A 57,671-nucleotide genomic window follows, 5' to 3' on the forward strand; every position below is an offset into this window, starting at 1 on the left:
CTCGCGGTTACGAAAACCCAGTTCGTCGGCTAGGGTTCGAGAATTATTAGTTATCCACCTCCTTTCATGCGGGCGGCGGCCCGGCCGATCGCCGCCTTCAGGCTCGTATCAGTGACCGCAGTATAGATCTCTGTGGTTGATATACTCTGGTGGCCGAGCAGCCTCTGGACGAGACGGATGTCCAGGCCGTTTTCCAGCAGGCGCGTCGCCGCCGTATGGCGCAGCATGTGCGGGGTGATCCGGCGGACGATCCCCGCGTCCACCGCCGTTTCGCGCAGGAGGGACCGGACGAACTGCGTCGTACCGGGGGCGCCGGAGGCCGTTATCACGAACCCGTCATGCGCGCCGCGCCGTGCCGCGGTGGCCGTGCGGTAGGCTGACACCAGGGCCGCCGTTTCGTCATCGGGCAGGAAGACGCGACGCTGCCGGCTGCCCTTGCCCATGATGGTGATGACGCGCTCGATCAGGTCGATGTCTGGCACGCGGATGCTCACCAGTTCACCGACGCGCAGACCCGTGCACAGCAGCACCTCCAGCACGACCAGCGCGGTGAAGGCATTGGGGTCGGCGCGCTTGGCAATCCGCAGCGCCTTGGCCTCGGTAATGCGGCCCGACAGGCCGACGCGGTCCAGGGCGGTGCGGCACAGCCGGCGCACCTCGTCGTCGGTCAGGTTGCGCGGTAGGCGCTTGGGCAAACGGATGCGCGCGTCCAAGCGGTGAAAGGGACTGATCGGAATGACCTCGTCCAACTCCAGCCAGCGGAACATCACCTTCAGGCAGGCGATGCGACGCTTCACGCTGGTCTCCTTCAGGCCGCGGGTCTCGAACAAGTGGCTGAGGTAGCGGCGCAGCAGCTGACGATCGATGGCAGCGACGGAGATGCCGGGAGCGGCAAAGCGCTCGAACTCCTTCAGGTCGATGGCGTAGGCGCGCAGGCTGTGCGCCGACAGGTTCTTAGCGACCCGGCAATAGGCGAGGAAATCGGCGCAGGCAGAGGCGACATTCATGGATGACCATCCGGGAGCACGAGCTCAGGGCGTGGCGCCACGCCATGGCCGGGCAAGGACGTGTTTCCTCGCAAGACATGCATTCGTGTGCCAATGATGACGACGGATGATTAGAGCACCAACGAATCGCGCGCAAGGCCAAGCCTCCGCTTCACCAGCCCCGTTGGGCTGTGGCGTACCGACGGACACCGGCAGAACTTCGGGTTTCCATGTGGTAAGCTGATTGCCCGCCACCCTGGCTCGGTCGTCAAAGGGCTCCCGTCGCGAGCATGAGCACCGGTTGCTCCTGCCTGTTTATCAGCATGTCGATCCAGACGGTTTCCGCCCCGCCGGCCTTTCTGGGGCAGGCGACCAGGATCACCCGGACGGGGGTCAGCGAATCGAACGCCGTTTCGATGCTGCGGTCGTTGCGCGGCTCCGTAGCGACGCCCTCCTCATCGAGGAGGCGAACAGTGCAACAACCCGACGCGACCGTCACATCCAATTGATCGCTGCGACGAGTCGGATGGCGTGACAACGGGCCGACGGCTCCAACAAGAGAGCCCGCGCGGCGAGCCGAAGAGAACGCTGGAAGGGCGTCCTCGGCGCCGGCCTGCACCTCCACTCCGACGCGGCGTAAGCCACCGAAGTCGCGCCTTCGAGCTCCATGCTCGATCTCGGATACCCGAACTCCATCCGCATCACTTGATCACCGGAGGGGTTGAAGCGGGCTATTGCCTCTTTTGACACGCTGCAATACGCGGAACCTGGGGCTTTCTGTGCATCAGTTTCGTTTGTGTAACAATGCCAGCGAACCCATTCAACCCCTTACAGCTCAACATACCGCGGTATTCATTTATTCAAAAGATATCAGCTGGTAGCGTATAGCGTTGCCTATTCCTTGTTTTCTCTCTTAATCTCCTCTCGAATTAAGAGAATACCAATGGAAGACCAAAAGGCTGGCTGTTCGTAGGCTGAACTGTGCAACACGTGAACCGAATTCTTATTTTCCATTTGTATGCTATGAATCAGCCACGCCTTATGAGGCTGCTCCGGCACAGTGTCCATTTCACCGGCTGGTTCGGGCAAGCGCGTTTTGTTGGAGCCGTAGCTGCCGGCATCTCTGCTGCCTACTTGGCAGCTGTTTTCCCGGCCGCCGTTGGGAGTTGGGGCCGGATGGTTTTGGTTGTCGGCTGGGCTTCGGCAACCCTGGCGGGGCTGACCGCCGCGCTGTCCTTTTGGCAGGCTCGCCGCCTCTGGCACCGTCGCGCCGGGAGTCCCGCCCGGGGCCTGCTCCGGTTCGGCCACGCTCAAAAAATCGGCTTTGCCGCCGCGGGCGCGACCTGGGCGCTGATGCCACTGACGTTGGCGCTGACGCTTCTGCGCTTTGCCGGCCCCCTCGAACCGGTGCTGGCCTTCGTCGCCCTCGCGTCGGGAGTGGGCGCCTATGCCCTGTCCGGTATCGTCGGGGGACCACCGGCCTGCGTTGCGCTTCTCGACTGGGTGGCGAAGCCGCGCTGGCCAACCGGACCGTGGGCTGATCAGGCGGCGCAGGGCCTTGTGGCGGCACACCGCCATACGGCGGCCATGGAATGGGACATGGGCAAGGTCGACCGTGGCCCGACACGCCTCGGCCGGCTGGTCGGCGCCGCGAGCCGCGGCTTCCAAGATGGGCCAGGAGCATGGCCTGCGGATCTGTCCGTCGGAGCGGAATGGGTGTTCGGCGACATACGCTGGCGTGCCGCAGGAACGCTGAAACTCTTGGCCGGAATGCTGCCGATCGTGGGACTGCTGCTGCTCGTCGGCTTTCCGGGCACGGGCTGGCTGATCCGCTTAGCGCCATTGCCGGATGCGGGAACACCCGCAATGGAGGACGCCAAGTCGCCGACCGCCTCGGAGCACGACCAGCCGCCCTCCCCTTCTTCCGGACAGGACGCGGCGAGCGGTTCAAGCGTCCAAGGCGAATCGAACCGCGGCGATGGAGCAGGGCAGTCCGGGACCGAGCCCGACGGCGCAGCGAATGGCGGGAACGCCGCTCCCCAAAGCCGGGGGAGCGGCGGTCAGGCTAAGGAAGCGCAATCTCAGAACGGTAATGGGACTGAGAACGGCCAAGGAACAGGCGGAAGCGGGCGCGCCGGTGGCGGCAACGCGGCCAACGGCAACGGTTCCCAGGGAGGAGGCGGCCAAGCGCAGGGCCACGGCGCTGGAGGCGGCGGTCAGTCCGACCAGAGCGGCGCCACTGGGGCGCAAAGCCGGACCGGCGACCAAGGTGGCGGTGGCAATCCCCCTGGCAACCCCACCGGACAGGGAATCGGCGCCACGCCGCAGGGCCAGACTGGAAACGCGAACGCCGGGGGAGCCGGAACGGCAGCGCAAGGAAGCACCCAGGGAAGCAGCGGCCAAGGAGCGGCGGGCTCTCCGAACACCGGCGCACCGACGCCACAGGGTGGCGGCTCGTCCTCACAAAGCGGTTCCGGACAGAATGCCGGCACCCAGAGTGGCGGAGGGCAAGGAAACGGGCTACCGGCCAATGGTGCCGCACAGCCCCAGGCCGGAGTCCAGGGCGCAGGCGGGACCGGACGCTCCGGAGAGGGTTCAAAAGCAGACGACGGCGCCCAGAAAGGCCAGCCCGGAAACAGCGCATCGAACGGCGGCGCTCCTGAACGAGGCGCGTCCGGCAACGCCCGGCAAACCGCATCCCCGCCGGATAGGGGCAAGTCCGATGACCGATCCTCCGGCAATCAAAGCGCCACTTCCCTGAACACGGGTGGGCAGACACCGGGCGGGCAAGGCTCGGGTGTCCGGAACCCAGGCGCCCAGGCGACGCCCGGCCGTGCCGGAAACGCCGGCTCCGGTGCGAAGGATGCCAACCCGACCGGAACCGGATCCGGCGCCCAGAACGGCGGTGCCGGAAGTGGAAAAGCCTCGGACGGTCATGTGCAGAGCAGCGCTTCATCAAAGCCGGGGATCGCTCCCGCCGAAGGGCATGTCGCACAGGGGGGCTCCAGCACGGGCGACATGACGGTCCGGCTCCCGGGATTCGGGCAAGAGCGTGTGACCGACGCGGAACCCATGCCGCCACTCCAGCGCTTCGACCCGTTGGCCGTTCCGCCGCCCGGCGCGGCGGCCACGCCAACCGTCACGATCGACCTGCCGGCGCTGCGGGGCGGCGCTTCCGCATCGGCGCGTGCGGACGGGCCGGCGCCCGCGGCCGGTGCGTTGCCGCGAAACAACGGTCCATCCCGGCTGCGAACGGAGCAGCCCTTGCCGGCGTGGGTCGGCCACATCATGGAAGGAGCACGGTAAATCCATGGACGGCCAGGGCAGTCCGGCGCTGCACCGGAACGATCTCGACTATGTCAAGGCGGTGCTCGACGGCGTCGGGCGCAGCATGTACGGGCTGGACGATGTGGTCCGCCTGCTGATCGTCGCGCTGTACGGGGGCGGACATGTGCTCCTGGAAGGAAACCCCGGTCTGGGCAAGACGCAGCTCGTCAAGACGCTGTGCGCCAGCCTGGGCTTCGGCGACGAGCGCTGGGGCCGAATTCAGTTCACCCCCGATCTGATGCCGGCAGATATCACCGGCACCAAGATGCCGGTGAACGGCGACATGGCGCATTTCGCCTTCCAGCCCGGGCCGGTGTTCCGCTGGCTGCTGCTCGCCGACGAGATCAACCGCGCAACGCCGAAGACCCAATCGGCGATGCTGGAGGCCATGGCCGAGCGCCAAGTCACCGTGCTCGGCGAAACCCACAGCCTGACGCCCGAAACATCGGTGAGCTACGGCGGCCGGTCGGGGATGTTGCGCCCGCCCTTCATGGTGCTGGCAACGCAGAACCCGATCGACCAGGAAGGCGTGTTCGATCTGCCGGAAGCACAGGCGGACCGCTTCATGTTCAAGATCCGCATGCCGTTCCCTTCGGCGGCGGTGCTGTCGCAGATCGTCCGCAAGGATGCCGGCCTGCCCGCGGCGAAGGCTGGCGGCGAATCCGCCAAGACCACCGGGAACGAGGACGAAGCCCTGACCCGCTTCGACCGCATCAGGCGCGCGATCCGGGCGCTGGACCCGCCTCCGGTGGTCTGCGACCACATCGTCAACATCGTGTTGGCGACCAACCGTGGGGCAGCCGCCGGAGCCGCCGGACTGGAACGCCGTGCCGCGGAGGAGTTGGACGAGTGGAGCCGCCGGTACATCGAATACGGCGCCGGCCCCCGCGCCGCGACGGCGCTCATGCTGGGCGCGAAGGGCTGGGCCGGGTTGTTCCTGGGCGGTGCCGACCAGGCGGGCGCCGCCCTGGCACACATCGCCCTGCCGGTGCTGCGCCACCGTCTGAAGCTGGTGTTCGACTGGGAACGCCGTTTCGAGGAGGACGCAAAGAAGCGCTACCGCGAAGCGCCGCTCGGGCGGGACAACCGCCACGACGCCCTCCTCGCGGATCTGGTGCTGCGCACCGCGCCGGCCGAGGCCGGATACCGCGATCTCGTCCGCCAGTCCCTGCGCGCCCACGGCGCCGTCCTGCCCGACCGCTGACGCCATGGCCGCCCCTCCGCCCTTCCCTCTCGACCCGGCACAGCTCGACGCCTACCGGCTGGCGACCAAACGCCGCCTGCCGGCCGGTCAGGTTGGGGGGCATCTGCGGCGCAAGCAGGGGCAGAGCCTGGAGTTTCGGGAACACCGTCGCTACCTGCCCGGCGACGATTTCCGCCACATCGACTGGCGCGCCACGGCGCGGTTGGGGCCGCAGGCCGATCCGCTGGTGCGCACCTACGCGGCCGAGCAGCGCCTGACCATCGCGGTGTCGGTGGACACGCGGGACACCATGTGGCTGCCAGCACAGGGCCGCAAGCTGGACATGGCGCTGTGGCTCGCCCACGCCATCGCTTCCGTGGCCCTGGCCTCGGGCGACCGGGTCCTGCTGCATCGGCTGTTCGGGAATGGCCAGAGCCTGGAAGAGTTCGTCGGACGGCACCTTCCGCCCCGCGCCGTCGACTTTCTGGCCTGCTCCGCCGTCACGGCGGGGGACGCCTTCGACGGCGAAGCCCTGCACCGCCGCCTGCCGCCGACGTCGGTGTGGATCGTCGTGTCGGATTTCTATTTCGAGGACGCCGAGGGGCGCTGGCGGGACCTGCTGGCACGAGCGCAGGAGGGATCACGCTGGGTCATCCTGGTCGAGCTGGACAGTTGGCCGGCGGAGCGCGCTCTTCTCCAAGGCCCGACGCTGGTTGACGGGCCGGGGCTGGCTGCCAGCCCCCTGCGCCGCGACATCGACGACGCCCAGGCCGATGCCGTGGAACGCCGGTTGGCCGCCCACACCAAAAGCCTTTGGGAGCCGGTACGGCTTGGCGGGCTCGACCATGTCCTGTGGCGCTGGCCGGCCGAACCAATGGCCGACCGCGGAGCCTCCTTCTTCGCGGAGCGGTTCTTTGCTGAACCGGTGCTGGCCCGTCTGTTCGCGAGGCGCGCATGATCACGGCCATCGCCGGCATCGCCGCGGCACTCGCGGCACTCGTCGCCGTCTACATGAGCCGGCCGCTGTTCCGAAAGGTCGAGGTCTCCTCCGCCCGCTTTCTAATGGACTTGCCGGAGCCGACCGCCGCCAGGCGGCGCTGGTCGCCCGCCCTGCCGCTGCGCTCGCTGTCGTTCTGGCTTCAGGTGGCCGTGGTGGGCCTGCTTCTGGCCGCCGCGTTGCTGGAGGCGTGGCGGGTGGCCGGCGTGGGGGGCGCGCGGCTGGGCGTCTGGCTGCTGATCGACACATCCCACAGCATGACGACGCGTCAGGGAGGCGGGATGCGCTTCGATCTGGCGCGCGCCGCGGTGGAGCGGGCGATCGACCGAGTGTCCGTCCAGGCGGCCGGGGAGGCGCCGTGCTTCCGCCTGTCCTCCTTCGACCTGCGGCGGGTCGAGTGGCTGGGCAGCGGCACCGCGGACGCGGCGCGCGCGGCGATGGCCGGGCTGCGCCCCCGGGCGGCGGGCACCGATCTGTCCGCCGCAATGGGCGCCCTGTCGGCACCGCCACCGGAAGGCTGTCCGATCACCCATGTGGTGGTGGTGACGGACCGTCCCGTACCGGCGGTGCCAGCGGACACCGACCGGTCCCTGGTCTGGATCGACGTGGGCCAACCGGTCGACAACATCGGGATCGATGGGCTTGAGGTGCAGCGCGACCCCTTCACCGGCGCCGTGCGGGAGGTGGTGGCGGCCATCACCGCCTGGGGCGCCCGCCCCGGAGACGCCCGTGCGGTGGTGTACGGCCCGGATGGACGGCCCGTTGCGGAACGCCGCGCCGCCTGGTCGCCTTACGGCCCCTGGCGGGTCGCTTTCGAACCGGATCGCCCGGGAACCTACCGTATCGCATTATCTCCCTCCGGGGCCTACGATGGAGACGACGCTGTCGAGCTGGAGGTCGGTACCGGCAACACCCTGAGCGTGGACTGGCGGCTCCCGGACCGGCGCCTGCCGGACCGGCTGGGCTGGCCGTCCAACACCGGACGGCCCATGCTCCGGGTGGTGGGCGACCCTGGGCAAGCCGGACCCGAGCCGACCCTCGTCGTCGGGCCAGGCTACCGGAGCGGCGCCTCGCGGGTGGATCTCTTCGCCGACCGTCACCCGATGCTGGCGGGGCTGAATTTCGACGTGCTCGACGACGCCGGCATGTCGGCGGCACGACTCCCCGATGGATTCCGCATGGTCGCCGCCGACGCGGCGCGGCGGGTCTGGATCGCCGCACGGGAAGCACCACGGACCGCCTACATCCCCGGGCTTCCGTCGGCGGGACGCGGCCCGCTTGACGACGCGTCCACCCTGCTGTTCTTCAACGCGGTGCGCTGGCTTCTGGCGGACCAGCCGGTGGCGGTTCCGGGGCGGTGGCTGTCGCCGGACGGAACGGCGATCGACGCCCCATCCGGCGAAGGCTATACGGGCGGCGAGCCGCGATCCCACGGCACCCTGGACGACCTCGCACCGCGGCCCGCCGGCACGGCGCCGGAGCCGGTGTGGCCATGGCTGGTTCTGACCGCCGCCTTGCTGTTCGCGGTGGAGCGGGTTCACGCCGCCGTTCGCTGGAGGACGGCATGAACTGCTTTGTCCCCGACCTCGTCCTGGTACCCGGATTCGGCTGCGACGGCGGCGGCTGGGGCGGCGTGCTGGCGCTGTGGTGCGCCGGAATCGCGCTTGTCGGCTCCACTTTCCAGTCCTGGCGAGCCCGACGCAGCCTGCGGATCTGGCGGGCGGTGGCCATTCCCCTTCTGACCGCGCTGGCGGGATGGTTCCTCGCCGTCGCCTCGACCGGCCCTTGGCTGAGCCAGGGCACGGAGCAGGAGGGCCGACACATTGCCGTCGTGGTGGATGCATCGGCCAGCGCGCGGCGCACGCCCGACCAGCTCTCCAACACCTTGCACCGGACGGCGGAGCGGCTGGGCGAAGCGTCGCGCAACAGCCAGACCCTGGACACCGCCAGTGTTCTGATGGTGGCGGACGGAGCCACGGAAGTCCGCCACCGGCTGCCACTGGCCGGTCTGGCCGGCGCCCTTCCCGGTCTCGCCGGAGCGGCGGGACCGGCGGATGGGCAAAGCGATTTGGCGGCGGGGATCAGGGCGGCGGTGCGGCAGGTCCAGGCGGCCGGCGGTGGCGGGGCCGTGCTGCTGGTGTCCGACGGGCTGGAAACGCGCGGGGACGCCGTCGGCGCGGCGCTCGACGCCGGCCGCCTGGGCATTCCGGTGCATACGATCCCGGCAGCGAGCCCCGCGCCGGGCATCGGGCTGGTGGCGAGCCATCTGCCCCCACGCGTTGCCGCCGGGTCGCCCACACGGCTGCGGCTGGTCATCGCCAACCCGCCCGGCCGGCCGGCGACCTTCCGCCTGCGCTCCTGGCTCAACGGCGAAGGGCGCAGCGGCGAGAGCGGCGGCCGGGCTGCCCCCGCCGAGACGCTCGCCAGCGTTCCGCCTGGCGCCACCGGAACCGCCACCCTGCCTCTCGAATTCGCGGGCCGTGGCCTGCAGTTCGTCGATGTGGAGCTGGCGCCCGCCGACGGTGGCCCGGCGCAACGCCGGCGCCTGTACACGCAGGTCGACGCGCCGGTCCGCATCGCGGCGATCGGGCCGGCGCGCTGGCTTGACGGTCTGCCGACGGAAACCTACCGCGTCGAGCGTCTGGCTGATGGCGCGGCCTTCGATCCCGGCGACCTGGACGCGGTGGTGATCGATGGCGTCCCGGCGGAACGGCTGTCCGCCGGACAGGCGGAACGCATTGCCGCGGCGGTCCGGGACAAGGGGGTCGGCTTTCTTCTGGTGAACGGCCCGCAGCGCGGCCGCGGCGAGGACCCGACGGTCGTCATGGGCTACGAGGCGACCGCACTCGATCCGCTGCTGCCGGTGACCAGCAAGCCGCGCGAGGAGATGATCGAGCCGCCCGGACGGCAGGTCGTCATCATGATCGACACGTCGGGCTCCATGTGCGGCACGCGCCTGCAACTCGCCCAGGAACTTGCGGCGCGCATCGTGGACCAGTTGCGCGCCCGCGACAGCCTGACCATCACCGCCTTCGCCAGCGGTTTCCAGGACATCCTGCCCGGCGCCGTCATGGGGGTGGATGGAAAGAGCCGCGCCCATGCCGCCATCGGTTCGCTGGCCTGCGGCGGCGGGACGGATCCGAACGGCGCGCTGCAACGCCTCGCCTCCAAAGACGGGCGGCAATGCGGCCTGTTCTTCATCAGCGACGGCGAATTCAACCTGAGCGCCCGGCAACCCGGATGCATGACCACCGTCTTCGCCATCGACCAGACGGTCAGCACGGTCAACCGCGGCATCTTCCAGCTGGGCGAGGTCCATTTCCTGAATCGGAAGGGTGAAGCCTCCGGCTTGCGCCTCGGCTTCTTCAACCCGGAGAAGCGGAACAAGACCTTCGAGCCCGGACGTTACCGGCCCGACCTGCTGATGCCACAGTCCGGCCTGCTGCCCAACCCGCCGGACGAGCTCGACGGCAACGCGGTGTCCTTCCCGCGGGAGCGGGTGGAACTTGCCGCCACGCGGCCCTACCCCGTCGATCCGGTGCTGGCCTTCCTGGACAGCGGGGCGGGGACGGCGGGGGCCTTCACCACCGACGTGCCGGGACACTGGGCACGCGGCCCGGGCGCGGGCGCGGTGGAGGCGTGGATGGAGCGGCTGGTCGCGTGGCCGCAGCGCGACCGCTACGTTTTCGATCTGGTCGAGGACGAGGGGCTCCCGACACTGCTGGTTTCGCTGACCGTTCATGACGGCCGGGTCCCGCTGGTCGAGCACCTGTCCGCGAGCCTGCGTGGGTCCGCGACCGGCGATATGCCGTTGCGCAGCGAAAAGGACCCCGCGGCCTGGGGCCAGTTCCGCATCCGCCTGCCCGAGACGGCGCAAGCCGCCTCCGGAATCCTGGTGCTGCGCGAAATCGGCCCCGGCGCGCTGGATCGGGAGCAGCGCATTCCCATCCGCCTCGGCACCCGCGATCCGAGCGGACCGGCGGCGGGTTCCGAGCACTGGAGCTTCGGTCTCAACGCCACCCTGTTGCGAGCGGTTTCCTCGGCCAGCGGGGGAACCTTCGATCCGCCGCCGTCCGTGCTTGGCGGGGCGCCGCCGCAGCCTCCGCTGGCCGTTCCGCTGTGGCCATGGCTGCTCGCGCTCGCGGCCCTCCTCTATGTGTCCATGATCGCCCTGTGGAGGATCGGCCGGTGACGGACGAAGCCCTGCTCATGAGAAAGCGGCTTGCTCCCTCGGGCACGCCGCAGGGTCCCGATGCCGGCCCCCTCCCCTTCGTCCACGGATTGCCGGGACCGGGAACGCCGCTTCTGCCGTTGGCAGCCGATCTGCGCGCGAGGGTGCTGGCCGCGCTGGACGTGGCGCTCGGCCTGCCCGCGGCACCGTCGGCGCCCCTGCCCGCTGCGCTCGACCAGCTGATGAAGCCGCCCGGCGTCAAGGCAAAACATCTCCAAGCCATTTGGGCACGCCTGATGGGACGGCTTCGCTTCGTGAAAAAGCCGCCGGGTGCGCCGATGCAACTCCTCGCCGTGCATGCGGCCTTCCGCCAGCGTCCCGCGCAGGCGGCGGGTAAGGGCGTCTACATGCCCGTCGAGAACTGGGCGCTGCTCGCGAGCCTCGCGTGGGACGACCTTGCGTTCCGCCACGCCGTCGCCAAGCGGGTGCTGGCGTTCCTGAGGGAACGACATCTCATGCATCACGGACCGGGGCCCGCACCGCGGCTCTCTCCGGAAACCTGCTGGCTTCTCCTTGCCGCCGAGACCGGCCCGGCGCGAAGGCGCTGGTGGATGCTGGGCCCGGCGCGGACGCGGGCGCGCCGTGCGGAGGTGGTCCACCGTCTGGCGTCCCTTATGGCGCTCAGCGCCAGCGGGTGGGCGGGATTCTGGGATCAATGGGTGCTCCTGCATCTGCTCGGCAACGTCCCGGACCTGCCCGGCCGGCTAAAGCCGGAGCTATCCCAAGCCCTCGCCTCACTGCCGCTGGCCGTGGGCGGCCAGGGCGCCAACCCGCTGGCGCATCCCGATTGGACACAGCAGTGTCCGGATTGGCTGCCCCTCGCTTCTTCCCCACCCACTTGACCCATCGGCGGCCGACATGCTCGAACCCAACGCGATCAGCGCCATCATCAAGGCCCATGAAGGCACGTTGAAAAGCCTCCTGCATGTTGAGGCGATGCTCAATGCGCGCTTCATCGGGATGGACACCCACATCCGCGCGCTCATCCTGGCGGTCGCCTGCGGGGAGCCCCTGCTGTTGGTCGGGCCGCCCGGAACGGCCAAATCGCGCCTCATCCGCGCCTTTTGCGGCACCATCGGCATCTTCGACGAAGACGACCCGGCAAAGCGCAGCGACGGCTATTTCGAATATCTGCTGACCCCCTTCACGGAACCGGGCGAGCTGTTCGGGCACTACGATATCGCGGCGCTGCACGACGGGAAGGGCATGATCCGCTTGGAGCAGGGGATGATGCAGAACGCCAAGGTCGTCTTCCTGGACGAGGTGTTCAACGCGTCGAGCGCGATCCTCAACTCCATCCTTTCGTTCATGAACGAACGGTTGTTCCACGATCGGGGCGAAATCCGCCGGGCGCGGATGCGCTGCATGTTCGCGGCGACCAACGATGTGCCGCGCGGCGGCGAGCTGCGGGCGGTGTACGACCGCTTCGTGCTTCGGAGTTGGGTGGAGAACGTCAAGGATACGCCGGACGACATCGGCGGCCTGATCCAGCGTGGCTGGCAGGAAACCTACGGCACGCACCGGCACGAAAACCTTGTCCAGCTGCTCGACAACGTCGAGAAGCTCCGCGCCGACATCAGCCGCGCCACCAAACCAGGAGATGGGAAGCCCCCCGCGAACAAGGCGCTGTTCGGAAACCTCGCCCATCTCGTGCGGACGGCGCGGCAGTACAACGCCAGCGCCGTCTCGAACCGGCGTCTGGTCAAGCTCAGCTACATCATGACGGTCCACCGCATGCTCCGCGCCGTCCAGGAAGGCCAGACCGCGGGCAAGGCCCCGTCCATCGGCCGTCCGGAGCTGGCGCTGTTCTGGACGTATTTCCTGGACGGCATCGATCCCATGGTGGTGCAGAAGCTCGAAAAACTGCCGTTTCCGATGGAGTGACAGCGGTGCAGGTGACCGTCTTCGCCCCCCGGATCTGGCAGCCGGCCCTGAACGCCGCATCGGCGGATCTGCCACCCCAGGCGGCAGCCCTCATGCGCGCCGTGGTCCGCCACCTCCATGACCGTCATGTGGGAATTGCGCCGCGCCCGGCCGCCCGGCTGGCGCAGACCTTGTTGCGCGACGGGCGCCCTGCCTCTCGGCCGCTCAGCGCGCACCGGAACGGCCTTGCCGATTGGACCGCGGCCGTGGAGCGGCTCATCGGCGGGCTCCTTCCCGACACGGAGCGCGACGGCGCCTGGACATCATCGGCGCCGGGGGTGATCCTTCCGGCGTCCGTCCCCTTCGCGCTGCTCGACCGTGTCGCCCTGCCGCTGGTGGCGGCGGCACAGGACCGGATGGGGCGATGCTGCCTGTTCGGCGGCGACGGGCACGAGTCCCCGCGGAACGGCGCGCAGCTTCTCACCGAATACGAAACCGAACAGGAAGGCACGCTCGCCGACCTGTGCACCGGCCTCGGGTCCAATCCGCCGCCCCTGTTCTGGAATCATCGCGGCACCGATCTGGCGGCGCTGTCGCGCCGGCTGGGAACGGGGGCCACTGCCGAGCCCCTGCCCGACGCGGACGCGGAAACCGTGGCGCTGCTGCTGCGGCTCGATCCGGCGCTCGGCCCAATGGTCCGTCCACCAGCGCACAGCCGGCGCCCGCAGCGCGCCGCTCTGCAAACCAGCGGCGTGCGCCCGCGCGAAGGTGGCGTGGCCGGCATCCGCACGACGCGGACCATGGACGACATCAATGACATGGTGACCAGCGAATTCACCAACCATCCACTGATCCTGCTCGACCGTCTGGTGAACAGCGGATTCATGGTGCGGCATCGCCCGCCGCGACGGCAGAACCGCCGCGACGTCCTGCTGGTCGGGGCGATGCCGTCGGGCAGCCGCGACAGCGCGGGGCGGTTGGCGAAGGTGAGCTGGATCGACACCATGGCCCGCATCGCCCCGCTGTTGCAGGACGCTGGATTGCCGCGCAGCGATTTCGCCTGGCTGGATGGGGACCGGCTGGGCGGTCTGGCCTGCGGGTTCGCCGGGCTGCCGCCGGGGCTGCCGCTTCCCGGTGGCGGGGTGAGCCTGACACCCGCGGAGCGTGTTCGGTTCACGTGGGCGCTCGACTGGCTTCCGGGGTTGCTGGACCGGCGCCGCGGCTATCCGCCCGGCCTGGAGCCGCCCGGCACCAGCCACGCGTCCGACGGCGTGACGGCGGGCAGCCGCTGGGCGGCGGGCGCGCTGGCGCACGCGCTGAACCGGAACGCGCCGGGTCCGGACGGCAACGGGCGCCCGCTGACACCCAGCGACTACGGTTTCGTCCACGTGATCGTCATGCTGCGGCGCCCGGCTTCGGGACTGGATGATGGCGAAGCCCGGTCCGCCGTTTTTGCCGCCACTCAGGCGTTGCGGCTGGAGAGCGGCAGGCGGCAGGCGGCAAGCGTCCTGTGGGTTCCCGAACGGATCGGCGACCGCGATAGCTGGATGATGTCCTTTGCGGAAGGGCCGCTCCGGCGCGTGGCGGAGATCCTTGTTTCCCCATCCGATGCCGCGCGGGGCGAACAGGCGCCGTCCGATCAATTGGACGCCGCCGACCCGAACCAAATCGCCGGCGGTCTGGTCGGCCTGTGGCTCACTCATCTTCAGGAGGCCATCCTTGGTGGCTGAACGCTGTTTCCTCATGCCCTCGCTGACCGCTACGGAGGCGTTGCAGGTTCTGGGGCCTCTCGCCCTACGGGCGGAAGCGGCGCGCACCGCCCGCCTGCGCATCCGCTTCGACGGGGACGGCTACGCCCGCATCGTGATCCCCGATCCTTTCGTGCAGACCGGCACACCGGCACGGCGAAAGCAGCGCGAGGAACTGTTCGAGGCACTGCGCGGCGCGGTCGCGGCTGTCCTGGCCGGCCAGGCCGACGATGAGGAGGCGCACCTCGATCCCGACGGAGATGGGCTCGTGGACGCCTTCGAAGCGGCCCCCCGGCTGCTCTTGGAGAGCGGCTGGCGCCGTGGCGGCGATCCTGCGGAGGTGATACCGGGCGAGGCTCTCATCCTCGTGCCGGCCACGGACGAGGAAACCGCCTGGGGCGTGTTCGACCGGTTGAATGCCCATGCCACCGCCGTGCGCATCACCGCGGCCCAGCCGGCGGATGGCCGGGAAGGCGGGCTTTTTCTGTTTCATGTGCGCGACGATGAGGCGCGCGTCTCCTCCTTCCAGGGACTGCGGGCCAGCGGCTATCTGGCCGCCACGCCGGTGCTGGAGGGGTTTTCCACCGACGGGCGCGTCGTCTTCCTGCCTCCGGACAACCCGCCGGACGCCAAGGCTCTCAAACCTTTCCTGCAGGTGTGCACAGCCCTTGCCGACCTAGGCGCGGGTGGCGAACGCGGCCCGGTCTTGGCGCTGACCGTCACCGAGGACGGTGACGGGCGCCGTTTCGATCTCTATCCGCTCAACCGCTTGCGCTACCGGGACAAGACCGCGCTGTGGCCGGGGGCCGGAACCGCGGACGGCAAGCGCGACATCGTGCGTGTGCACGACCTCGCGGCGTCCGAAGGAATGGTCGACGCCCTCGCCGAACGAATTCGGAATGCCGAGCCGTTAGTCGGTTATGAACTGGAACTGCGCGACGATTATCCGGGTCCGGGGGCGGAAACCGACCTGCTGCGGGTTCAAGAGAAGATCGCCTATTTCACGGAACTGGCCGCCTACCTGTCGGGGCTGGCCCGCCCGCAGCCCGTGCTGATGCGCTTCGCCGACCGTGATCTGCCGGCCTTGGCGGACGCCCTGCGCCGCTTTCCCCTGAAGGACCTCGACGACGGGCGCATCCGCTACGCGTTTCAGGCGACGGGTGCGGACGACGGGGTCCATTACCTGCTCGCCGCGCCGGACGAGACGGCGCCCACGTCCCCCTTGCCCGAACCCTTCTGGCGCGACCGGTTGGAAGCCGGGCCGATGCTGTTCCGCGTCGATCCGTTTTTCGCCCGCTTCTACGACAGCGCCCGTCCCCGCAGCCTCGTCTTCGTGCCGGAACGGGCCGCGCTGTTCCCCCCGTTGCACAGTTGGGATCAGGCGGACATTGATTCCTATTTGCGAAACACCCTATCCGGCTGGTTCCACGGCGAGCGCGGCGCCCAGGCCATTCCCGCCGATCCCATCTACCTCTTTCGTCACGACTCCCAAGGAGCGGTGGTGGTCGAGGTTCTCGACATCGCCGCCTTCGTGCCGGTCCGCCAGCGCATCGGCTGGCTGAACCGCAACCTGGAACTCCGCCACCGACTGGACGTCGAGAGCTTCATCACGGACCTCGCCGACCGGGCCGGACGGGCCGCCCTCGCCGACCGGGTCACCGCGGACGAGGAGCACGCTCTCGGCGCGTTCGAAGCCGCGGCCCGGCGCGCCGAACGCCACATCGGCGGCCAGCTTGAAGAACTGCTCAACCTGCTGGCGGAGGAGGCGGGAGAAACCGCGTCGCGCGCGCTGGCCGCTGCGGAAACGCTCGACCGCCTTCACCAGGACCTGGAGGTCATCGACGCCGCCGTGGCCGACCTGAAGCAACGCATGCACACGGTGGAGGCCGCCAGGACCACCCTTTTCAACGACCGGAAGAGCTTCGTCGAGGAGCGCGAGCGGTTGCAGCAGAGCGTGGTGGACGTGATCGAAAGCTCCGACGCGACGCTCGCGACACTGGAGAATTCCGTGAACGAGCGCATCGCCCGGCTCAAGGGAACCTACCGGCGGCTTTGCGCCACCCTTGACGAAATTCGGAGCGGCCAATGACAGACATGCAACGGCTTGGCTTTCGCGCCGCCACGGCCCGCCATGACGAGGTGATGCGGAGCGCCGGCCACCAACTGTCCGACAACGCAAACCGCGCCCGCACCCAACGGACGGAGGGCGTGGAAATGAGCGACGCCCTGATTGCCGATTTCAGCCAGTGGTCCGATGCAATCCGCACCATTCGTCAGCGTCTGGTGAAGGCGCACGAGAGGCTGGAGGCGGAGCGCGTCGCCGTGCACCATGTTGCCCGGCGCATTCGATGGTCGTGGCCGATGATCCAGTTGCGGTTCGTCATCGCCGTGCTTTGGATCCGAGTGCACATCGTGACGATCCTCGTGACAGCCCTGCTGTTGGGAATCGGCATGGCGGCAACCGTCTATCGCCAGGACATCGGCAATGCCTTCCACACCGCTCAGACGTACGCGGGTGAACTCTTCGGCGGCAAGGCCAAGGGGACGCCATGAGCGATGCGCCCCTCTCCGCACCGGCTCCGGCCTCCCGCTACCTGCGCCCGCTCAGGCCCGCCAAGGACCCGGCCCTTTCCGGCCGGCTGGCCCGCCGCTGGTGTCTGGTCGCGTTCATCGGCGGAATGCTCGGGGCGCTGGCCTATGGAACGCGGGCGCGCTGGTTTTCCTTCGACGGTCCCGGCTACGTCGTCTACTGGCTGCACGACGCGGCGTATCTGCCTCTGAAGGGACATCTGTGGACGGCATGGCTCCCCCTGTCGCTGGTGCCGTGGACGGTGGCCGCGCTGCTTCTGGGGATCGCGCTGGCCGGGTACCTGTCCGGCAGGCCGTTGCTCCGCGCAGCACACATGAAAGCCACCCGGTTCGCGCTGGCCAGCCCGACCGGACGGAAAATCCTTGACCGCTGGCACGCGGTTTTCGCGCGCACCCGCTTCCGCGCCCAGCATCTTGAACAGGTGCTGGAGGAGGAGCGCGCCGATCTGCTCGACGTCATCGACGGGGCGGAGAATGGTCCGCCCACCGGCACGCTCGTCACGCGGCTGGCCGCGCTGGCCCGGCTGTCCGCCGCATGGCGCCTGCGGTGCGGCGGCGGTGACGGTGACGCCGTCCGGATGAGCGTTTCGGCGGATCTTTTGGAAACCATCCTGCGCATCGACGTTGCGGCAAGCGCTCCGGAAAGCCGTTGGGCATCGGGCAGCGAGTCGTCGAGCGGCGGCATGGCCGCGCCACCCGTCCGTGCTGCCGTCGGCAATTTGGCAGCGGTGCTGGAAGCCCATCTCGCGACTTACGCGGACCAGCCGGCCGAAGATCCGTTCGCTCCCGCCGCCCTGGCCGGAGAGGCGGGCATTCTGGTGCGGGCGCTGACGGCCCGCATCGCCATGGGACGGTCCGCGGAGGCGGACCTGCTCAGGCCCGTGGCGGCGGCGGTCATGGAGCGGTGCAACCGCTTGAACGGCATCCGGGCAGCGGCGGAGCGTCGCCTCCGCGGTCATGGCAATGATGCGCCGGTGCCCGAGGCTTCCCTGCCGGCTTCCGGCCGTCTGGCCCTGTGGATCGCGCTTTCCGTCGCGCGGGAGGCCGAGGCACCCGACCTTGCTCAAGCCACGCTGGACAGCCTGTCGGGCCTGGATTTTGCCCGCACCCTCGGCTTGCCGTCACCGGCACGGCATTTCGCCGACATCTGGCTCGCCGAGGCTCCGGACCTACCGCACTGGCGCATGGCGGCGCAGGTTATCGGGGCGGCGCAATCCATCGTCCTGGATGGCGACTCCCTGGCTGACCCCGCCGACCGCGAGCACCTGAACGAGCCGATGCACCGCCTTGCCTGGACCGCGGGCATCCCGGAGACGACCCGATGACCGAACGCCCTTTCCTGCCCCTCTTTCAGGCTTGGAGGCGCGCCCGCGTGCAGGATGCCACGACCGCAGCGCGCCGCCTTCCGCTGAGAAGCCGCGCCGACGCCGTGTTCCTGACCGTCGCGGCGGTGGTGACCGGTTCGCTCGGCCTCACCGTCTATGGGGGAATGGAGGCGGCACGGCGTCTCGGCTGGCTGGACCCGCCTGTTGTGGCTCCGGTCCGCGATGAGCGGCTGCTGGACAATCTGCGCCGCGACCTTCCTGAACAGAAGCTGCTCGCCGCCGCTTGGCACGGCGACGAAGGGGTGTTGAGCATCAGCCAGTCCGGCGGGTCGGTGCATCGGTTCGATCCCGGCACCGGTCTATGGTCGCGCGAGACGCCGTCGAAGGATGCCCCCGCCCTGCAAAGCGATCTGGTGCAGATGCGGGCCGGTTGCGGCGGCGATCCCGCCGCCCGATCGGCCTGTGCCGATCCGGCTCCCTTGTGGGGCCTCGGCGAACGCGGCGCCCTGGTCCGCCGGCATGAGGGGACGTGGCGGACGCTGATCGGCGACAGCGCCTTCATCGGCAATGATGGGAAGCCGGTGGACGGCGAGTCGCTGACCGCCGCGGCCCTTTCCGATGATGGGCGCTGGCTCTTCCTGGGCACCAAGGCCCAAGGCGGCGGGCTTTACGATCTGAAGGAGCGGCGCTGGACAGCGCTTGGCGCCGCGCAGAACGCGATGCCGAACGGCCGCATCGAACGGGCGGTCTGGTGGCACGGGCGCTTCGCCGTCGGAGGACCGGGAGGGCTGGTCCTTCTCAGCCCGGACGCCGAGGAGCCGAACGCCGAACGGCCCGCGTCGCTGGACGGCGCGGTCGCCGACCTTCTGGTCGATGCGGACCGGCGGCTGCTGGTTCTTGAAAAGCGCGCCTGCGACACCGGGGGCGACGGTTGCCTGCGCGTGTCGGCGCTGCGGCGGCCCGGCGCCGGTCCCGAGTTCCTCATGGACGAGCGCAACCGCTACCCCGAACTGGACGCAGCCGGTCTGTTCTTCGCCGATCTGCATGGCAAAGTCCTCGTCGTCGCCGGCCAGAAGGGGGTTTTCGCCTACGATCCGGATGCGCGCAACTGGACACGCCTCGACGATCGCCCCGTCCGGACGGCGGCGCGCGAGCGGGGCGCGATCCTGTACGGATACAGCGGTGGAGCGGCCAGGGTCCTGGGCGGGAGGCTGGATCGCCGCTGGGATCTTCCCGGAAAGCAGGTCAGGCAGATCGTCGGTCTCGAGCGCGAACCCGCGGCGCTGACCGACGATGGAGACGTGTATTCACTGCCGTCGGCGGGAGAGCCGAAGGCCCTGTTCGTTCGCGGGGGCACGACAACCGATCCCAAGCGCTTCACCGCCGCCTTCGTCACCGGCGACCGTGTTCTGCTGACCGGGCCGCGCAAGGCGCTGCTCCACGACGTGCGCCAGCGCAGCTACACCGACATCGATCCGGGCGCCCTGCCCCCCTGGTTGACCGATGGGCAGACGAAAACGGTGATGGTGGGCACACAACTCTATGGGTTGGTGCCGCAGGGCAACGGCATGGCCGGGACGGCCTTCGACTTGGCCACCGCAGCCTCCGGCAGCGGCACCGCCGCCGGCACGACACCCACCGTTCCTGGCCCGGTCCGTCAGGCCCGCTCCTGGACCGGGGGGTCATTGGCGGTCATCGACGGCCAGGGCAGCCTGCGCAAGTTGGGAATTGGCAAGGACGAACCGCTGACCGGGGCCGCACAGCCGGCGCTCGACCGACTCCGGCTGCGCGACGTCGTGGACATCGGTGGATCGACCGTGATCGCCACCGAAACCGGAATCCGGACTTATGACCACGCCAAGCGTCAATGGTCAGATTGGGACGCGGTCAAGCTCGACGGCGGCGACATCCGCGGGATCGCGGCCAACGGACAGAATTTGCTGCTGCACACGGGAAAGGAGCGGCTCGGCCTGCCCGATGGGCGCGTCCTCATCGGCCGGGAACGGGTGACCCTGAACACGGGCGTGCTGAGCGATGCATGGCAGAGCGCCACCCTGCTGCATCTCGCGGGCCGCGGCGGCGTGGAGCAATACGATCTCGCTGCCAGAAGCGTCACCCGGCGCTGGAACGTGCCGGGCAACGGTCCCGTCGGGATCGTCGATCTGCTGAACGGCGAACCGCTCACCCTGTCCGAGGGTCGCTTGGCGGTCGGTGAACGGCCCATCGGGGCCAATGATGGCCGCGTCCTGTCGGTGTCCAGCGGTTCCGGCGCGATCCTGACGGTGAGGGAACAGAATGGCGGGCGTTACCTTCGCATCCATGACCCCCAGGCCCCTCTGGACACCGGCAAGGACCGTTGCCTGTTCCGCACGGCGAATGCCGGGGGCCGCGCGCAGCGGATCGTCGACGCGCGGGCGCTCGGCGACGGTTGGCTTCTGATCCTCACCGACGACGGGTTGCGCCTGTACAGCGAGTCGGCGCGAAGCTGGTATCCCGTACGGTCTCCGTCGAAGACGCCCACCAGCCTTCACCGTTTGGGGAACCACGTCGCCCTCGTCGCCGGCCAGCGCCCAGCGCATGTCCAGTTCCTCGCACCATCCGAAATCCTGCGGCCGGGAAGCTGCGCGACGGACGCCGTCCCCCTTCCCGACCGCTGGTTCGAGGTCAGCAGCATCAGCGTCGACGAGGCTTCCGGTGCGGCGGCGTGGCTGGCCGGCGACGGTGCGGTGCTGGCCTGGAAGGACGGCAACGTGACGCCGGTCCTGGCTTCGCCCCGCGCGGCGCCGCCAACCGACCAGATCCTGCGCGTTTTCCGGATGGGAGAACGGCTGGCTTTCGGCGTGCCGGACGGCCTCGCTCTGTACCGCATCGCCGACCACTCCTGGACACGGGTCCAATTGCGAGCGGCCAACGCCCCTCTGCGCGGCCTCGTCGACCTGAACGTCGAACCGGATGGAGCCGGTCAGGCCCTCACCGCGAGAACGGAGGACGGCCGGTCCTTCGCCGGTTCGTGGGACGCCCAAGCCGGCACGGTTTCGATGCAGGAAATCCAGACTTTGCGCGCACCACCCTTCGTCCAGCCCGGTTCAGCCATCGTGGACGTGGTGTCGGACGGCGGATTCTGGACGTTTCTGCTCGATGACCGGCTGAAGCGCTTCGATCCGGGCCAGCGCCGCTTCGCACCCGACATCCTGTTTCCGGTGACCGACCGGTCACGGGTGCTGGCCAAGCGCGGCGACCGGTTGGTGGTGGAGGAAGCGGGCGGGCAGGCTTGGTGGGTGGCCAAAGGCCCACTGCCGGCCAGCAGCGGCGACGCCGTTCCCGCCGATGCCGTGTTCGACCGTGTCGTTCCCGTGCCGGGCGAGCCGACGCTGGTCGCCGACAACGGCCGGATTCTCCGGTTGCGCAACGACGGCGCCGTCCTGGCCTGCCCCATTGGCGGAAACTGCAGCGAACTGGCTCCGGCGGCCCTCCCGCTCGACCCGGGGACGGTCAGGGCGGCCTATGAGATCGGGAACCTGGTGCTGTTCGAAACCGGCGCCGGGCGCCTCCTGTACGACCGTATCCAGCGCCGCGAGCGGCCGCTTCCGCCCGAGCTGACCGCGCTGGGCACGACCTCGGATGCTCTCCGCGAAGAGAACCTGCTGTGGCTGCGCGACCGGAACGGCACAGTGGTGACGCTCAACCGGGATGGCGCTGCCCGCAAGCAGGCCACCGCGGTGGACGCCCTGCTGCTCGACCGCGACCGCCGCATCTGGCTGAAGGGACCGTCGGTGGTGTTCGAGCGGGAACGCCTCCGCAGCGTCGCGGCCATTTTCGGCTTGGCGGACGGGGTCAATGCGCAGGTCCTGACCCTGGTCCCCGATGGCATACCGGCCCTGGTCGGCAGCGACCGGCGCCCGCGGGCGCTGAACGCCGGCCCCCCCGACGTCGGGCCGCCCCTGGCGCCCGACATCGATCTGGCGGCGGTCAGCGCCATCGTCACAACACCGCGCCGCGACGTCTGGTGGGTGAGGGTCCCGGACGGGTTGACCCGGCTGGTGCGCGGCACCTGTCCGCCGCCTCAGGCTTCCGCCGCAGCACCTCCGGTCGAGGCCCCGCCGCAAGCTCAGATTCCCGCTGGAAAAGCCGCCGTCAGCGCCGATGGCGACGCGTGCCTGGTCGCCGACGTGACGCTTCCGCTGACTGACTCCGCCGTAGTCACAGCGGTCGATGACGATCTTCCCACACGGCTGACCGTCCGGCTGGCGGACGGTGAAACCCTGGACACGCGGATGCGCGACAACCGGCTCGAACCGGCAAAATCGCGTAAGGACCGCTTGCCCGCACCCGCGGCCGCGGCGCCCGACGCCTGGGCGCAATGGCGCTCCCTCGTGGCGCCGCGTCCCGACGGCGTTCCATCCATCGCTCCCGCGGTAGGGTTCGAGGCGTCGGGTGCGTCCATGCGGATCAAAAGGGCGGGTGGGGATTGGCAGGATTTCAGCCTGCTCGTAAGGCGGCAGCCGGACTTGGTGCGGCCGCTCGACGCAGGCTGGCTGAAGTGGGACCGCCCGGCACGCCGTTTCCAGATTGCCGGAACCAGGACGACGGCGGCCCTGACGTCGGAACAGTTCATTCGTGACGGCCAGTTCATCTTCGCTGCCCCAGGCGTTGCGGTGGCCGATGTCGGCGGCACCCTGCGGGTCGCCAGCCGGTTCGGCATCTGGAGCTTTCCCGGCCCGGCCCTGAAACTGGACGGCCCGAATGTCCTGTTCGATCCACAGGATCTGCCAGCCCCGGTGGCCGCAGCGCATGGTCGGTTCCTGTTCGAGTCCGGCGGGGTGACCTATTCCGGCGGCGCCGCGACCCCCGACGACGACCGCCATACGGTGGCCATCGACGACGCGGTGTGGACCGAAAGGCTGCGCAAAGCCTCCGTATCGGTCGACATGAAGATCGTCGGACGGGCGCTGCCCGCGGGCGGAAACGGCTTCGCCTGGGACCGGCGGCAGGCCGTTGCGCTGGCCGACGGTACCCTGCAGGTGCAGACCGACGCCGGCATCCTGCGCGTCGACCGTCTGGCAAACGCCGATCCGGGCTGGTCGGGCCAGTTGCCGGTATCCGGGACAATCGTCGGGCGGGACGGAGGCGACCTGTTCCTGTCGGACGGTGGACGCTGGCTCCGCCGGTCCGGCGGGACATGGCAGCCGAGCACCTTAGACGCCGTGGCTTCGCGCGACGTGCCGACCAGCCAACCCTGGCAATGGCGCGTCACGCCCCAGGGCGTCACCGTCGCCGGCGTCGGTTTGGCTGCGGGGTCTCCGGTGTCGTTCCTGGACGATCAACTGCGAGCGGCCGCCTTCGATGGCGGGCGGCTCATGGTCGTCGATGCGTCCGGTCTCGCCATCGGGTCTCGCGATGCCGTGGCCGGGCGCGGTGCGCGCCACCAGGCTCCGGGCATCGACGTGGACAGCCTTCAACCGATGCGGCCGAAGCCCACGGCCCGTGACCTTCTGGCCCGTGGCCGCGATGGGCTTCACCGTTGGGACAGCTCCGGCGGGCGGTTCGTGCCGGTGGCGGACGTCGACAATCCGTTCCTACACCGCACCTTGATCGATCACCCACGGCTTCGGGCGGCGCTGCGCGACGGACGGGCCCTTGTGGAGCTGCGGCTGGACTCCCCGTCCGGTGGTGGGAACTGGGTGCCGCTTGCGCTGGACAACGGCTTTCCCTTCGACCGCGTCACCGGCATTCACGTCCAGGACGGGCGCCTGTTCGTGGGAACGGACGCCGGGTTGGAAGAACACGCGGACGCGGGCAGCACGGGTTTCGACTCCATCACCCGGCTGGTCGACCTGCGGGCCAGCGGAACCGCTCCCCCGGCGCCGGTGCAGCGGATGGGCGAACCCGCAACCCGGCCTGGAGTGCTGGCGGTGCGTTCCCCCGGGCGCTGCCTGGTCTTCGACGGACGGGGCTATGCCGACTGCGCCACGCCCGATCTCGCTGACCTCACCCGCCGGGCCACGACGCCCTGGTGGCAATGGCTGCGCGACGCGGCCGGGACGATGAGGGGCGAATACCGGGACGGCACCGGCCAGGGGCTGGGCCTGCCGGCCGTCATCCAAGGCGGACGCTTTCCGCATGACCGCATCACCGACATGGCGACTTGCAACGGACGGGCGGCCCTGCTGTGGGACAGCGGGCCGGTCACCGTGCAGGACGGTGGCGGCGTGGACCTGAACCGCCCGCTGCGCACGGCGGCGCTGCCCGCCCGCGATGCCGAACTGTACTGCCTGGAGCGTCCGGTGCGCGAACCGGGGTTGGACGTTCCCGCCGGGCTTTATTGGATCGGAACCCCCGATGTGAGGCGCTACGACTCCGGAGTTTGGCAGCCCTTGGCCGGCGACGCCGCGAAGGCTGCGGTCAGGATGCGCGCCGGACAGGGCATGCCGCTGGACCGCGAACGCCTGCGCCTCGTCCAGGACCGCCGCGGCGGCCTGCAGTTCCAGCACCGCCGCATCGGCGGCGCCTGGGAGGAGCTTGCCTGGAAGGACAACCGCATCGCTCTCGACGTGATCGAGCGGCTGACCCTGGTGAACGGCCAACTGTGGGCGGCGACCGCCGGCGGCTTCGCCACACTGGATCGCGCGCCGGACGGTGCCTTCCAGGTGGATCCCGACCGTCTCACCATCCTACGCGAACCGGCGGGAAACTGCCGCGTCACGGACCTGGAAACCGGCGCGGACGGTGAGACATGGGTCCGCTGCAACGCCGACACGCGCGGCGTTCACCGCGGTCGGCTCGACCCCCGGGTCGATCAGGCAGTGTTCCGGCCAGCCGGCACCGACCCTTTCGCCGAGCGCGACCTCGTACCAAGCAGCGCCAGCGGCGGCATTTGGTCTTGGAAGCTGACGGGGCATTCGGGAGGGCGGCCCGGCCAGCTCACCGGCACCTTCCGCAACGAGCCGGCCCATCTTGCCGGTGGCCGCTTCGGCTTCGACAGCCTGTCCCAAATCCGCACCTTCGTTCCGGGAACACTGGAGTTGCTGACCGAGGGCGTGGGTTGGTTCCGTGCGGGCGGCGGCGGGATCAGCCTGCAAGCCACGGCGCGCCCCGCGAACGACCGCATCGACCACCGGGGGGTTCGCCGGCTGACGGTTGCGCGGAACGAGGACGGCGACCCGCGGCTTTGCCTGGACCTCGGCCAGGGACGGGCGGCGTTGCTGGACAGCGGGCTTGCGGTTACGGCCCAGACCGCGGCGTGCCGTGACGACCTCGGATCGGACGGACTTTGGCGGTATGAGCAGGAGGCCGGCGGTCTTCACATCCATGCCCTCGACCGGCGCCAGCGCAGTGGCCAGCGGACACTGAAGGGCGGCCGCTTCACGGACGAGATCGCGATCGGCCTGCCGGTTCCGCAGCGCACGTCCGACGGCCGGATCGAACATCTGGTTCCGACCGTGGCGGGGGTGGTCGCGTTTGAGACCGACGCCGCGCCCAAGGGGCTGTATCTGCCGGCCTTCCCCGACCTGCCCCGCGCTTCGACGCCCGCGGTATTGGTCGCCGAAGCCGATGGCCGGATCGCCTACCTGGGCAAAGGCAGCTTGGTGACTCTGGCCGACGAAACCCAGCGGCCGCTTCCGTTGCCGCGTCTGCTGCCCGATTCCGCGAAACCCGTCGCGCTGGAAACCGGTCCTGGAGGCACGTTGCGCCTGGGATGGGAGGCCGCCGGCACCGCGGGGTGGACGCTGTTCGATCCGCGCGATCCGACCGGTTCTCTGGTGTCCACCGAACCCATCAACACCGCATCCTGGCGCGAGTATGCCGAATTGCGGGCTGCGGTCGGCAACGCCGAACCCAGCCTTCAAGTTGGTATTGCCGGACCGGCGCTCCGCCTTTCCTCGGGTTTCGGAAGCGCGACGCCACTGCCGCTGCCCGCAGTCGGCTTGCAGCGGGCCGTCATTCGCGCCGACCGTAGGATGTTCGTCGTCGGTTCCGGCGACGTCCTTGACATCGATCTGGCCGGTGCCCTGCGCGCGACCGCCCCTGGAGCCCGTGCCGGACATTGACGCAGCGGCGAGCAAGCGTGGTCGGGCCGGTGAGCGGGAGCGGCCCGTGGCAGGTCGTCGCGTATGCTCCGGCCAGCCTTTGGCCGGTCGTGACGCCAGACCCAAAGTCTATTGGGCCTTGCTCATCGCCTTCTCGGCCTGGAGTTGCCGGTCTCCGATCCCTCGACGCTCTCCCGGCGCCGCGCCGATCTGGATGTGGCATGCGGTCTGGCGAAGGCAGACGGGCCGACGACAGTAGTGATCGATTTCACAGGCCTGTAGGTATTCAATAAGGGCAAGTGGCTTATGAAAGAAAGCACGACGGCCGAGCGCACCGGAGTTGGCACGAACTGCACCTTGCGATCGATCCGAATAGGGTGAGATCCTGGCTTCGGAGTTGACGTCCAACGAGGATGGTGAGCTTCCCTGATTGGTCCACTCCTCGACCGGATCAAGCGACCGATCGACAGGGTACTGGCCGACGGGCGCGCATCCTGTCCCCGATTCGGCCGCCGTGGGGAAAAGCGGCTGCAAAATGCGGTGCCGAGTCGGCGATGTGTTCCCGTGGGGATAAGCGACCACGCCAAATATCCCGTGGGGAAAAGCGGCCGAAGCCCCGATACGCTAACTATTTCCCCTGGGGACAAGCGACCGAGCCGTGGGGTGAAGCGGCGCGACTCGCGCTTTTCCCGTGGGGGAAAGCGGCGAATCTACTAGTTAAGAATCCAACTACCAACAAATAGCTCGGTCGCTTATCCCCACATTGACTCCCCGGCCGACGTTCCACACCATGCCGCTAGATGTTGATGGGGTGGTTATGGGCGACATACACGAACTGGTCATCAAGCATGGGCGCGAAGCCGCCCGGGCCATGGTGCGTCCGGAAGATCGTCCGCTGGTCGACATCGCCGCTGAAATCCTGGCGGACGAGCGACAGAACCTCGGCATCACATATTCAGGCTTTTGCCTCACCAGCTTGCCACACAAGAAGCTCGCCGACGATGCGCCGTGGGAAAAGCGCGGGCATCAGGTCACTCTGCTGGTCGAACCGGGTAGATTGAAAGTCAACGGCAAGACGAAGCTGTTCGGCGTACCTTACGGGGCCCGCGCCCGCATGATCCTGATCTATCTCCAAACCCAGGCAATTCGCACAGGACGACGCGAAGTGGAGTTGGGCCGATCCATGCGCGACTGGCTCACCCGCATGGGGATAAGCGTCGGCGGCGAAACGTTCAAAGGCTTTCGCGAACAATCCCTTCGCATTTCCGCCTGCAGCCTGAAATTCTTCTGGGACGGGGCCGAGGCTGATGCCTTCGAGAAAGGGGGCATCGTCAAGCGCGGCTTAATTTTCCACGATTCCGCCGGTGACGACCGCCAGGGCTCCCTGTGGGAGGACGTCGTGCAGCTTGACGAAACGTTCTTCCAGGCACTCCAGGATCATCCGGTCCCTCTCCTTGAGGAAGCTGTGCGGCAGCTCAAGGACCGCAGCTTGAGCCTGGATCTGTACGTTTGGCTCGCCTACCGGCTTCACTCCCTACAGAAACCGCAGCCGATCACCTGGGCGTCCCTGTACGCCCAGTTCGGCGCCGGCTATGACCAGATGAAGCATTTCAAGCCGCGGTTCGTACAGGCCATGCAGTTCGCCCTGGCCGCCTACCCGGGAGCGAAGGTCGAGAACGCCGACGAGGGCATGGTCCTGCACCCGAGCCGCCCGCCGGTCGCCCGACTCACGGCGTGATGGTGTGGGGATAAGCGACCGGTCGCCTAACCCCACACCTTGACGGCCCCCTCCCCTATCGCGCACCTTTTGCCCGAAGACGTCATCCAGCTCCATATTGGGAGCGGCAGAGGTGCCGCCGGCCTGTCCGGCGAATCCGGCAGGGGTTGCAATGGGCCAAATCATCACCGTAGGCAGCAGCAAGGGTGGCGTCGGAAAGACGACTCTCGTCAACGCGCTTGCCGAATTCCTCAAACGCCGTGGCGCGTCGGTGTTCTGCATCGATGCTGATCCGAACAAAAACCTGAGCGGCTGGCTGTCTGCCACCGGGATGGTGGAGTTCCGGGTGGTTCAGGCCGACGACCTCGTACAGGTGGCCAACGAAGTGTCGGCCACTCACGATTTCCTGCTGGTCGACGTGCCAGGCGCCAACAGCACCGCACTGGTCAACGCGATCGACATCTCGTCGCTGGTCCTGATCCCGACCAAGGCCGATGCGAAGGACGTCGTGGAGGCATTCCGGACCTACCAGCATGTGGTCAACGCGATCACCAAGGCCCGGCGGTTTTCCCCCAAGGCGTACATCCCAGCCGCTGCGGTGCTCTCGCAGATCGACCGGCGCGCGACCGTCGACCAGATCGCGCGCAAGCAGCTTGAAGGCTTGTCGATCCCTACGCTGAAGGCGGACCTCGGACTGAAGGCTTCGATCAACCACGCCAGCTTCGCGCAGAAGCCGGCGCCTTATTCCGCCATGTCCGACGACATCGAGGCGATCGGCGTGGAGGCCCTGGTTCTGCTGGAGACCTTCCGTGGCTAAGCGCGAGGAAAAGGTTGCCGGAAAGGATTTTGAGGTGGTGCGCAAGCCGCGCTCGCGGAAGCCGAAGGAGCCGCCGCCCTCTCTGGCGATGTCGGCCTACCTTACCACGGTGATGGCCGAGGCCACACCACCCGTTGACCCGCCGCCACCAGAGCCGGCGGCGGTGGACGGCGACGTGTTCCCTCCCCTTCCCGAAGGCCGCATTCCCCAGACAGTGGACGAGTTCCTGACTCGGATCTCGGAGCTATGGGAGGACGCGCAGCAGCGATTCCTAAGGATTGGGGAATTGCTATCGATCGCGGAAACGCGGCTGGGTGAGGACGAACAGGCCGCGCTGTACGACGGGCTGAACCGGCGTTTCGGCAAATCGGCCCGATCCCAGCTCATGAGCGCGTATCGGGCCATTCGGGACAACCTCGTTCCTGTGGAACTGGCGGCGGCTGGTTACGGCACTGTCTACATGCTGGCCCGACTCACCCACGACGAACGTCAGCAAGCGGCAGAGCGCGGCTTGTTGCGCCCGGATGTCCGGCAGTCCGAAATTCGCGAGTTCTGGAAGGCCGTCCGGACGCCACCGCCCTCGACTACCACGCGGCGCGCGGAACTGGAAGCGCGCCGCGCCAAGCTGCTTCTCGAAATCCAGAGGATCGACGACGAGCTGGCGCGTTTAATCGATTAAACCACGGTGGCCCCTCCGAAAGGCCCCGGCTGGATTGGCTGGGGCCTTTCCCTTTTCTTGCCGACGAGAAAACGTCACCGATCCTGTGGGGCGATGCGACCAGAACGGATTGGCATCGGCTTTTGGCGCCTATACAGATCGGCGGTTCACGCACGCGGGATAATCGCGGGTTATCGTCACATTTCCGGCTGATCGGCGGCGATAATCAGGCCTTGTGCCGGCGTCCGCCCTTGCGTCCCAGCCCGGTGGCTTTGGCGAATTCTGAGCGGGCGGTGGCATAGTTCGGGGCGGTCATTGGGTACTCGTCGGGCAAGCCCCAGCGGGTCTTGTAGGCCTTCGGTGTGAGGTCGTGCGCGGCGGCCAGGTGACGGCGCAGGATCTTTTGTGCTTTTCCGCACTCAAGGCAGACGATGGCGTCGGTGCTGACCGAGCGGCGGATCGGTATGGCCGATGTCCGTTGCGCAACCGGCGCTGGCACGGAGGGCTGGCCAAGCGCACGCAAGGCGGTCCGCACGGTTTCGATGAGCCGCCCGGGGTCGGCGGCCGGCAGGGTGTTGTGGCCGACATAGGCGGCGACGATGCGCGCGGTCAGCGCCTGCAACGTGGTGTCGTCCACCGGGATCTCCGAAAGGCGTTGTCTCGGACCTGTTTGTAGGCAAGAGGCACAGCCGATGGCAATCCTTTTCCGGAGAAGTATGGTGGTTCAATGCACGCAATAAGAGGTTCCCTCCTCGGTTTGTATTGTTACTGTGCTGCGGCGCGCGGCTCCGCAATTGCGCCCTCGATTCAGAGTAGCTGGCGATTGCGTTAAAGAAGCCCTACGCAACCGATGGATCGCCGCTGCGGTCGCTGAAAAGGTCGGTGCCGTCGAGACGGCCGCCGCCTTCCTGAAGGACCGCGCCGGCGACGCGACTGGTGCTGGCCTGCGGTCCTTCCTGGATCGGATGCCCGCCGCGTCGCCCGTGCCGCGCGACGAATTGGACGCGTGATCAATCTGTCCAGAAAACGAACGCAATCCAGATAAGGCTCTCGCGCTGTCTTCTGCCAACAAGGATAAGGTCATCCCGCTCCCCCGCTCCTTCCGATCAGCTCCCGCCAGGGCAGATCGGCGGGTCGGACGATCTCGACCACCTTGCGCTGCTCCGAAAGCTGCACGATGCGGGCGATCTTGCGCGCCAGGACGGGAAGCGCGGCATCGGCGGCGGCGGCCGACTTCAGCGCCATGGTCATGTTCGTGCGCCACGCCTCCAGCGCGTCCAGCGGGCTGTCGGCGTGGATGGTCGACATCCAGCCGCTGTGGCCGGTGTTGAGCAGCCGGTAGCTCGGCAGCGTGTTTTCGAGCTGCTGTTCGCCCGGCACCGCCACGCTGGGGTTGAGGCGGAGCACCGCCTTCAGGAGATGCATCGGCTCGACGGCGGTCCCGGTCTGCGATTCCTCCGCCAGGAGCCCGGCCTGGTTCGGCTGCGCCACCACCAGCTCCTCCACATCCTCCACCGTCACCACGCGCCGGTCGGAGCGGACGCACCGCAGCAGTCGCTTCAGGAAGTTGGTCTTGCCGCTGTTCGTTCCACCCGACACCAGCACGGGCAGTTCGGCCGCCACGACCGCCTCCAGATCCTCGACGGTCCCGATCGGGTGGCCGCTGTCGAACCGCGCCGCCCGGTAGGCGGCCCCGCCCTCCACCGGTCGGCCCGGCAGCAAACCGAAGTCGCTGAAATCGAAACTCTTGTGGCGCTGAACGCGGATGCTCAGCACCATGCCGCTGCGCGTGTTCGCCCCCAGCACGGCCTGCAGGCGGTGCCCGCCGGGAAGCGGTGAGGCCAGCAGAGGGAAGCGGTTCGGGTCGTAGGGCCGCTTGAACAGGTTCTTGAGCTGATCGCAGAGGTCGCGGCTCCAGGCGAGATCGAGGCCGGCTCCATCCATCTTCTCGTAGCCGCGTCCGGCGATCTCGACCCAGAGGTCGCCGGGACCGTTCAGCGAGACCTCCACCACGTCGTCGCGACCGTAGATCAGCGGCACCAGCGGGTCCAGCGTGGCCCGCAGGGCGGCGTTCATCGGCGGGACGGCACTCATGGGGCGCAGGCCGCGACGCGGGTGGCCGGCAACGGCCCGCGGTCGATCTCGGTCCGCGAACCGTCGCCGCGGGTGACCAGGCCGATGCGGCGCCACGCCTGCCACCGCTCGCAGCCGATCGCCACCGGCGCCCCCGCCGCCCGCGGCGCCGGGTCCTCCTCAAGCGCGTAAGGACGGGCCCGCTCCCGCGCCACGCCGGTCTCCAGCACGATCCGGCCGGTCGGGGTGTCGACGACCGTGTCCGACAGCTGCAGGCTGGTGCGCGCGGCGTCGTCATGGCGCCAGCCGGTGTTGACCGTCAGGTGCTGGTAGGCCTCGTCCGGACTCTGGACGCAGCGGGTGACCCAACCAGCGAAGGATTCCCGGGCTTCCCCGGACACCGTCACCTGATACCAGCGGCGGGTGCCGTAGGAGGTGGCGCTTGCCAGATCGTGAACATACGCCCCCGCGCATCCCTCCGTCGTGGTGCGCAGCGTTCCGCCGCCCTGCGGCTGGCAGGACCGGATGACCCGCGGCGGATCGGACTCGACGGTCACCTGCGTCCAGCTCAGCGCCGGAGCGCCGGCCACGACACTTTCCTTCGGCGGGCTGCACGTTTCCACGCGGTGCTTCCAGACCAGCGGCGCGTCGCGGCGTTCGGCGCAGGCCTGCGCCAGACGGGGGGCCGCGCCGCCGCCGTCCTCCGGAGGGCTGAAGACCGCCCGCGACTCCCCCATGGTGACGCCGGACTCGAAGTCGTTGCGCATCCGGCAGCCGGACACCGTCAGCCGCAGCGGCACCGTCTCGGCGTCGTCGCGCAGCGAACAGGGCTTCACCTCGATCTCCTCGCCGGCGGCGTCGCGGTACACCTCGCGCTCCTCGCGCCGGGCGACGCCCCGCGCCGGGTCGGGAACCCAGGAACAGCCGACCTTGGTCCGGCGGATCTCGAACCGTCGGCCGTCGGCCTGGCACGCCGTCCTCCACACCGTGCGGCCGGTCCCGGCCTCGACGAGCCGCGACTGCCCGAGCGCCACGCCGCTCTCGTAGACGATCTGATCGCCGCACCCGAACCACGTCCGCTGCTGGGCCTGGGATGCGGAGGGCACGAGTGCGGCGGCGGTGACGGCAGCGAGCAACAGGACGAGCTGTGACATGATCTTCTCCTCACTGGGGTGGCGGCAGCGCGACCGGCCTGGTCGTCGCAGCGGCGCCCGCGCCCATCGCGGTTCCCGCCCCGGCGGTGCGCACAGCCTGGTCCGCCGATCGTTCGCCGGGGCGGGCCAGCCACAGGTCGACCGACGGTGACACCAGGAACTGATAGCCCCCATGAACGATGTGGACGTCGGTCAGGTCGAGATTCCGCTCCAGCAGCAGGCGGGCGATCGACTGGGCGTTCCGGTTGGCCTGGCCACCCGCCACCACCACCGTCTGGCCATCGGCCGTGCCCTCGCCCTGGCGTGCCAACCGCTGCTCGATGACGCTGCCGGCGATCTCGATCGCCCCGGCGATCACGGCCCCGCCGTACCGCTCGGCGACGCGCTGGTTGAGATCGTCCACGAGGCCGGCCCGGCCCATCAGGTCGGCGCCGACGCCCGGGCTGGCGCGCAGGTCGAACTGCGCGTGGTCGACGGCCCGCACCAACCGGGTGAACTCCGTGCGCAGCCGCGTCTCGCCCCGACGCATGACCTCGTAGCGCCCGTGCATCGTGCTGCCGGCGGGGATGACCACCGTCTTTCCGTCGGCGCCGTAGACGTCGCGCTCGACCATGGCGGTGACCGGCCCGCCGATCTGGGAATTCACCGACCGTGTGAGGACGAGCGGGATCGGCGTGTCCTGGAGCACCGTCCGGGAGAGGTCCACCGGCTGGCTGGACACCACCCGTGGATAGTCTTCCCCGTAGTTTGCCGCCTCCGACGCCGCACCTGCGGGCTTCTCGGAGGTCGACATGGACGGACCGCGCGACAGACGGCCGTCGCTCCGCAGCGCCGCCGTGTCCACGATGCGGCTCCGCCCCAGCCCGGCGAGATGGTCGGCGCGCGCCGCTTCCACCAGCTCGGCGTAGCGGTCGCGCGGCGGCGCCGCTTCGGCCGGTGGGGCCGCGACCCGGTAGGGCACGCGCAGCGCGACGCCGGAACCGCCCACCCCGATCACCTCGCCGGCGCCGGCGGCCGTCGCGGCCAGCTCGATCTGGCAGGAGGCCCCGGGCTCGAGCGCGCCGCCGCATCCCGACGCCGCCGCCACGCCACCGGTCACGACGAGTTCGCCGAGCACCACCGAGGTTCCGCCGACGTTGCGCACGACGATGGGTGCGGCCATTCCCGGCATCGTCTCGACCGACGACGGAATGGACACCAGACGCCCCGGTGCCGGCGCCGGTTCCTGCACCGGCGGAGGTGCCGGAGCGGCTGCGACCGGAGGAGCGGACAGCTCGAGCGGTTCGGGCGCCGCCCGTGGCGGCGTCGGCGGGGGCGGCGGAGCGGGCTTCTCGCCCTCGCCGCCCAGCGACAGGGCAAGGGCCGCCAGGGCTCCGAGCAGCCCGGCGCCCAGCCCGAGCCGCCGCGGGGAGGTTCTGGCCAGGAGCGCGCGCCAGGACGGCGCCGGGGCGTTCATGGCGCGCTCCCCCCGCGGCCGAGGGCGGCGTCCACGGTGGCGGCGGGCGACGCCGCCGGCTTGAAGCGGTTGCGGACGCACAGATAGAGGTCGCCGGATTTCAGCGTCAGGTCGCCGACCGCGTCGATGATCAGGATCTGGCCTTTCGAACCGCCCCAGCGCACGGCCACCGGCTGGTCGACGCCGCCGACCAGCAGGAAGGCGGCCGGCAGGCGGGTCGATCCCAGGCGCTCGCCGTAGTCGAGGAAGGTCCGCCGACCGTCGTGGAAGGCGCGCAGCGGACCCAGCACGCGCGAGGCCTCGTCCGGAGCGAACACCCGGATGTCGTCGAAGGACAGATCCTCGACCCGGAAGGGATGCACCGTGGCGAAGTCGCCCCCACCGGCCCCGCCGTCGGGAGCGCCCTCCTCGACCCGCTCCTCCCGCCGCAGGCTGGCACGGTCGTAGCCGCCGCGCGGCGGGACGGAACCTCCCCCCATTGCCCCGTTGAGTCCAACCTCGACGCTCAGCGGGCTGCGCGCCGTGCGCCCCGAGCGGGCGCAATAGGCGTCGTCGTCGATGAAGGCCGTCAGATCGGTGACCTGCGCGGCCTTCACGGTCTCCGACCGCAGGTAGAAGGTGTAGAGCCGGCCGCTGCGGGCGATCACCTGCATCGCGGTGTCCACGCCGGCCCGATCGGGCCGGACGAGGAGCAGGTTCGGATGCCCGTCCGGGATCTCCCACGGGAAGCTCTCCTCGTCGGCAAGGGAGACACGGCTGATCGTTTCGCACGGCGGGAGCACCACGGAGGTCGTCATGCCCAGCCGCAGGCGCAGCGGCATGACCCGGTTGACCCGGTGAGCGAAGCGGACGGTGCCCGGCTCGATCTGCCCCGGTGCCGGCACCGCGTCGTCCCAGGCCGGCTGGATGCGGCCGAGCGAGATACCCCGCAGGATCGCCTCCTGGTATGGCCCGGCTCCCTCGGGCGCCGCTCCGGCCTCGCCCGACCGCTGCAGCACCGGATAGTCGCCCCGGTTCTGCGCGTCGGCGTCGAGGCCGCGCGGCTGCCGCGTCGAGGGGGCCACCGCCGCCGTCGCACCCCCTCCGGAGCGTTCGGCGGGCCGCGGCAGGGTGAGCCCGCCGTCCGGCGATCCGGCGGGTTCGGCTTTCGGCTTGGGCAGCGCTATTCCCGGCTCCGCGACGCTGTCGATCAACCCGGGAAGCGGCGCCCCGTCCGGCGTCGCCAGTCCCGGCGGCACCGCCTGCGCGTTGGCCAGGCGTGCAAGCGCGCAGGAGGCCAGCAGGACGGCGGCGAAGCCATGCCGGAGCCTTGCCGGCATCCCTCGGTCAGGAACGGCGCGAGAGGTCATATTGAATCACCCGAAATCCGAAGGCGAGGTCGCTGTCCTGTGGCAGAAGCCCCTCGCCTTCCACGATGGTCCCGTCCAGCTCCACCAGCTCCGGATAGCCGATCCGGAGCAGCACCCGCAGAGACTGCGTGCCCAGCTCCATGCCCTTCTCGGTGTCGCGCACCGTGAAGTCGACGTAGTACAGCCCCGGAGACGCCAGGTTGATGGACTCGATCTTGACGGCGCGTTCGGCCCCGCGCGCCAAGGCCTGGACCACCAGTTTCTGGTTGCGCGCCCGGAAGCCCTCGTAGACCTCCGTCGTCGACCGCCGGGCGACCCAGCCGTCCGTCGGCCGCATCCGCACCTTCATCAGCCCCTCGTCGGCCACCACGCCCTCGCGGATGCGGACATACTGGGCGACCCACGCCCGTTCGGTGACCGCGAAGCTGGTGGTCTGCCGCCGCAGGGGCGCCGCCTCGACCACCGCATCCATCGCCGGGGCGACGGTGATCGCGTAGGGGATCTTCTCCTTCAGCGGCGTGAGCCGGACAAGCGCCTGACCGAGCGTGATGTTCAGGGCCATCGACAGGCACAGCAGGATGCCGAGAAGGCGGGCGACCCAGCCGACCACACCGATCCCGTCGCCGCTGTCGTGCTTGTCCCACACCCGCTCGACCGCGACGAGGTTGCTTTCGCTGTTTCGTGAACCGGCGCCGAACATGAGAACCCCAGACGTCAGACGGTGGAAGCCGCGGGCAGGAGCCCGGCCGGCGACCGCGACAATGGCAGTTCGGCGCAGGCGCAGGGGCTGCGTTGCCGGTCGTCCATGCCGCCGCCGATCCTCTGGCGGGGAAGGTCGACGGACCCGCCGGACGAGCAGCCCGCCAGGATCAGGGCGCACAGCGCCAGCAGCGCGCGTCGCATTCACGCATCCTCCAGCAGGGGCTTGTAGCCCGGCCCGATGTCCTCCCGGCGCAGAGCCTCTGCCGCGTGGACCCGCAGCAGGGCCGCCAGCAGGCGGTTCGTCGCCTGGGTCTCCTCCACCAGCCCGATCAGCGCCGCTCCAATGGCCGCGTTCTGCGCCCGTTCGCTCGCCGCGTTGTTCATCCCGTCGCTGAGCTGGGCCAGGCGCTCGTTTCCGGCCTGACTGCTGGCGATGCCGTGATAGGCGGTGCCCAGACCGTCGAACGCCGCGTTTCTCCCTTCGGCCACCCGTCGGCGCTGCACCCGTTCGATTCCAGCCAAGTCGGAGCCGGCGGGCGGGGCGAAGCATTGGCGGGAGCGGACGGCTCCATCCGCCGGAGTCTTGAAGACGGTGGAAGGCTCGCCTTGAAACGCCGTCAGCCCACGCTGCAGGTTGAGCGGCATCGATGCGCCCGACGCGGTCCGCGCCGTTCCACCCAACGCGCCCAGGCTCACCGCGCCCGCCCCGCCCAGGACGCTCTTCAACATGCTCTGAACCTGAGGCGCGAGATCGGCGACGCTGGAGCCGCGCCCCTGGCCATCGAGCATCTGCGACTGCAGGGCGCGGGTTTCCGCCAGCTTGTCGAGCACGCCCTTCAAGGTCGCGTTGACACCCTGGACCGACGCATCGACCTGCGGGTCGTAGACCGTCGGCGGGCAGCACACCGCCTGCGCCGGCTTCGCAAAGAGCGCCGTTGCCCCGACGCCGAGCAGCAGAGCCGGCACGGCCCGCCGACCGACCCCCGCCATGCCGCCTTGGGGCGGCCCGCCGGCATGGTCTTTCGCCACCTCGTCCCGCGGCTCGCCGGCCGCCCGCATCAACAGGCGGCCCGCGCCGCCGACCGCTCTACGCCACCACGCCGTCATGAGGCCGCCCTCTCCGTTCCGAATTCGTCCAGATACGCGTCGCGCCAATCGACCGGGTCCCAGTCCTTCAAATGCCGCGCCCGCTCGACGCACCCGACGTCGGAGGCGAAGCAGCAGGCCAAGTCTCCCAGAGCGGCCGTCGAGAATTCGAGCACCGCCGACTCCCCGGCGTTCGGTTTCTTGAGAAGGACCGGGTGCTCCATGTGGTCATAGCTGCGGTCCGACCCGTCCACGAAGGCGAACTCCTCCGGCGTCAGCCACTCCTCGTAGTCCGCGTACTTCGCCCCGCGGTCGGGATGGAAGATCCACGTTGCCGTCTGCGACCGCATGATCTTCGGCAGGTTGGGGTGGATCTCCGACAGGGACGACGGCCGCTGCCAGAGCGTCATCACCGCGATGAAGTCCTTTCGCACCTGCTGCATCCAGTCGATGCCGTTCTTCAGGAATTCGTCGCTGCTCCACAGCGCCGCGGTCTCGTCGATCAGGATGATTCCGCCGCGGCCTTCCCGGCGCACGCGCTCCGTCACCAGATAGGCCACATCCTCGACCAGCGGGGGCGCCAGCACCGGGTCCTTCAGGACGGTGGTGAAGTCGAAGGCGAGCAGGTCGCTCTCACCGATCGGCACGCGCTCGGTGCCCGAGAACACCGATCCGTAGGTCCCGCCGGGAAGCCAACGCTGCATCTGGGTGAAGGCCGGCGAGCCGGGATCGAACCCCGCCTCCACCACCGTGGCCAGAGTCCGTTCGTCCATCGGCGTGCCGGCGCTTTCCATGCGCACGAGCGCGTTGACCGCCTTCTGGTACATGCGCTCGCTGTCGGGATCCGACAGGCCGGTGAGCAGCCGGAACAGCTTCGCCAGATGGGCGCGCACCGCGGTGGTCGGCGGACGCTGCAGCGGCTGAAGCTGCGCGTCCGTTTCCCCGCCCGGGCGATCCGACAGCAAGCTGACGTAGCGCCCGCCGCACATCGTCGTGGCGACATACTGGCCGAACCGCGAATCGAACAGGGTGGCGATCAGTCCCGGGAAGTGCTCCAGGGCGCCGATCACCAGAAGATCGGCCACCGTCGTCTTGCCCGACCCCGTGCGCCCGAAGATGATGGTGTGGGCGAGCGCGTCGCGCTTGGCCGTCTCGTGAAGGTTGACGTAGTAGGGCGTTCCGGACGCGGTCAGAGCGCGCAAGATCCAGCTGTCGCCGGCGCCGCTCCCCCACCCCGAGCGGGGAAGCCCGGCCTTCGGCGTTTCGAAGACCACGAGGTCGGCGACGTTCTGGCAAACGGCGCGAACCTCGCGGATGAAGCTCCAGTCTTCCCATCCGGGCAGCATCGACCACCACAGCACCCCGGCCAGGTCCCGCTCGACCACGGTTTCCGCATGGAAGGTCTGGAACACCGCCTCAACCTGCTTCTGGACGCGGGCCGCTTCGTCCGGGCTGTCGCCGAAGGCGAAAACGGTCAGGGCATGGCGGACCAGCCGCTCCCGTTCCCGGGAATTCGGCGCGATCATTTCCTTGACCTCCAGGAACTCGGCCGCCGCCTGCTGGGACACCCAGGTCGAGGCGGCGCCGCGTTCGAGCTGGTCCAGCGTGAACGTCCCTCCCATCTCCGAATGCACATAGGCGGCGTTGAGCACCAGCAGCTCGCCGTCCAACGCCTGCAGCCGAGCGACCAGCTCCTCGGGCGTCGCCCCGCCCCAGCTGCTGAGGGTGATCACCTGCGCGTAAGCCTTGCTCTGGCCATGGGAATGGATCATCAGGCCGCTGTCGGGGTTCAGGTCGACCGAATCCACCGCGACCAGCCGCGCCACGTCCAGGCGTCCGACCGGCGACGGCCGCGTCACCCGGCTGACCAGATGCCCCCAGAATTCGAGCAGGGTGCTGGCCGGATGGCTTCCCTCCTCCAGGCCCGCCTCGCCCAGATCCATGGGCTGGAAATCCTCCAGCGCCTTCCACACCTGGGCGCGCGCGCTCTCGAGCCGGGCGCGCGCGTCGTCGCCGTTGCCGCGCACGCTGAGCACGACGACGTGGCGGTTGCGGTAGGCGCGTTTGAACTGCGCCTCCCACCGCCCAACCACCCGGCTGCGCAGCGCCAGCCCCGCCGCGTTGCCGCGGGCGGGCCTACGCTGCGGCGGCGATGCCGGGACGCGCTGCCGCAGGTCGAAGACGCGGACATGCACGTCGATCTCGGACAGGAGCTGGAACATCTGCCGGCGCCGGTCGCGCCGCTCGTAGCGGACCTCCTCGTTGGCGCCGGAATAGTCGAAGCCGGCGAGCTCGATCGCGACGCTGAGCGTGCCGTTGCGGCTGCGCAGCGTCCGGCCGTCGGACAGGATCTTGTCGAACAGCACATACTCGCTGAGCTTCGTCCGCCGCAGCGGCGGCACGGCCAGCCGCCCGAGAGGCGGCACCAGGGCGATGCCCAACCCGACGGCGATGCCGACGACCGACACCCAGGTCGCTGCGACTTCCCACCAGGAACTCCCTCCGCGGAGCAGGTCGTCCAGGGCGGCCAGCGAGACGCTCATGGATCGGCTCCTATGAGTCCGCGCCGCATCAGGATCATGCGGGGGCGCGAGGCCGGAGACATCGGCGCGCGGGGATCGAAGCGGGCGCGCCACACCGCGACGATGTGGCGGTCGCGTCGGAAGCAGCGCGCGAAATAGAGGTGCATGCCGATGCACAGCACCGCCGTCAGCTCGGTCCGCACCAGCGTGCCGTCGGCCAGGCCGACGGCAACCCCGGCGACCGTGCCGGCGACGATGTTCAGGCACCACAGCTGGAGGGGCACCCAGAGCATGTGGAGCGGATAGGCGACCGCCGTGTACACCGGGGTCGTCAGGCGCCGGGCCGCGGCCATCGCCGTTACTTGATCGGCGTGTAGGTGCCGACCGACGACGCGTCGGACAAGCCGCCCAATCCGAAGACATAGTTGATCAGCAGCGGAGCTGACGCGACCAGCATGATTCCGGCCACCACGCTTGCCAGGAAAACGAAGTCGAATTTCTTGAAGTAGGCCTTCACCGCGGCGACCACGAGCCCGCCGAACCCGAGCATTCGCACCACCCAGATCGCGAAGTTTGTGACCGCATTGCCCGCGCTGACCGTCGGTGCGAACGGGTCCGCGGTCACTGCGAACGCCGCGGACGGCAAAGCCACGGTGATCAGGATCACCAGAGCGGCCATGGACGCATGGCGATCAGGAAAACGCTCGTTCATGAGAGGGACACCTGTGCAGAAGAATGGAAGGTGCCCCAGAGCCTACGGAGGTGCGTCGCCGGGTTTCGAGCACCGGCGATGCGTTTTTTTCCGCTCATCGCTCCACGTCGCGGGACCGACGGCGCCGGATCGGTTCCGGCATCGCATCCGGACCGGCAGGGGTTGCGCCAAGCTCCCGCAGCACGGCAGCGGGCTCAAGCGGTGCCGGCCCGGAGATCCGCGCCACCACGGCACACCGCTCCTCCGCCCGATCGAGTTCGCGCCGCGCGCGCCGGCGGCGGGCGGTGTCGGCGTCCGGCTCCATCATCTCCAACAGCATCACGCGCCCCCGCGCCGCCTCCCGCTCGTCGCCGCGCCGCTCGCCTTCGCGGGCGATGGCCTCGGCCGGCGACATCCGCCCGGCACGAAGGGCATCCGCGTCGGCGGCGCGTTCGTTGTGGTGCGCTTCGACCCGCCGGCGGGCATGGTCGGCCGCCGCGCGCGCCGCTGTCCAGCCCGCGGCCCGCACCGCCGCGGCAGCTTCCGCCGCGTCGGGCGCGCGGGCCTCGTCCCCGAGCAGGCCGAGCAACCGCGACGCTTCGGAAAATGCGGAAGCGGCCAGCTCCTGGCGGCCGTCGGCGAGCGTGGCGGCAGCGCGCGCCCACGCCGCGCGCCGCCGCGCGCGAAGCGCCGGATCGGGGCGGCGTTCGATCTCGTCCAGGCGGTCGAGGGCACGGACGAGACGTTCCGCCGCCTCCGCCGGCACGCCGGGGGACCCGGAAAGGATCGCCGCCCGGCCGCGCCGCCCGTTGGCGCGGCTCGCCGTCTCGACACGCTCGTTCACCGCGGCGCGCAGCGCGTTGACCACGCCGGCCGCCGTCGGCACGCCGGCCCGCTCCAGGGCCGAGCGTCCCGGTCCGAGATGCACGCCGGGCAGGGTCGCCTCGCCGCGCTCGGCGTAGGAGCGGGCGTCGAACCGCCGGCCGACAAGCGGCCGTCCGTCCGCCCGCCGCCGCTCGTCGGCGGCGTCGAGATGGCGGTTGATCGTCGCCGCCGACCGCTCGCGCAATTCGCGGACCCAGGACGGCCCGCGCGCCGTCCGGTCCTTGCGCGCGGCGAAGGTCCAGGCGTGGGAGGCGGTGCGTTCCGCCGGGCGTTCGCTCCACAGCGCGTGCAGATGAATGTTGCGCGGATCGGACCCGGCCTCGATGTCCGGGCGGTGAACCGCGGCGTGATGGGGCAGCCCCCGCTCGGCGAGGGGCCGCATCAGGTCGCGGGCGAGCGCCGCCAGCTCGTCGCCGTCCAGCTCGTGGGGCAAGGCGATGATGGCGCGGTTCTGGACGCAGCCGTCCACGCGCTCCCGCGCCTCCACCGCGTCCCAGAAGGCGGCGCGTTCGTCGGCGTCGTCGCCGATGGTGCCGAAGCTGATCAGCACTCCGTCGCCGTCGGCCATCAATTCCGCAACACGCTCATCCTGCGGCAGGTCGGCGCGCTCGACATAGCGCTGGAACGACGCCGCCGCTCCGGCGCGCACCCGACCGCGGCTGGTTCGCGCCGCTCCGCCGCTCTTGCGCTGGATCGCCGGGCCCAGCGTGCGCGCCGCCGCGGCGAACTGGGCCTCGGGAACGTACCAGCTCCGCGCCTTGCGGTCGTAGGCGCCGCCCGCCGCCTGCAGGTCGCGGACCCGTCCGCGCTTCGCCTTCACATAGACCCGGCCGCGGCGTGCCTCCGTCTCCTTCGGCGAGAGGCCACCGCTTCCCGACGGCGGCCGCTTCGACACCGACGACACCCGGATGTGGAGCGGTTCGACGCGCGGTGGCGGTCCGCTCCGGCCGCGGGGAGCCGGCAGCAGGAGGGATCGCAGGCCGACCTTGAAGTAGCGTCCCGTCGCCAGCCCGCGCTCCACCGCGTCGCCTTCGTCCAGCCGCCCGGACCGGTGCCGGTCGTCCCATTCGGCTTCGCCGATCAATGCCAACGCCTTCGCGAACGTCACCATGCCTGTCGTCCTTACCCTTCGCCATCTTGGTGCCGTGGCTGCTCGATGCGCCGCCTGGTGATCGCCGGACCAGCCGAATAGGACGCGGTGGGCGCCTAGCACTGGACAAGTGAACACCCAACATTTTTCAGCCATTTCCGGAAACGTTTCCGGAAATGGTGAGTGGCATTTCCGGAAACGCGCCTTTGTATGACAATGGCTAATTGCGCAAACACCTCTTCCCTGACATTACACATGACGGCCTTTTAGAGGGCGTTCATGGTGTTTCCGGAAATGCTTTAAGCCCTGTCACGACAGACAAGTCACGGCGTGTTCCGCCGGGAGTTGGGGGTGGCCATCGGCTCGGCGCCGACATGCGGCATGCGGTTCGACGCCGCCGGTGCTCGAACACGGAGGTCGCATGTCCGTAGCCTGTCCGGGTTTCACCGAGGAGGGCGCCGATGCCGCGATTTCGCTTCTGCATGACACGTATTACACGGTCGGCGCCGATGACCGCCGGAGTGCGGTGGGTGCCCCGGGACGACGCGCTCGACGGACGCCGTCGGCCACGCCCCGACAGGTTTGGCGCGTGATGGGCGATCGGCTTCTGTCCAAGAACGCCGCACGCATCCGGCGATGCCGCACACGGATGAAAGCCGGCGGGCTTGTGCGTTTCGAAGGAGCGGTTTGGCCGGATGACCGCTCCTTGCTTGCGGACCTGATCGGGCGTCTGCGCAACGCTCCGGAGGATCGCGAGTTTCGTGACCGCCTGCGCCGCATGCTGGGCGCCGGCTTCGGGGACGAGAACACTCGTGCCGATCACGCCGGAGTTCCCGCGAGGTTTTCGGCAACACCGTTGGACGGCGGCGATGGCGAGGAATCCCTGCGCAACGGGCGTCACACCGGGGGCCGGCATGAAGGCGACGCGATGGAGCGAAGGGGCGCGGTTGAGCGGCGGCGCGGTTCGGTGGAAGGGGCGGCGGCGGGGCAGCCGCCCAGCACCGATCAGATGAACTTTGCGCGCAGGATTGCAGAGCGTCGCGGCCTGTCCGTGCCGGATGGTCTCGACCGGGCGGAAATGAGCGCATGGATCAACGCCAACCGATGATGCGCCGCCGCAGCGTTCCGCCGGTGCTCGAAAACACCGGGCACACCTCCGTAGGCTGGCCGGGCATCGGTCAGCACCAAGGAGATATCCGCGATATGGACATCCGGAACAACGGCGACGAGACGGGCCAGGAGGACGATCGTCCGAGCGGCGGCACGCTCATGGACCGGCCGCGTCAGGGGCGTGGCCGGCCACCGAAGAACCGTGAGGAAGACGCAGACAAGGAGGTGATGGGAATCGATCTCGACGGCGACGAACCGGCCGACGGGCGCGAGCGTGCCGTTTACCGCACCAGCCGCCGCGTTCGGAAACTCGCGGATGAGCTGGCGCAGTTCCGCGACACGTTGCGCCAGGCCCGCGACGATCAGCGCAAGGCCATGGACGAGCTGCAGGCCGAACGTGACCGCCGGCGCGACGCGCATCGCCTGCAGGCCGCGGCCCTCTGCGAGGATGTCGGGATCAGCGCGGATCTGCTGCTCCGCCTCGCGGCGGCCAAAAGGGCCGGCGATGCGCAGCTGGTGGCGGATCTCACCCGGCAACTGGTGGGATGACGGCGCCATGGACGCGACCACCATTCCCCGGCCTTTCGATCCCGCCGACGGTTTTCTCCGTCTGACCCGGATGGCGCAGTGGATCTTCGACGTGGCGTCGATCACGCTCGCCGTGCTGCTGGTGCTGACCATCATCGTCATCGCGGTCGACCGCGGCATGCTGCGCGTGCCCTTCATCGAACGCTGGATCATTCGGCCCGTGCGCCGCATTCGCGACCCACGCCCGTCACCGACGGACGAAGGAAGCCAGACATGAAAAACGATGATCGGGTCCTCGCCACAGCCATCGCCTGCTCCTTTTTCGTGGCGCTGGTGATCCTGCTTCCCGACACGGCTCAGGCGCAGAGTTCCGACGTGTCCTGCATGGCCTGCGGCCTGACCGAGCGCATCGAAAAGGCAAGCCGGACGTTCCGTGAGGCGAGCTTCAAGAACCTCGTCGGCCCAGCGTCCAGCTTCGGACGCATGCTCGGCCTCCTGTGGATTTATCTGTTCGCCGTTCAGATCTTTCTCCAGCCGAGCCAGATCCCGCGCTTCCTGGAAACGTTCCTCGGCCGCGTCGGCTGGCTGCTGGCGATGGTCGGCATCCTCTCGGCGCCGCAGTGGATACTCGACAACATCGTGACGGCGGGCGAGCAGACCTTCATGGGCGTGGCCGCCTACGTGCTGGGCACCGCGCAGTCGGCCTTCGGCGGAACGGCGAGCGTGCCGCCGGTTGGTGACAGCGCCTGGTACACGGCTCTGTGGCGCGAGGTCGAGGGCACGGTCTTTCCGCTCGTGCTGAAGCTGATACGGGCGGGGGCTCCGGGCGCCTGGTACGACATCGCGGCACTTCCTCGGCTCATCCTCACGCTTCTGATCGTTGCGCCGTTCGGCTTCGTCCTCGGCATCTTCATGGCCTTCATGGTGCAGGTGATCTTCTACACGGCCGCCGTGACGGCGATCGGACCGCTGCTTGTCGTCGGGCTTCCCTGGGGAACAACGCGGTCCTACCTCTGGGGAGCGTTGAAGTTCATGCTGGGCGGCGGCTTTACGCTCGTGTTCGCCGCGGTGGCCATGGGCACGACATCGGCCATGCTGCAGGCGCAGTTTCAAAATGTGTCGCTCGGCGATCCTTCCCCCGCGGCGCTGCAGAAGCTGCTCGACGTCACCAATCCGGAATACTGGTACACCTTCATCGTCGGGCTGGTGTCCGTCCTGCTGCACCTCGCGGCTCCGCGCATCGCGAGCAACATCGCGGGCGTTACGGACTCCGCCACCAGCGCCGCCATGGTGACCGCCGCGGGACAGGCCAGTGCGGCGAAAGCGGGGGGAATGGCCCACGGAAAATTGTTCGGCGGCGGCGCGCGCAATTCGATTTTCGACAGCGCCGGCAATGTCGCGACGGGCGGCTTGAGCGGCGCCATTCTGAACGCTCTGCCCAAAGGCGGTCAGCAGATGGCCGACGTTGTCGCGCAGCGTGGTCTCGTCGGGCTGGCCGGCGCCGGCGCAGCGGCCGGTGCGCGCGGTATCGCGGCGGGTCTCAGAGCGGCGTACCACGGCACCCGCGGGAATGGAGCGCCGGGAGCATGAAAGAACTAACGGCGGCCGGGGCGCACGCGGTCCAGATCGGGCAGCCGCAAACGGATCTGCGCGAGGTGAACGCCGCCGGCCTCCCCGCGGACCGTCACGCGCGCCGGAGGCACGCGGTGGCTGGTGAGCCACCGCCTCACCGCGTCGGCCCGCGAAGCGGCGAGGCCGGCGGCGTATTCCGGAGCGTCCGGGACGGGTATGGCCCAGGCCTGCACGACGAGATCGAGCGTCGTTCCATGCAAGGCGTCGGCGCAGGCTTGCAGGATGGTCTCGGCTTGTCCATCAAGGGCCGCAGAGCGGGGAGCGAAGGGAATGGGCGCGCAGCGGCCGATCTGCGTTCCGGGGTCCTCGGACGCCGCAGTTCCCCGCGGGACGAGCCGGATCGGTTCGCCCGCGTGCGAGGAGAAGGGCAACGCGGCGGCGGTCACGCACACCGCGGCGATGAGATGGGCGGAGAGCATGCGATGACGGGAGATCATGACGTGAGAATAGCGCTCTTCCCGGCCGCGCCGCGAGCGCCGGTATTCGCGGCGGATCGCGGGTTGACGCTCGGCCCATCGTTCGAGCCGCACACCACCCAACTGTTTCCGCAACCCTTCACGGATGCTGCGATGCCCGACCACCCAACCGAGCAGGCCGAGGCCGAGCTGGACGATCTTTCTCTGAGTCTGCTCCCACAAGGCCGGCGGCATGTCCGGATGGAGCATGTGCATCCCGACGGCCGCCCGGATGATCATCGCATCGACCTCGACGCCGAAGCGCTGATCAACGCGGTCAGCGACCGCATCGCCGACGTCGCGTTTCGGCGGACGGACGCCGTCGACGTCGCCCTTTTTCTGCTCGACCGGTCCGGCCGCACCCTCGGGTCGATCGCGGCTCGCGCCGATTTTCTCCGGCGCCGCGGCGTCGTCTGGGGTGGTGACCGCCACATCGAAGGGCTGATCCGCACCCTGGCCTTCTACGTCACGATCGACCAGGTACGTCTCCTCGAGCAGGCCGAGCAGGCCCTGGTCAGGCGATCGCCGCCCATGGGCGAGCACCTCGGCCGGCGCAAAATCGCGGACTCATGAGTGCCTTCTCGTGTGGGTGCTCGAAGCGGCCATTTCACGGGCCCTACGCTGCAGCTTCGACGCACCGCACCGGAGTTCGGCATGTTCAAGCGCTTCAGCACCTCGCGACCTGTTCTGGATGCTGCCGCGAAGCTGGTCACCGTTCTGTGCCTCATGGGGATGAGTGCATTGTTTGGGGCCTTCCTCACGATTGGCCTCCTCAGCGCCCACCACCTTCAGCAAACCGAGAAGATCGTCGAGGGCATAAGCGCGATGACACGCACGCAGGCGGGCGTGTCCATGGCCACGGCCGTGGGTTACGCCCTGTCGCGCGGCGACGTCGCCGGCGCCGAGACGGCTCCGGACGGTGCGATCACGGTTCATCTGAACAATGGCGGGTCGGTCGAGCTGGCCAACCCGTGGGGCGGCCCTCAACGCTTCGACGCGGCAACCGGCATTTGGTACCTTGAGGTTCCCGAACGCGCCTGTCCCTTACTGGTGAGCATGATGCCCCAGGGCATGCTCACCGGCTTCGGAACGGGTGGCGATCTGGACGGCATCGGCACCATCTCTGCCCGTCCCGTCCGCATCGAGGATACACTTGAGCGGTGCGCCGGAGCGCATGCCCTGGCCCTGCGATTCGCTGGTTCGGCCTGACCAGGGAAGTGCTATGTCGATTCGCAGCAAACAACTTCGTCTATGCGCCGGTTGGTGCGGTGTTGACGGTAGCCTGCGCCAAAGTGGCAAGACCGACGTCGATTGGCGGTCAGGCGGCGCGCGGGGCGACGGCGATGGTGGTGTGGATGGCCTCGTAGCCGACGCACAGGTTGCCGGCGATGTCGCGCTCGATCAGCCCAATGCTTTCCAAGGCGCTCACGTCCTCGTGGACGCGTTTGAAGTCGCGGCCGAGGTCGCGGGCGAGTGCACGGATGGACGGCGCCGACTGGTCGTGCAGATGGCGCAGCAACTCGTAGCGCCGCTCGGTCATCACCGCGGCGAGCGCCGACCAGTTTTGAAAGGTGATGGTGTCCTGCGGCTCGACCGGCTCACCACGCTCGGCGCGGTGCCACGCCTCGGCGACGCGGGCGGCGGCGTCGCGCAGAGTACCGCCCACGATGATCGTCTTCTTCATCGGTTGTTCCTCCTGAACTCTTCAACCTCGCTCACGAAGCGCTCCAGCAGCGCGTCCACCGTCGTGAAGGTAATAGGCTCCTCGTGCCCGTCGCTGGTGTGGCGGTGGTCGCCCTTGCCGCGCTCGTTGTCGTAGCCGATCAGCCGCTTGCCACCGGACACGTAGACCAGCCGGTACTTGAAGCCGTGGGTGGTCGGCGGCACTGGTTCGGGGAGGCGCCACACCACCAGTTCGGCCAAGTCGCCGTCGGGGAAGGGCACGCGCTCACGGATGAGAAGGTCGGCCTTCATGATGGCGCATTATGCCATCACCGCCCGATGGCGTCAACTGCCATCAGCGCCCCATGGCCCTGCCGGAGAGGGAGGCTTGCAGGGGAGCGGGAAAGGCCCGGCCTTGATCCTTCAATGGGCCTCATCCATTCCGAGGGTGCGGCCGGATGCGTAGGTGCGGGCATGGGCGGCACGGGCCGCCGTCTCGACCGAAGGCGGAAGGCCGGTGAAGAAGCCGGCCAACACCGGTGAAGCCTGTCCGATGGGAAGGGTAGCGACGGTCATGAGCACAACTCCGCTGTCGGAAAACGCATGCCGACCAGCATGCCGCTCCTCATCCCGGCCATTCGAGCACCGGCGCGGGCGCGTCTGACTCGACCGGATCATGGTGCCCATGCCTCATGCTGCGCAGGAACGAGCGCCAGACGTCGTCGGGCATGATCTTCTCGCCGGTCCCCGAACACAGCAGGCACGCCTCCGGCGGCCGGTCCGGCTGGAACACGGGGTGACGCCCGGTCCCGTAGCAGCAGTCGCAGAGATCGATCCGCCCGACGATGCGCCGCTGCACGACCGGATCGTCCAGTCCGGTGAACCGGACGGGCAGGCTCTGGAGGAGATGCTCCACGGCACTGTCGAGGACGTCCTGGGCGGATCTGTGCCAGCCGAGATTGGCGATCCCGTAGAGCGCGTCCTCGCCGTTCATTCGCAGAACGACGTCGACGAGGTGGAGAGCCATTCCGCCCTCGCAAGCGGCCGGCGGCGGCGGTGGAAGCGCCCGAGGACCGTGGGTCAGCCGGACGATCCGGCTGTCAGGCGAGGCGCCGATCTCCGGTCCGGGGTGGCTGCGCAAGACCGTTGTCGTCACCTGGGCGGCCAACTGAAGGAAGGCGGGCGGCAAGGTGCTGCGTTCCCGACTGTGGATTCCGTTCTCCATCCGTCACGCTCCCGCGGTGGCCAAAGGCCGATGGCCGCCGCCGCCGGCACGGCGGAGGATGTAGGCGCAGGCGTTTTCCGCCTGCCCCACCGCCCAGAAGAAGCTCTTCCGTTTGCCGCGGGTCCCGAGATGCTGCATCCAGCTCGCGATGTAGGCCGTGTTGTGGGAAAGAAGTTGGGCCGGCAGGCCGAATTGTGCGCAGAGGAAGGCCGCGCCGATCTCCGCCACCAGCTCCTCCTTCGGACGGTTGTTGCCCTTGCCGTAGTTGAGCAGCGTGTCGCGGCGTAGGCGGGATGCCGACCCGGTGGCGTGCGTGCATTCATGGGCGAAAGTCAGCACGTAATATTCGTAGCCGCTCAGCCCGCCGCGCGGTTGGAAGGCGGCCTTCGGCGGCATGTTGACCCGGTCGGTCGCCGGGTTCCAGAACGCCCGGACTCCCCCCTCGATGAGGGCGGGGCCGCCGATGGGATCGTCCGGCAGAGGCTGCCAGGACAGCAGCGCATCCTCCAGCTTCAGGGCGGCTTGTGTTGGTGACGGCACCGCCGGCGGCGCGATCGGCACACCATCGACCTGGTGAACGTTGAACCACCGCTGGCGTTCGAAGCCGATCATCGGACGGAGCCGCCCGCCCAGGGCATCCCCACCGATGGGACCAAGCTTTTTGGCGATGCCCGGCGTCTCACGGGTCCAGGCCGCCGCCGGAGCCTCCTCATCGAAGATCGGGACCAGGATGAGGGTGCCGGTTGCGCCGGTCCGGATGGCGCCGCCGTTCCGCTCCCATGCCTCTGGGGACGCCCAGAGGTGAGCCGTATAGCCGTTCCGTCGCGCAGCCGCCCACAGAGCGAGCGTGTTCTGTCCCTTGAAGGGGCGGCCGGAGAACGCGTTGGTCGGGCGGGCGGAAAAGCCGGCCCAAGGCATGACCCACTCCCCGGCGGCGTTGCGCTCGACAGCGCCGAGAATGTCCTCCGCGATGGCGGTGTGTGCCTCCTCCTCGGTGAGAAGTCCGTCGGTCATGCCCTGTGAGTCTCCGTCGTGCGTGTGCTCCACACGACGGTACCGGGTGGTAATCCGTCAATTCGAGCCTCCACGAACGGCCGGCCCCGGTAGCGGCATCGGGTCGAGGTCGCCGACGGCGTTCATGGGCGTGCTCGACCGGCCGGCCGGGCCATCGGCATGATCGGGGCGAGGGGGCGCTGCCGTTTCGGCGTCCCGCGTCCAATGGCCAGGAGATCCCCGCAGGATGACGCTGCATTCTTCCGGCGCCGCAGCCGAGCCGCCGTGCATGGGTGACCTTGCGGATTGCCGCTCCAGTCTCGATCTCGCCGCCGAAATCATCCGCCTGGGCGATCTGATCGGCGCCGGGGCGGCGACGTCGATGGACCGGTTGGCGTTCGGCGATCTCGGCCGTCAGTTCAGCGATATCCGGCATTCGCCGATGGAATGGCGCAAACTCCGGGCCGACGAGGAAGCCGTGTCGCTGTTCGGGCGTGCCGAACGGCTGCTGGCGCTCCACGATCCCGCCTCCCTCCCCCAGCGGCCCCTGCCGGACAAACTGTCCGAGAGCCGCTGGCGGACGGTGCCTGCGGTCGAGCCCTGGTTCGAGAGCCGTCGATGGCTTCACGGCTCTGCTCGTTGTCTCTTCCTCGGTCCGGCCGGCAGCGGAAAGAGCACCTGCGCGCGCGCCCTGGCCCACCGTCATGGCCTGCCTGTCGTGGAACTGGGGCCGTCTCAGGTGCGGACGCTCCGCGACCAGGATCTCCGGACGTTCATCGACCGCGCCGAACGGATCGGCGCATTGCTGCTGGTGGAGGCGGCTGATCTTCTGCTGCTTCGGCCGGATTATCCGGCCGGCTACGGGAATCTGCTCAGATCCGCTGCTTTGGCCAACGAGGTGGAGCGCTTTGCCGGACCCGTCATCATGACGGCCCGGAGACCGGAGAGCATCGACCCCGCGGCGATAGCGTCCCCGATCCATCGGGTTGCGTTCCACGCCTTGGCCCAACACCTCGTGGTGGTGCCCGGGCGTGCCGATGGGGCGCCGACGCACGGTCCCTGACGGACCATCGGCCACGCATGCTCCGACAGGCCGACGGTGCCTTCGGTGCCGTCGGCCTGCCTCCGCCTTCAATGCCCCCGCCACCGGTGCCCAAAGGGTGCCGGAGGCGGGGACGGTTCCCCCGGCGCGGCGCCCGATGGGTGCTGCAAGGGGGTGGTAAAAGCGTCTGCTGGTGCGCCGGCGTTGCACGCCCATTCCGACGTTCATCCTTCCTGCCGGCACCCTCCGGGCACCGGCAGCGCATGATCGGCGGCGCGCGTTCCTGTCGGCGATACCGGCCATGGCGACGCATGCCGCTCCTCAGTCGTTTCACGCACCGCCGTCACCCGTTGGGCGTCAGCGGCGCATGCCTTGCCTGTTTGGTGACAGCGGCCCGCACCGTCCCTGGGTGCCCGGAGGGTGCCCAGGAATGCCCGCAGGCGCCCGAAGGGTGCCGAGGGCGTCCGGATTTCCTATGGCGCGTCCTGCCGGTGTTCCGAAGGGCGCCGGCAGGACGCTGCGTTCGGTGCCGCAAGCATTTGGCGTTCCCTGTCAGCTTGCCGGCACCCTCCGGGCACCGGCAGCGCAGGTTTGAGGCCCAACCATAGCCGCAGTCGCCTCCGGTGCCCGGAGGGTGCCGGAGGCGGTGGTGCCCCAGGTCGGTGCCCGAAGGGTGCCGGCAGGGTGCCGACGTCGCTTTTCCGGTTGCCGCCCGGCCCCGGCAACGCGGAGTCGGCCTCTGATCATAAGCCACGTCACGGTCCTTGTCCGTCCATTCGCCGGCATTCGTTGTGGCCTCATGTATTCGCCATTCTCCCCCCAAAAAAGCCGCCGAACCGCCGGGCCACTGCGAAATGGTTGGCATGATATGTCGATACATCGTGACGGAAGGATATGCGTCGTCATGTCATGATGATGAACGGCGGACCAATATAATAGTTCATGTAATTAACTGTCATGCCGTATGTGTATATCATCAATTGGCAAATACGGAGGCCGCTTATTTAAAATATTGGCGAACAATTTATTTGTGGTATGCGAAAAAAGGTCTTGTAATGGCGGGGGGTGTGGCACATCTTTGATGTCAGACAGGGCGCCCGGCGTCGCACAACAGGATGCACCGGGACAGTCAGCCGCCACTCAGCCGCTCAAATCGAAAGGATTGACCATGAAGTCGATTGCCGTTCTGGCCGCCGTCGCCGCCATCACCTTCGCCGCCAACGCCGTTCAATCCGGCTACACAGATCTGCGCGTCCGGATCGCCGCCGCCGAAGCGAATTCGTCCGCCGGGTCCATCGCTCAGGATGGCGCCGCTCCCGTCCGCGTCCTGGCCGGCCTGCGGTGATTCCGTGCCTTGGCATCGATCAAGAGGCGCATGGTGGTGGTGGCGCGTTTAGGTGCCTCCGCTATGAGGTGCAGGGGCCAAATGGGGGACGAGGCGAGTGACCCCTGGTCGGAGCGGTCCCCCAGCGCCCACGCTCCGACGAGGGTTTCTAACCCTTCGATTGCGTTGATTCGGTTGCACTGGTTCGAGACTTTGAAATGCCCGGATGATTCGAGGAAAAAGAGCATGATCAATCAGCGAGCCCGCGATGGAAAACATTGTTTCTGCGCGAGCGGACGGCGTTGTCGAGTGGGGGACAGGCTGCGCTTTCCGCTTGAACTGGGAAACCGATCATGCGGATTCCAGGCGGTGATGGTGGGATAGACTCTTACGCTTGCGCTGTGTGGGCACTCCAGTCCATAGTTGCATTCGGGTGATGACCGTCACCAGAAGCTGCAATGGCTGGAGAACCCAAATGACTGTGTAGTCGCACTTCTCTCCGAGCAACCCATTCAGAAGCTTTCGAGGGTTTCCGGCAGTTCGGAAACTTCGTCGTTTCACGCGGTGCTGACATTCGCCCGCCACGGCTCTGCTCGTCGATCGCAAACTCCCCTTAGATTACGGTCGCGCCTCCAGCGCGTCTGCATGACGATTCATGCGCGCGTCTTCAGCAGGCCCGATCACGCCATCGGACAGGACATGTCAACGGCCAATCGAACGCGCACGAGAAACGACTAAGCCCAAGCCCCCCCTTCCGGAGAGCCTGGGCTTGGACGAGCCGACATGAACACATGACCGGCAGCAGTGTCAGGAAATCAGCCTCTAGACACTGCACCAGCCATTTGTGCCCGTCAACTGGAATCTTACGGTTCCGGTAACGCTGCTTCTGTGCCCGAGCGCTCCACCGATCGCGGGACAAGGTTCCGCCACGGGAGAGTTGTGCATGCAAGAATCCTTCTTCGTCCGAAAGCCCCCTCCCGGCCGGGCGCGCTTCGGTGCGGGCGACTACCGCGCCTCCGCCGCCGCCGCCTCGTTCGGCGGGCTTCCAGCTTCGCTGTCCCATCCAAAGCAATTGCTGGAACCGCTCCGCGCCGCGGGACGTCATCTGCCCTTCCCCCGCTGCGCTCTCGATACGCTGGCCTTCCTGCTCGATCACACCAGGCTCGAGGACTGGCGCCCTGGCCGCCGCCCCGTCGTCTGGCCGGGCAACGCGAGGATCGCCCAGGCCACCGGTCTGTCGATCGCCACGGTGAACCGTCACCTTGCCTGGCTGCGCGCGGCCTCCGCGCTGAAGCTGGAGCTCGGTCCCGGCAACCGGCGTCAGCCCGTTCGCGACAGTACGGGCCGGATCGTCGAGCTGTACGGGCTCGACCTGTCCCCCCTGGCCGATCTCCATCGACGCATGGTCGAGGTCGCCCGGCACCAGGCCGAGCGCGGCCGGGCGATGCGCAGCATCGTCGCCGGCATCCGTTGCCGGGCCGATCTGGCCCGCCAGCACGAGGATGCTGCATCCGCCGCCGGCGCCGGACCTGATGAGCCGGAGTGCGTCGAGCTGTCCGCCAACGCACGGCACGCGGACGCGCTGATCGCCGAGGCCAGGATGATCCTGCGCCGCGATGCGAGGGTCGACGAGGAGGGGCAGTCCGAGCATCTTGGCCGCCTCGCGGCGATCGACACCGAAATCCGGATGGTCGAGACGAGGTCCAGAGCGCTTGCCGAAGCCATCGTTTCCAAGGCTTTGGACGAGAAAACAATATGCGCGCATCCCAGCAACGAGACACATAACACTACAAGCTTAGACCATCCGCAGGATGGTATTCTGTATGGCTATGCGGGTGATGTAGCGTCCAGGTCTGTGGATAACTCCAGGTGGGAGAAGGGTGACGGGAACGACGGAGCGTCACCGGACCTGTTCCCGTTCGCTCCGGAATCGCAGAAGCCGGCCATGCCTCCTCCACGCTGGAACGGACGCCTGCTCGCTTCCGTCAGCCCCACCTTCGCCAGCGTGTTCGCACAGTATCGGACCGGGAAGTCCGGGCCGGAATCCGCCGATCTGGACGATCTTCGGATCGTCGGGCGAATCGCCGCCCTGCGCCTGGGGCTGTCGGACGTCTCGTGGAGTCGGGCGGTGGACCGGCACGGCGAAGTCCGGGCGGCGCTGTGTGCGCTGGTCGCCGGCGATCGTCCGGCGCATGAGATCCGAACATCGCGCGCGCAGATGCTCGCCGGCATGTACCTGAAACGGTCGGAAGACCTGAATCCGCTCGCCTCGTTGTTCGGCATGGCCGGTCGACGGTCGGCGGAACCGGCGGTCGACGCCGGACAGCGGCTCTTGTGTTAGGAGGCCGGGAATTGCGAACGCCCGGATGCCTTTCGCTTGGCGAGCCGGCGCAGCGGCCGGCGCACGGTGGCCTCGTGCAGGATGCCCGCCAGCAGGGCCAACAGAATCGCGCAACCGCCAAGGCTGCCGCCCCACAGAAGCCCGAATCCGGCGAGACACAATCCCGCCCGTTGGAGGACACGCCCTCGCCGGACCAGACGTTGGGAGGAACCGGATGACTTCGGCCCGGGCACCGGCGATGGAATCGCACGTTCCACCGCATCATCGGCCGGGATGCTGTCGTCGACGGGCGCGCCGGAGCCCGATGCCATGGCCAGTCCGGAAGCGGCGACGACGGCAAGAATGGCCGGAATGATCATCCAGAACGCGATCCAGGATGGCTCCAGGACCCCGTTGAGCAGGATCAGGCCGGCGGCGAAGGCCAGCACGGGCAGAATGAGGAAGGGAGCATTGGTCTTCCGCTCGGCCATCGTGCAGGTGCTCGACTTGTGGAAACGGTCGATCGTACCGTTCCTTGACCTTCGGTTTCGAGCCTGCGGAAAGGGACAGCGAATGCCGGAAAGCCGTCTTACGGTGGCAACGCTGCTGACCGGTGTGCTCTGGGTGCTGATGTGGAGCCGGCGGCGGCAGATCCGTAGGCAGGTCGTCGCCTGCGTTCTCGCGGGCGCGGCCCGTGACCTCGACGGTCTTCTGGCGGGACAGCCCGGTGGCCCATCGGGAACACTGCCGGACGGTGGCCGGATCTCGTCCGCGGCATGGCGCTCGGCGGCCGCCGGAATTCCCCGCATCGTCAACCCGCTGATGCCGGACCGGCCGTCGCTGCAGGCCCTGGCGCTCCTCGCCGGCGATCGCGGCTGCCTGTACGCATTTGCGCGGCGCGGTTGGCGTCTCGATCCCGAGGGTGACCATTGCGTCCTTCGGGTCGCCTTCCATCTGCATGGCCCGGACGAGCTTCGGGCTCTCGCCCGGGCGTCCTGTGGTGTCGCTCCGTGACCGGAAGCTCGCGCCTGGTCGGCTGGTTCCTCTGGCTCGTGCTGACGGTATGGCCGTTCAAAACGGCGCTGTGGATCGGCTGCGGCTTCGACGTCCTGAACACCGGCCACTATGCCTATGTGTGGGCCGCCTTCCTCGCCGGTGCCCGTTTCCACACCCCGGCGCAGATCCTGTTCCTGCTGAGCTGGCCTGCCCTTCTGCTGTGGTGTTGGGCGACCCTTGTCGCTCTGCCCTTGCCGACCGTCTTCGCGCGTTTGCTGGATCACTGGCTCGACCGGCGGGCCCGGCGGCATCACGCCGACGAAGCTCCGGCGCCGGCGGACGACGGCCTCCCCTCCCCCTTCGCCGGTCTCGGGACCGCCCTGCCCGCTCCGCCGGTCCAGGCTGTCCGGAGCGAGGACAAGGTGATGCCGCCTCTGCCGCCGGCGCCGGCGATGGCCTCCGTCCCGGCCCATCCGGCGTCCCACGGCGCTCCGCAACGGTCTCCAGCGGCACCACGGCCACCGGCTCCGCCGCCCGCACCCGCGGACGAGTACCGGCCGCCCGATCTCGAGGCTCCCTTGTCGGTGGCCGAGCTGGCGGCGATCCTCGATCTGGTCCCGGACGAACGGCGCCGTGACGAGCTGCGGGACGCCATCGCCCGGGTCGATCCCGAGCTCCAGGCGACCATGACCGCCGTGGTCGCCGTATCGGCCGCCGCCCAGATGGAGCATGACCGGATCTGCGAGGCGCAGGGCAAGCGGCCAGCCTTGGCCACCGACGTTCCCTGCGACGATCCGGAATGGATGGAGCCCTTTCTGGAAGGGCTGCAGGCCTGCAACACCGCGGTGTGGGAACTCAACAGCTACGACGGATCGAACCGCGGCTTCGTTGCGCTCGGGGGATCGGGCATCGCCGTCATTCTGGCCTGGACGCGGCCTGGTCCGTGGATCGATCGCGGCGACCGGTGGACGGGAGCGGCGGACGTCGCATGCCTCTCGCCCGTCCTCGGAGTCGACATTCTGCTCAAGCAGCTTTTGAAGACGATCGACGGTTCCCCGGAAACCGCCAACCGCCTCACCTCCTGCCAAGCCATCGTGCTGATGGCGGAAGGCACGATCGTGCCGGACGAGGAGACCGAGCGCCGCTGGGACAGCAAATCCGTACAGGTCTGCACTCTCGCCGCCGGGGATCGGATATCCCTCATGGCGGCGATCGGCCCGCATCCACGGTCGCCCGACGATCTCATCGCCGCGGCACTGGACCGGGCAGGGCTGAAGCGCCTGTCGAACTGACGGTGGGGAGGTCAGCAGGCGGCGCGCCGGGCGTAGTTGACCGAGGCCTCGGCGCGCCTTGAGCTGGAGACTTCCGTTCATGTTTCCATGAAATCAGAGGTCTCCACTTATATAGACCGGGCACGGTCGTGCGTCAACGCGCCGGCGCGCGACAACACTCCAGGCGTCCCGGCTCGGAGCACGCCCTTCGATGCACCGATGAGCCCCGGCCGGGAGGTCGTCAGGGCTCCGCCGGTGCCGCCGAATTCGCCTCGCAGGTCCAGGCGGCGAGCAACGCCGCGTCATTCAGCGCTGCCGCCGGAATGCTCCGGCGCCGGGTCCGGGCCAGGGTCCGGGCCGCGGCGAGCGCGTCGGCCGACGGGCGTCGCCGGCGCATCCGACTCCAGCTCCGTCCCTCGATGCGGAGCGTCTCCTGTTCGGGGATCTCGTCGATGAAGCGGCTCGGGGCCGTCGAGGTATGGACGACCGTCAGGCGTTCGTGCGGACGGGTCATGCCGACATACATGCCGTTCCGTTCCTCCTCGATGCCGCGGCCGCCATCGTGCATTTCGGCGCGGATGGCGTGGGCCGACGGAAAGATGCCCTCGTCGACACCGAAGAGATAGGCCTCGTCGTC

At 68.9% G+C, this 57,671-nt stretch carries 47 protein-coding genes and 1 pseudogene (1 of these 48 running past the window's edge); 26 read left to right on the top strand and 22 right to left on the bottom strand.

The genetic code is table 11. The features are described from left to right. Positions 1-50: 50 nt before the first annotated feature. Together DXK32_RS16365 and DXK32_RS16370 are read right to left on the bottom strand one after the other, a co-directional pair. The gene (locus DXK32_RS16365; RefSeq protein WP_114859488.1) at positions 51-1,007 is read right to left on the bottom strand and encodes a tyrosine-type recombinase/integrase; all 957 of its coding nucleotides are present in this window, start codon (positions 1,005-1,007) and stop codon (positions 51-53) included. A gap of 247 nt (positions 1,008-1,254) precedes the next feature. Beyond that, positions 1,255-1,605 carry a hypothetical protein gene (locus DXK32_RS16370; RefSeq protein WP_162801202.1) on the bottom strand — a complete coding sequence of 117 codons (351 nt, stop codon included), beginning with the start codon at positions 1,603-1,605 and terminating at the stop codon, positions 1,255-1,257. Between the two features lie 557 nt (positions 1,606-2,162). Between DXK32_RS16370 and DXK32_RS32190 the strand changes: the two genes are divergently transcribed. The 15 genes and pseudogenes from DXK32_RS32190 to DXK32_RS16450 all read left to right on the top strand — a co-directional run bounded on the left by DXK32_RS32190 (position 2,163) and on the right by DXK32_RS16450 (position 29,489). After that, on the top strand, positions 2,163-4,292 hold the full coding sequence (locus DXK32_RS32190; protein WP_162801203.1) for a hypothetical protein: 2,130 nt from the start codon (positions 2,163-2,165) through the stop codon (positions 4,290-4,292). 4 nt (positions 4,293-4,296) lie between these two features. Continuing rightward, a complete protein-coding gene (locus DXK32_RS16380) occupies positions 4,297-5,517 on the top strand; it encodes an AAA family ATPase (protein WP_114859491.1) in 1,221 nt (406 codons plus the stop codon). Between the two features lie 4 nt (positions 5,518-5,521). Further along, positions 5,522-6,454, top strand: a complete 933-nt coding sequence (locus DXK32_RS16385) for a DUF58 domain-containing protein (protein WP_114859492.1) — start codon at positions 5,522-5,524, stop codon at positions 6,452-6,454. Beyond that, entirely contained in the window at positions 6,451-8,061 is a 1,611-nt protein-coding gene (locus DXK32_RS32195) for a VWA domain-containing protein (RefSeq protein WP_162801204.1), read from the top strand. Before DXK32_RS16385 ends, DXK32_RS32195 begins: the two co-directional genes overlap by 4 nt. Further along, a complete protein-coding gene (locus tag DXK32_RS16395) occupies positions 8,058-10,685 on the top strand; it encodes a vWA domain-containing protein (RefSeq protein ID WP_162801205.1) in 2,628 nt (875 codons plus the stop codon). Before DXK32_RS32195 ends, DXK32_RS16395 begins: the two co-directional genes overlap by 4 nt. Then, complete coding sequence (locus DXK32_RS16400; RefSeq protein ID WP_114859495.1) at positions 10,682-11,566, top strand: hypothetical protein; 885 nt, start codon at positions 10,682-10,684, stop codon at positions 11,564-11,566. The genes DXK32_RS16395 and DXK32_RS16400 overlap by 4 nt, the downstream gene beginning before the upstream one ends. Positions 11,567-11,582: 16 nt before the next feature. Next, positions 11,583-12,608, top strand: coding sequence for an AAA family ATPase (locus DXK32_RS16405; RefSeq protein WP_114859496.1), 1,026 nt, complete (start codon positions 11,583-11,585; stop codon positions 12,606-12,608). 1,572 nt (positions 12,609-14,180) lie between these two features. Next, positions 14,181-16,424, top strand: a complete 2,244-nt coding sequence (locus DXK32_RS16415; RefSeq protein WP_162801206.1) for a hypothetical protein — start codon at positions 14,181-14,183, stop codon at positions 16,422-16,424. After that, positions 16,421-16,888 carry a hypothetical protein gene (locus tag DXK32_RS16420; RefSeq protein WP_114859499.1) on the top strand — a complete coding sequence of 156 codons (468 nt, stop codon included), beginning with the start codon at positions 16,421-16,423 and terminating at the stop codon, positions 16,886-16,888. Before DXK32_RS16415 ends, DXK32_RS16420 begins: the two co-directional genes overlap by 4 nt. After that, the gene (locus DXK32_RS16425) at positions 16,885-18,249 is read left to right on the top strand and encodes a hypothetical protein (RefSeq protein ID WP_114859500.1); all 1,365 of its coding nucleotides are present in this window, start codon (positions 16,885-16,887) and stop codon (positions 18,247-18,249) included. The genes DXK32_RS16420 and DXK32_RS16425 overlap by 4 nt, the downstream gene beginning before the upstream one ends. Then, on the top strand, positions 18,246-26,297 hold the full coding sequence (locus tag DXK32_RS16430; RefSeq protein WP_162801207.1) for a hypothetical protein: 8,052 nt from the start codon (positions 18,246-18,248) through the stop codon (positions 26,295-26,297). The genes DXK32_RS16425 and DXK32_RS16430 overlap by 4 nt, the downstream gene beginning before the upstream one ends. A gap of 33 nt (positions 26,298-26,330) precedes the next feature. Next, positions 26,331-26,762 (top strand): annotated as a pseudogene (locus DXK32_RS33140) (transposase); the annotation flags it as partial. 331 nt (positions 26,763-27,093) lie between these two features. After that, positions 27,094-28,014 (top strand): replication protein RepA, encoded by a 921-nt coding sequence (locus DXK32_RS16440; protein WP_114859503.1) that lies wholly within the window; start codon positions 27,094-27,096, stop codon positions 28,012-28,014. A 151-nt stretch (positions 28,015-28,165) separates the two neighbouring features. Then, positions 28,166-28,810 (top strand): ParA family protein, encoded by a 645-nt coding sequence (locus DXK32_RS16445; protein WP_114859504.1) that lies wholly within the window; start codon positions 28,166-28,168, stop codon positions 28,808-28,810. Next, positions 28,803-29,489, top strand: coding sequence for a hypothetical protein (locus DXK32_RS16450; RefSeq protein WP_162801208.1), 687 nt, complete (start codon positions 28,803-28,805; stop codon positions 29,487-29,489). Before DXK32_RS16445 ends, DXK32_RS16450 begins: the two co-directional genes overlap by 8 nt. A 205-nt stretch (positions 29,490-29,694) precedes the next feature. Here DXK32_RS16450 and DXK32_RS16455 read toward each other — a convergent pair whose 3' ends face one another. The 12 genes from DXK32_RS16455 to DXK32_RS16515 all read right to left on the bottom strand — a co-directional run bounded on the left by DXK32_RS16455 (position 29,695) and on the right by DXK32_RS16515 (position 42,497). Then, positions 29,695-30,105, bottom strand: a complete 411-nt coding sequence (locus tag DXK32_RS16455; protein WP_348981596.1) for a MucR family transcriptional regulator — start codon at positions 30,103-30,105, stop codon at positions 29,695-29,697. 443 nt (positions 30,106-30,548) lie between these two features. Then, positions 30,549-31,562 (bottom strand): ATPase, T2SS/T4P/T4SS family, encoded by a 1,014-nt coding sequence (locus tag DXK32_RS16465; RefSeq protein ID WP_114859508.1) that lies wholly within the window; start codon positions 31,560-31,562, stop codon positions 30,549-30,551. Beyond that, positions 31,559-32,695, bottom strand: a complete 1,137-nt coding sequence (locus DXK32_RS33145) for a hypothetical protein (RefSeq protein ID WP_247877190.1) — start codon at positions 32,693-32,695, stop codon at positions 31,559-31,561. Before DXK32_RS33145 ends, DXK32_RS16465 begins: the two co-directional genes overlap by 4 nt. A 10-nt stretch (positions 32,696-32,705) precedes the next feature. Further along, entirely contained in the window at positions 32,706-34,151 is a 1,446-nt protein-coding gene (locus tag DXK32_RS33150) for a TrbI/VirB10 family protein (RefSeq protein ID WP_247877191.1), read from the bottom strand. Next, positions 34,148-35,470: a TrbG/VirB9 family P-type conjugative transfer protein gene (locus DXK32_RS16480; protein WP_247877192.1), complete on the bottom strand. Its 1,323-nt coding sequence runs from the start codon at positions 35,468-35,470 to the stop codon at positions 34,148-34,150. The genes DXK32_RS33150 and DXK32_RS16480 overlap by 4 nt, the downstream gene beginning before the upstream one ends. A gap of 7 nt (positions 35,471-35,477) precedes the next feature. Further along, on the bottom strand, positions 35,478-36,200 hold the full coding sequence (locus DXK32_RS16485; protein ID WP_247877193.1) for a VirB8/TrbF family protein: 723 nt from the start codon (positions 36,198-36,200) through the stop codon (positions 35,478-35,480). Positions 36,201-36,214: 14 nt separating this feature from the next. Beyond that, positions 36,215-36,403: a hypothetical protein gene (locus DXK32_RS16490; RefSeq protein WP_114859510.1), complete on the bottom strand. Its 189-nt coding sequence runs from the start codon at positions 36,401-36,403 to the stop codon at positions 36,215-36,217. Then, complete coding sequence (locus DXK32_RS16495) at positions 36,404-37,231, bottom strand: hypothetical protein (protein WP_162801209.1); 828 nt, start codon at positions 37,229-37,231, stop codon at positions 36,404-36,406. Between the two features lie 74 nt (positions 37,232-37,305). Beyond that, positions 37,306-39,831 carry a VirB4 family type IV secretion system protein gene (locus tag DXK32_RS16500; protein WP_114859512.1) on the bottom strand — a complete coding sequence of 842 codons (2,526 nt, stop codon included), beginning with the start codon at positions 39,829-39,831 and terminating at the stop codon, positions 37,306-37,308. Further along, positions 39,828-40,163, bottom strand: coding sequence for a hypothetical protein (locus DXK32_RS16505; protein WP_114859513.1), 336 nt, complete (start codon positions 40,161-40,163; stop codon positions 39,828-39,830). Before DXK32_RS16505 ends, DXK32_RS16500 begins: the two co-directional genes overlap by 4 nt. A 5-nt stretch (positions 40,164-40,168) precedes the next feature. After that, a complete protein-coding gene (locus DXK32_RS16510) occupies positions 40,169-40,522 on the bottom strand; it encodes a hypothetical protein (RefSeq protein WP_247877194.1) in 354 nt (117 codons plus the stop codon). Positions 40,523-40,616: 94 nt separating this feature from the next. Further along, positions 40,617-42,497 (bottom strand): MobA/MobL family protein, encoded by a 1,881-nt coding sequence (locus DXK32_RS16515; RefSeq protein WP_114859515.1) that lies wholly within the window; start codon positions 42,495-42,497, stop codon positions 40,617-40,619. Between the two features lie 400 nt (positions 42,498-42,897). Here DXK32_RS16515 and DXK32_RS16520 point away from each other — a divergent pair, with 400 nt between their 5' ends. Genes DXK32_RS16520 through DXK32_RS16535 form a run of 4 tightly spaced genes read left to right on the top strand, consistent with a single transcriptional unit; the run spans position 42,898 to position 45,704 of the window. Continuing rightward, entirely contained in the window at positions 42,898-43,584 is a 687-nt protein-coding gene (locus DXK32_RS16520; protein WP_162801210.1) for a hypothetical protein, read from the top strand. Beyond that, the gene (locus tag DXK32_RS16525) at positions 43,563-44,135 is read left to right on the top strand and encodes a hypothetical protein (protein WP_162801211.1); all 573 of its coding nucleotides are present in this window, start codon (positions 43,563-43,565) and stop codon (positions 44,133-44,135) included. Before DXK32_RS16520 ends, DXK32_RS16525 begins: the two co-directional genes overlap by 22 nt. Positions 44,136-44,142: 7 nt before the next feature. Then, on the top strand, positions 44,143-44,391 hold the full coding sequence (locus DXK32_RS16530; protein WP_114859518.1) for a hypothetical protein: 249 nt from the start codon (positions 44,143-44,145) through the stop codon (positions 44,389-44,391). Next, positions 44,388-45,704: a type IV secretion system protein gene (locus DXK32_RS16535; RefSeq protein ID WP_114859519.1), complete on the top strand. Its 1,317-nt coding sequence runs from the start codon at positions 44,388-44,390 to the stop codon at positions 45,702-45,704. The genes DXK32_RS16530 and DXK32_RS16535 overlap by 4 nt, the downstream gene beginning before the upstream one ends. Before the next feature lie 5 nt (positions 45,705-45,709). On the opposite strand, the gene DXK32_RS16540 is transcribed toward DXK32_RS16535, so the two are convergent. Beyond that, entirely contained in the window at positions 45,710-46,183 is a 474-nt protein-coding gene (locus DXK32_RS16540) for an OmpA family protein (RefSeq protein WP_247877195.1), read from the bottom strand. On the opposite strand from DXK32_RS16540, the gene DXK32_RS32705 reads away from it, so the two are divergent. Beyond that, positions 46,169-46,774: a hypothetical protein gene (locus DXK32_RS32705; protein WP_205215739.1), complete on the top strand. Its 606-nt coding sequence runs from the start codon at positions 46,169-46,171 to the stop codon at positions 46,772-46,774. The genes DXK32_RS16540 and DXK32_RS32705 overlap by 15 nt on opposite strands. Positions 46,775-46,855: 81 nt before the next feature. After that, positions 46,856-47,410, top strand: coding sequence for a hypothetical protein (locus tag DXK32_RS16550; protein ID WP_114859521.1), 555 nt, complete (start codon positions 46,856-46,858; stop codon positions 47,408-47,410). A 109-nt stretch (positions 47,411-47,519) separates the two neighbouring features. Here the strand turns inward: DXK32_RS16550 and DXK32_RS16555 are convergent, their stop codons facing one another. The 5 genes from DXK32_RS16555 to DXK32_RS16570 form a co-directional block, all read right to left on the bottom strand. Further along, the gene (locus tag DXK32_RS16555) at positions 47,520-47,885 is read right to left on the bottom strand and encodes a hypothetical protein (RefSeq protein ID WP_205215736.1); all 366 of its coding nucleotides are present in this window, start codon (positions 47,883-47,885) and stop codon (positions 47,520-47,522) included. Continuing rightward, the gene (locus DXK32_RS16560) at positions 47,882-48,175 is read right to left on the bottom strand and encodes a toxin-antitoxin system TumE family protein (protein WP_114859522.1); all 294 of its coding nucleotides are present in this window, start codon (positions 48,173-48,175) and stop codon (positions 47,882-47,884) included. The genes DXK32_RS16555 and DXK32_RS16560 overlap by 4 nt, the downstream gene beginning before the upstream one ends. A 111-nt stretch (positions 48,176-48,286) precedes the next feature. Then, a complete protein-coding gene (locus DXK32_RS32200; protein WP_162801201.1) occupies positions 48,287-48,439 on the bottom strand; it encodes a hypothetical protein in 153 nt (50 codons plus the stop codon). A gap of 49 nt (positions 48,440-48,488) precedes the next feature. Then, positions 48,489-49,088, bottom strand: coding sequence for a hypothetical protein (locus DXK32_RS16565; RefSeq protein ID WP_114859523.1), 600 nt, complete (start codon positions 49,086-49,088; stop codon positions 48,489-48,491). 3 nt (positions 49,089-49,091) lie between these two features. Continuing rightward, positions 49,092-50,102 (bottom strand): zincin-like metallopeptidase domain-containing protein, encoded by a 1,011-nt coding sequence (locus DXK32_RS16570; RefSeq protein ID WP_114859524.1) that lies wholly within the window; start codon positions 50,100-50,102, stop codon positions 49,092-49,094. Between the two features lie 226 nt (positions 50,103-50,328). On the opposite strand from DXK32_RS16570, the gene DXK32_RS16575 reads away from it, so the two are divergent. The 3 genes from DXK32_RS16575 (at position 50,329) to DXK32_RS16585 (ending at position 54,788) form a co-directional block, all read left to right on the top strand. Then, a complete protein-coding gene (locus DXK32_RS16575) occupies positions 50,329-51,144 on the top strand; it encodes an AAA family ATPase (protein WP_114859525.1) in 816 nt (271 codons plus the stop codon). Positions 51,145-52,291: 1,147 nt separating this feature from the next. Next, positions 52,292-52,468 carry a hypothetical protein gene (locus DXK32_RS32710; protein ID WP_205215737.1) on the top strand — a complete coding sequence of 59 codons (177 nt, stop codon included), beginning with the start codon at positions 52,292-52,294 and terminating at the stop codon, positions 52,466-52,468. Positions 52,469-53,390: 922 nt separating this feature from the next. Further along, positions 53,391-54,788, top strand: coding sequence for a helix-turn-helix domain-containing protein (locus tag DXK32_RS16585; protein ID WP_114859527.1), 1,398 nt, complete (start codon positions 53,391-53,393; stop codon positions 54,786-54,788). Here the strand turns inward: DXK32_RS16585 and DXK32_RS16590 are convergent. After that, a complete protein-coding gene (locus DXK32_RS16590; protein WP_114859528.1) occupies positions 54,785-55,258 on the bottom strand; it encodes a hypothetical protein in 474 nt (157 codons plus the stop codon). The genes DXK32_RS16585 and DXK32_RS16590 overlap by 4 nt on opposite strands. On the opposite strand from DXK32_RS16590, the gene DXK32_RS16595 reads away from it, so the two are divergent. Further along, positions 55,239-55,781 (top strand): hypothetical protein, encoded by a 543-nt coding sequence (locus DXK32_RS16595; protein ID WP_162801213.1) that lies wholly within the window; start codon positions 55,239-55,241, stop codon positions 55,779-55,781. The two genes, DXK32_RS16590 and DXK32_RS16595, sit on opposite strands and share 20 nt — an antisense overlap. Continuing rightward, complete coding sequence (locus tag DXK32_RS16600; RefSeq protein WP_114859530.1) at positions 55,778-57,055, top strand: hypothetical protein; 1,278 nt, start codon at positions 55,778-55,780, stop codon at positions 57,053-57,055. The genes DXK32_RS16595 and DXK32_RS16600 overlap by 4 nt, the downstream gene beginning before the upstream one ends. Before the next feature lie 220 nt (positions 57,056-57,275). Here the strand turns inward: DXK32_RS16600 and DXK32_RS16605 are convergent, their stop codons facing one another. Beyond that, positions 57,276-57,671: the 3' portion of an ATP-dependent helicase gene (locus DXK32_RS16605; protein WP_114859531.1), read on the bottom strand. The gene runs 1,731 nt beyond the window's last position; the window shows 396 of its 2,127 coding nt (coding positions 1,732-2,127); its start codon lies off the right edge, out of view; the stop codon is at positions 57,276-57,278.

Origin of the sequence: Azospirillum brasilense, assembly GCF_003349955.1 — a bacterium.
Classification (GTDB): domain Bacteria; phylum Pseudomonadota; class Alphaproteobacteria; order Azospirillales; family Azospirillaceae; genus Azospirillum; species Azospirillum brasilense_B.

Bases quoted from the DNA above. Each gene is read 5' to 3' on its own strand.
- DXK32_RS16380 (WP_114859491.1), top strand. From the start codon at position 4,297: ATGGACGGCCAGGGCAGTCCGGCGCTGCACCGGAACGATCTCGACTAT.
- DXK32_RS16585 (WP_114859527.1), top strand. From the start codon at position 53,391: ATGCAAGAATCCTTCTTCGTCCGAAAGCCCCCTCCCGGCCGGGCGCGC.
- DXK32_RS16575 (WP_114859525.1), top strand. From the start codon at position 50,329: ATGACGCTGCATTCTTCCGGCGCCGCAGCCGAGCCGCCGTGCATGGGT.
- DXK32_RS16445 (WP_114859504.1), top strand. From the start codon at position 28,166: ATGGGCCAAATCATCACCGTAGGCAGCAGCAAGGGTGGCGTCGGAAAG.
- DXK32_RS16570 (WP_114859524.1), bottom strand. From the start codon at position 50,102: ATGACCGACGGACTTCTCACCGAGGAGGAGGCACACACCGCCATCGCG.
- DXK32_RS33145 (WP_247877190.1), bottom strand. From the start codon at position 32,695: ATGTCACAGCTCGTCCTGTTGCTCGCTGCCGTCACCGCCGCCGCACTC.
- DXK32_RS32705 (WP_205215739.1), top strand. From the start codon at position 46,169: ATGACGGGAGATCATGACGTGAGAATAGCGCTCTTCCCGGCCGCGCCG.
- DXK32_RS16485 (WP_247877193.1), bottom strand. From the start codon at position 36,200: ATGTTCGGCGCCGGTTCACGAAACAGCGAAAGCAACCTCGTCGCGGTC.
- DXK32_RS16430 (WP_162801207.1), top strand. From the start codon at position 18,246: ATGACCGAACGCCCTTTCCTGCCCCTCTTTCAGGCTTGGAGGCGCGCC.
- DXK32_RS16515 (WP_114859515.1), bottom strand. From the start codon at position 42,497: ATGGTGACGTTCGCGAAGGCGTTGGCATTGATCGGCGAAGCCGAATGG.
- DXK32_RS32190 (WP_162801203.1), top strand. From the start codon at position 2,163: ATGGTTTTGGTTGTCGGCTGGGCTTCGGCAACCCTGGCGGGGCTGACC.
- DXK32_RS16590 (WP_114859528.1), bottom strand. From the start codon at position 55,258: ATGGCCGAGCGGAAGACCAATGCTCCCTTCCTCATTCTGCCCGTGCTG.
- DXK32_RS16480 (WP_247877192.1), bottom strand. From the start codon at position 35,470: ATGCCGGCAAGGCTCCGGCATGGCTTCGCCGCCGTCCTGCTGGCCTCC.
- DXK32_RS16440 (WP_114859503.1), top strand. From the start codon at position 27,094: ATGGGCGACATACACGAACTGGTCATCAAGCATGGGCGCGAAGCCGCC.
- DXK32_RS16520 (WP_162801210.1), top strand. From the start codon at position 42,898: ATGTCCGTAGCCTGTCCGGGTTTCACCGAGGAGGGCGCCGATGCCGCG.
- DXK32_RS16395 (WP_162801205.1), top strand. From the start codon at position 8,058: ATGAACTGCTTTGTCCCCGACCTCGTCCTGGTACCCGGATTCGGCTGC.
- DXK32_RS16540 (WP_247877195.1), bottom strand. From the start codon at position 46,183: ATGATCTCCCGTCATCGCATGCTCTCCGCCCATCTCATCGCCGCGGTG.
- DXK32_RS33150 (WP_247877191.1), bottom strand. From the start codon at position 34,151: ATGAACGCCCCGGCGCCGTCCTGGCGCGCGCTCCTGGCCAGAACCTCC.
- DXK32_RS16565 (WP_114859523.1), bottom strand. From the start codon at position 49,088: ATGGAGAACGGAATCCACAGTCGGGAACGCAGCACCTTGCCGCCCGCC.
- DXK32_RS16425 (WP_114859500.1), top strand. From the start codon at position 16,885: ATGAGCGATGCGCCCCTCTCCGCACCGGCTCCGGCCTCCCGCTACCTG.
- DXK32_RS16505 (WP_114859513.1), bottom strand. From the start codon at position 40,163: ATGGCCGCGGCCCGGCGCCTGACGACCCCGGTGTACACGGCGGTCGCC.
- DXK32_RS32195 (WP_162801204.1), top strand. From the start codon at position 6,451: ATGATCACGGCCATCGCCGGCATCGCCGCGGCACTCGCGGCACTCGTC.
- DXK32_RS16555 (WP_205215736.1), bottom strand. From the start codon at position 47,885: ATGAAGAAGACGATCATCGTGGGCGGTACTCTGCGCGACGCCGCCGCC.
- DXK32_RS16550 (WP_114859521.1), top strand. From the start codon at position 46,856: ATGTTCAAGCGCTTCAGCACCTCGCGACCTGTTCTGGATGCTGCCGCG.
- DXK32_RS16405 (WP_114859496.1), top strand. From the start codon at position 11,583: ATGCTCGAACCCAACGCGATCAGCGCCATCATCAAGGCCCATGAAGGC.
- DXK32_RS16560 (WP_114859522.1), bottom strand. From the start codon at position 48,175: ATGAAGGCCGACCTTCTCATCCGTGAGCGCGTGCCCTTCCCCGACGGC.
- DXK32_RS32710 (WP_205215737.1), top strand. From the start codon at position 52,292: ATGAAGTCGATTGCCGTTCTGGCCGCCGTCGCCGCCATCACCTTCGCC.
- DXK32_RS16530 (WP_114859518.1), top strand. From the start codon at position 44,143: ATGGACGCGACCACCATTCCCCGGCCTTTCGATCCCGCCGACGGTTTT.
- DXK32_RS16490 (WP_114859510.1), bottom strand. From the start codon at position 36,403: ATGCGACGCGCGCTGCTGGCGCTGTGCGCCCTGATCCTGGCGGGCTGC.
- DXK32_RS16535 (WP_114859519.1), top strand. From the start codon at position 44,388: ATGAAAAACGATGATCGGGTCCTCGCCACAGCCATCGCCTGCTCCTTT.
- DXK32_RS16420 (WP_114859499.1), top strand. From the start codon at position 16,421: ATGACAGACATGCAACGGCTTGGCTTTCGCGCCGCCACGGCCCGCCAT.
- DXK32_RS16500 (WP_114859512.1), bottom strand. From the start codon at position 39,831: ATGAGCGTCTCGCTGGCCGCCCTGGACGACCTGCTCCGCGGAGGGAGT.
- DXK32_RS16465 (WP_114859508.1), bottom strand. From the start codon at position 31,562: ATGAGTGCCGTCCCGCCGATGAACGCCGCCCTGCGGGCCACGCTGGAC.
- DXK32_RS16510 (WP_247877194.1), bottom strand. From the start codon at position 40,522: ATGAACGAGCGTTTTCCTGATCGCCATGCGTCCATGGCCGCTCTGGTG.
- DXK32_RS16525 (WP_162801211.1), top strand. From the start codon at position 43,563: ATGGATCAACGCCAACCGATGATGCGCCGCCGCAGCGTTCCGCCGGTG.
- DXK32_RS16385 (WP_114859492.1), top strand. From the start codon at position 5,522: ATGGCCGCCCCTCCGCCCTTCCCTCTCGACCCGGCACAGCTCGACGCC.
- DXK32_RS16365 (WP_114859488.1), bottom strand. From the start codon at position 1,007: ATGAATGTCGCCTCTGCCTGCGCCGATTTCCTCGCCTATTGCCGGGTC.
- DXK32_RS32200 (WP_162801201.1), bottom strand. From the start codon at position 48,439: ATGACCGTCGCTACCCTTCCCATCGGACAGGCTTCACCGGTGTTGGCC.